50 protein-coding genes (1 of these 50 running past the window's edge) are annotated in these 55930 nt (G+C 73.7%); 28 read left to right on the top strand and 22 right to left on the bottom strand.

What is annotated here, in order from left to right; translation table 11 throughout:
- Positions 1-2148, bottom strand: a 2148-nt coding sequence (locus ACFPM7_RS28705) for a sigma-70 family RNA polymerase sigma factor (protein ID WP_378250954.1), incomplete at its 3' end; no start/stop codon positions are given.
- Between the two features lie 168 nt (positions 2149-2316).
- On the opposite strand from ACFPM7_RS28705, the gene ACFPM7_RS28700 reads away from it, so the two are divergent.
- The 4 genes from ACFPM7_RS28700 to ACFPM7_RS28685 are packed head-to-tail and all read left to right on the top strand — an operon-like array spanning position 2317 to position 6054.
- On the top strand, positions 2317-3129 hold the full coding sequence (locus tag ACFPM7_RS28700; protein WP_378250953.1) for a GGDEF domain-containing protein: 813 nt from the start codon (positions 2317-2319) through the stop codon (positions 3127-3129).
- 26 nt (positions 3130-3155) lie between these two features.
- On the top strand, positions 3156-4346 hold the full coding sequence (locus ACFPM7_RS28695; RefSeq protein ID WP_378250952.1) for a 5-(carboxyamino)imidazole ribonucleotide synthase: 1191 nt from the start codon (positions 3156-3158) through the stop codon (positions 4344-4346).
- 17 nt (positions 4347-4363) lie between these two features.
- The gene (gene purE, locus ACFPM7_RS28690) at positions 4364-4852 is read left to right on the top strand and encodes a 5-(carboxyamino)imidazole ribonucleotide mutase (protein WP_378250957.1); all 489 of its coding nucleotides are present in this window, start codon (positions 4364-4366) and stop codon (positions 4850-4852) included.
- A 50-nt stretch (positions 4853-4902) separates the two neighbouring features.
- Positions 4903-6054, top strand: coding sequence for an acyl-CoA dehydrogenase family protein (locus ACFPM7_RS28685; protein ID WP_378250951.1), 1152 nt, complete (start codon positions 4903-4905; stop codon positions 6052-6054).
- 145 nt (positions 6055-6199) lie between these two features.
- On the opposite strand, the gene ACFPM7_RS28680 is transcribed toward ACFPM7_RS28685, so the two are convergent.
- A complete protein-coding gene (locus ACFPM7_RS28680) occupies positions 6200-6922 on the bottom strand; it encodes a class I SAM-dependent methyltransferase (RefSeq protein ID WP_378250950.1) in 723 nt (240 codons plus the stop codon).
- A 111-nt stretch (positions 6923-7033) separates the two neighbouring features.
- On the opposite strand from ACFPM7_RS28680, the gene ACFPM7_RS28675 reads away from it, so the two are divergent.
- Positions 7034-7537, top strand: a complete 504-nt coding sequence (locus tag ACFPM7_RS28675; protein WP_378250949.1) for a DinB family protein — start codon at positions 7034-7036, stop codon at positions 7535-7537.
- Between the two features lie 280 nt (positions 7538-7817).
- Here the strand turns inward: ACFPM7_RS28675 and ACFPM7_RS28670 are convergent, their stop codons facing one another.
- From ACFPM7_RS28670 to ACFPM7_RS28655, 4 genes are all read right to left on the bottom strand, one after another.
- Complete coding sequence (locus ACFPM7_RS28670; protein WP_378250948.1) at positions 7818-8585, bottom strand: SDR family NAD(P)-dependent oxidoreductase; 768 nt, start codon at positions 8583-8585, stop codon at positions 7818-7820.
- Positions 8586-8596: 11 nt separating this feature from the next.
- Entirely contained in the window at positions 8597-9259 is a 663-nt protein-coding gene (locus tag ACFPM7_RS28665) for a TIGR03089 family protein (protein ID WP_378250947.1), read from the bottom strand.
- 45 nt (positions 9260-9304) lie between these two features.
- Positions 9305-10480, bottom strand: a complete 1176-nt coding sequence (locus tag ACFPM7_RS28660) for an LCP family protein (RefSeq protein ID WP_378250946.1) — start codon at positions 10478-10480, stop codon at positions 9305-9307.
- Between the two features lie 98 nt (positions 10481-10578).
- On the bottom strand, positions 10579-12150 hold the full coding sequence (locus ACFPM7_RS28655; protein ID WP_378250945.1) for an LCP family protein: 1572 nt from the start codon (positions 12148-12150) through the stop codon (positions 10579-10581).
- 179 nt (positions 12151-12329) lie between these two features.
- Here ACFPM7_RS28655 and rfbB point away from each other — a divergent pair, with 179 nt between their 5' ends.
- Positions 12330-13313: a dTDP-glucose 4,6-dehydratase gene (gene rfbB, locus ACFPM7_RS28650; RefSeq protein ID WP_378250944.1), complete on the top strand. Its 984-nt coding sequence runs from the start codon at positions 12330-12332 to the stop codon at positions 13311-13313.
- Between the two features lies 1 nt (position 13314).
- On the top strand, positions 13315-14199 hold the full coding sequence (gene rfbD / locus ACFPM7_RS28645; protein WP_378250943.1) for a dTDP-4-dehydrorhamnose reductase: 885 nt from the start codon (positions 13315-13317) through the stop codon (positions 14197-14199).
- Here rfbD and ACFPM7_RS28640 read toward each other — a convergent pair.
- From ACFPM7_RS28640 to ACFPM7_RS28625, 4 genes are all read right to left on the bottom strand, one after another.
- Positions 14180-14968 carry an MHYT domain-containing protein gene (locus tag ACFPM7_RS28640; RefSeq protein WP_378250956.1) on the bottom strand — a complete coding sequence of 263 codons (789 nt, stop codon included), beginning with the start codon at positions 14966-14968 and terminating at the stop codon, positions 14180-14182. The genes rfbD and ACFPM7_RS28640 overlap by 20 nt on opposite strands.
- Before the next feature lie 608 nt (positions 14969-15576).
- A complete protein-coding gene (locus ACFPM7_RS28635) occupies positions 15577-16653 on the bottom strand; it encodes a glycosyltransferase family 4 protein (protein WP_378250942.1) in 1077 nt (358 codons plus the stop codon).
- Positions 16646-19189, bottom strand: coding sequence for a glycosyltransferase (locus ACFPM7_RS28630; protein ID WP_378250941.1), 2544 nt, complete (start codon positions 19187-19189; stop codon positions 16646-16648). The genes ACFPM7_RS28635 and ACFPM7_RS28630 overlap by 8 nt, the downstream gene beginning before the upstream one ends.
- A gap of 163 nt (positions 19190-19352) precedes the next feature.
- Entirely contained in the window at positions 19353-20237 is an 885-nt protein-coding gene (locus tag ACFPM7_RS28625; protein ID WP_378250940.1) for a glycosyltransferase family 2 protein, read from the bottom strand.
- A gap of 23 nt (positions 20238-20260) precedes the next feature.
- On the opposite strand from ACFPM7_RS28625, the gene ACFPM7_RS28620 reads away from it, so the two are divergent.
- The 3 genes from ACFPM7_RS28620 (at position 20261) to ACFPM7_RS28610 (ending at position 23449) form a co-directional block, all read left to right on the top strand.
- Positions 20261-21304, top strand: a complete 1044-nt coding sequence (locus ACFPM7_RS28620; RefSeq protein WP_378250939.1) for a glycosyltransferase — start codon at positions 20261-20263, stop codon at positions 21302-21304.
- A gap of 61 nt (positions 21305-21365) precedes the next feature.
- Positions 21366-22517: a glycosyltransferase family 4 protein gene (locus ACFPM7_RS28615; RefSeq protein WP_378250938.1), complete on the top strand. Its 1152-nt coding sequence runs from the start codon at positions 21366-21368 to the stop codon at positions 22515-22517.
- A gap of 74 nt (positions 22518-22591) precedes the next feature.
- Positions 22592-23449 (top strand): glycosyltransferase, encoded by an 858-nt coding sequence (locus ACFPM7_RS28610; protein ID WP_378250937.1) that lies wholly within the window; start codon positions 22592-22594, stop codon positions 23447-23449.
- A gap of 12 nt (positions 23450-23461) precedes the next feature.
- Here ACFPM7_RS28610 and ACFPM7_RS28605 read toward each other — a convergent pair whose 3' ends face one another.
- Positions 23462-23830, bottom strand: a complete 369-nt coding sequence (locus ACFPM7_RS28605) for a hypothetical protein (protein WP_378250936.1) — start codon at positions 23828-23830, stop codon at positions 23462-23464.
- 94 nt (positions 23831-23924) lie between these two features.
- A complete protein-coding gene (locus ACFPM7_RS28600) occupies positions 23925-25019 on the bottom strand; it encodes a mannose-1-phosphate guanylyltransferase (protein ID WP_378250935.1) in 1095 nt (364 codons plus the stop codon).
- A gap of 84 nt (positions 25020-25103) precedes the next feature.
- Between ACFPM7_RS28600 and ACFPM7_RS28595 the strand changes: the two genes are divergently transcribed.
- Entirely contained in the window at positions 25104-26003 is a 900-nt protein-coding gene (locus ACFPM7_RS28595; RefSeq protein WP_378250955.1) for a DNA-3-methyladenine glycosylase family protein, read from the top strand.
- 1 nt (position 26004) lies between these two features.
- Here ACFPM7_RS28595 and ACFPM7_RS28590 read toward each other — a convergent pair whose 3' ends face one another.
- The 5 genes from ACFPM7_RS28590 to ACFPM7_RS28570 are packed head-to-tail and all read right to left on the bottom strand — an operon-like array spanning position 26005 to position 29986.
- Complete coding sequence (locus tag ACFPM7_RS28590) at positions 26005-26358, bottom strand: GntR family transcriptional regulator (RefSeq protein WP_378250934.1); 354 nt, start codon at positions 26356-26358, stop codon at positions 26005-26007.
- The gene (locus ACFPM7_RS28585; RefSeq protein ID WP_378250933.1) at positions 26355-26891 is read right to left on the bottom strand and encodes an NUDIX hydrolase; all 537 of its coding nucleotides are present in this window, start codon (positions 26889-26891) and stop codon (positions 26355-26357) included. The genes ACFPM7_RS28590 and ACFPM7_RS28585 overlap by 4 nt, the downstream gene beginning before the upstream one ends.
- Positions 26888-28216 carry a coenzyme F420-0:L-glutamate ligase gene (locus tag ACFPM7_RS28580; RefSeq protein WP_378250932.1) on the bottom strand — a complete coding sequence of 443 codons (1329 nt, stop codon included), beginning with the start codon at positions 28214-28216 and terminating at the stop codon, positions 26888-26890. The genes ACFPM7_RS28585 and ACFPM7_RS28580 overlap by 4 nt, the downstream gene beginning before the upstream one ends.
- On the bottom strand, positions 28209-29201 hold the full coding sequence (gene cofD / locus ACFPM7_RS28575) for a 2-phospho-L-lactate transferase (RefSeq protein WP_378250931.1): 993 nt from the start codon (positions 29199-29201) through the stop codon (positions 28209-28211). Before cofD ends, ACFPM7_RS28580 begins: the two co-directional genes overlap by 8 nt.
- A gap of 35 nt (positions 29202-29236) precedes the next feature.
- Positions 29237-29986: a site-2 protease family protein gene (locus ACFPM7_RS28570; RefSeq protein ID WP_378250930.1), complete on the bottom strand. Its 750-nt coding sequence runs from the start codon at positions 29984-29986 to the stop codon at positions 29237-29239.
- Between the two features lie 244 nt (positions 29987-30230).
- On the opposite strand from ACFPM7_RS28570, the gene ACFPM7_RS28565 reads away from it, so the two are divergent.
- Both ACFPM7_RS28565 and ACFPM7_RS28560 read left to right on the top strand, forming a co-directional pair.
- Positions 30231-30545 carry a WhiB family transcriptional regulator gene (locus ACFPM7_RS28565; RefSeq protein ID WP_378250929.1) on the top strand — a complete coding sequence of 105 codons (315 nt, stop codon included), beginning with the start codon at positions 30231-30233 and terminating at the stop codon, positions 30543-30545.
- A gap of 165 nt (positions 30546-30710) precedes the next feature.
- Positions 30711-34067 carry a glycosyltransferase gene (locus tag ACFPM7_RS28560; RefSeq protein WP_378250928.1) on the top strand — a complete coding sequence of 1119 codons (3357 nt, stop codon included), beginning with the start codon at positions 30711-30713 and terminating at the stop codon, positions 34065-34067.
- A gap of 6 nt (positions 34068-34073) precedes the next feature.
- Here the strand turns inward: ACFPM7_RS28560 and ACFPM7_RS28555 are convergent, their stop codons facing one another.
- Positions 34074-34535, bottom strand: coding sequence for a metallopeptidase family protein (locus tag ACFPM7_RS28555; RefSeq protein WP_378250927.1), 462 nt, complete (start codon positions 34533-34535; stop codon positions 34074-34076).
- A 97-nt stretch (positions 34536-34632) separates the two neighbouring features.
- Between ACFPM7_RS28555 and ACFPM7_RS28550 the strand changes: the two genes are divergently transcribed.
- The 8 genes from ACFPM7_RS28550 to ACFPM7_RS28515 all read left to right on the top strand — a co-directional run bounded on the left by ACFPM7_RS28550 (position 34633) and on the right by ACFPM7_RS28515 (position 42903).
- A complete protein-coding gene (locus ACFPM7_RS28550) occupies positions 34633-34992 on the top strand; it encodes a DUF3499 domain-containing protein (RefSeq protein ID WP_378250926.1) in 360 nt (119 codons plus the stop codon).
- Positions 34993-35048: 56 nt separating this feature from the next.
- Positions 35049-36395 carry a phosphomannomutase/phosphoglucomutase gene (locus ACFPM7_RS28545; protein ID WP_378250925.1) on the top strand — a complete coding sequence of 449 codons (1347 nt, stop codon included), beginning with the start codon at positions 35049-35051 and terminating at the stop codon, positions 36393-36395.
- Between the two features lie 80 nt (positions 36396-36475).
- Positions 36476-36673 (top strand): Trm112 family protein, encoded by a 198-nt coding sequence (locus tag ACFPM7_RS28540; protein ID WP_378250924.1) that lies wholly within the window; start codon positions 36476-36478, stop codon positions 36671-36673.
- Complete coding sequence (locus ACFPM7_RS28535) at positions 36670-37764, top strand: hypothetical protein (RefSeq protein ID WP_378250923.1); 1095 nt, start codon at positions 36670-36672, stop codon at positions 37762-37764. The genes ACFPM7_RS28540 and ACFPM7_RS28535 overlap by 4 nt, the downstream gene beginning before the upstream one ends.
- 26 nt (positions 37765-37790) lie before the next feature.
- On the top strand, positions 37791-38999 hold the full coding sequence (gene manA, locus ACFPM7_RS28530) for a mannose-6-phosphate isomerase, class I (RefSeq protein ID WP_378250922.1): 1209 nt from the start codon (positions 37791-37793) through the stop codon (positions 38997-38999).
- Positions 39000-39078: 79 nt separating this feature from the next.
- Entirely contained in the window at positions 39079-40005 is a 927-nt protein-coding gene (locus ACFPM7_RS28525; protein WP_378250921.1) for a cation diffusion facilitator family transporter, read from the top strand.
- Between the two features lie 89 nt (positions 40006-40094).
- Complete coding sequence (locus ACFPM7_RS28520; protein WP_378250920.1) at positions 40095-41630, top strand: APC family permease; 1536 nt, start codon at positions 40095-40097, stop codon at positions 41628-41630.
- Positions 41631-41640: 10 nt separating this feature from the next.
- A complete protein-coding gene (locus ACFPM7_RS28515) occupies positions 41641-42903 on the top strand; it encodes a glutamate mutase L (protein ID WP_378250919.1) in 1263 nt (420 codons plus the stop codon).
- 126 nt (positions 42904-43029) lie between these two features.
- Here the strand turns inward: ACFPM7_RS28515 and ACFPM7_RS28510 are convergent, their stop codons facing one another.
- Positions 43030-45351: a hypothetical protein gene (locus tag ACFPM7_RS28510; protein ID WP_378250918.1), complete on the bottom strand. Its 2322-nt coding sequence runs from the start codon at positions 45349-45351 to the stop codon at positions 43030-43032.
- 107 nt (positions 45352-45458) lie between these two features.
- Between ACFPM7_RS28510 and ahcY the strand changes: the two genes are divergently transcribed.
- From ahcY to ACFPM7_RS28480, 6 genes are all read left to right on the top strand, one after another.
- Positions 45459-46949 carry an adenosylhomocysteinase gene (ahcY, locus tag ACFPM7_RS28505; RefSeq protein WP_378250917.1) on the top strand — a complete coding sequence of 497 codons (1491 nt, stop codon included), beginning with the start codon at positions 45459-45461 and terminating at the stop codon, positions 46947-46949.
- Between the two features lie 370 nt (positions 46950-47319).
- On the top strand, positions 47320-48114 hold the full coding sequence (locus ACFPM7_RS28500) for a lantibiotic dehydratase C-terminal domain-containing protein (protein WP_378250915.1): 795 nt from the start codon (positions 47320-47322) through the stop codon (positions 48112-48114).
- Positions 48115-48192: 78 nt separating this feature from the next.
- Entirely contained in the window at positions 48193-48831 is a 639-nt protein-coding gene (locus tag ACFPM7_RS28495) for a dTMP kinase (RefSeq protein WP_378250913.1), read from the top strand.
- A gap of 42 nt (positions 48832-48873) precedes the next feature.
- A complete protein-coding gene (mtrA, locus tag ACFPM7_RS28490; RefSeq protein ID WP_378250912.1) occupies positions 48874-49551 on the top strand; it encodes an MtrAB system response regulator MtrA in 678 nt (225 codons plus the stop codon).
- 30 nt (positions 49552-49581) lie between these two features.
- Positions 49582-51234, top strand: coding sequence for an MtrAB system histidine kinase MtrB (gene mtrB / locus ACFPM7_RS28485; RefSeq protein WP_378250910.1), 1653 nt, complete (start codon positions 49582-49584; stop codon positions 51232-51234).
- Positions 51231-52964, top strand: a complete 1734-nt coding sequence (locus tag ACFPM7_RS28480; RefSeq protein ID WP_378250909.1) for an LpqB family beta-propeller domain-containing protein — start codon at positions 51231-51233, stop codon at positions 52962-52964. Before mtrB ends, ACFPM7_RS28480 begins: the two co-directional genes overlap by 4 nt.
- Positions 52965-53054: 90 nt before the next feature.
- On the opposite strand, the gene hpf is transcribed toward ACFPM7_RS28480, so the two are convergent.
- From hpf to ACFPM7_RS28465, 3 genes are all read right to left on the bottom strand, one after another.
- Positions 53055-53702, bottom strand: a complete 648-nt coding sequence (gene hpf, locus ACFPM7_RS28475) for a ribosome hibernation-promoting factor, HPF/YfiA family (protein ID WP_378250907.1) — start codon at positions 53700-53702, stop codon at positions 53055-53057.
- Positions 53703-54329: 627 nt separating this feature from the next.
- Complete coding sequence (locus tag ACFPM7_RS28470; RefSeq protein WP_378250906.1) at positions 54330-54749, bottom strand: DUF6292 family protein; 420 nt, start codon at positions 54747-54749, stop codon at positions 54330-54332.
- A gap of 60 nt (positions 54750-54809) precedes the next feature.
- On the bottom strand, positions 54810-55265 hold the full coding sequence (locus ACFPM7_RS28465) for an Hsp20/alpha crystallin family protein (RefSeq protein ID WP_378250905.1): 456 nt from the start codon (positions 55263-55265) through the stop codon (positions 54810-54812).
- A 100-nt stretch (positions 55266-55365) separates the two neighbouring features.
- Between ACFPM7_RS28465 and ACFPM7_RS28460 the strand changes: the two genes are divergently transcribed.
- Positions 55366-55930: the 5' portion of a serine/threonine-protein kinase gene (locus ACFPM7_RS28460; protein ID WP_378250904.1), read on the top strand. 185 nt of this gene lie beyond the right edge of the window; only the first 565 of its 750 coding nucleotides appear in the window; the start codon lies at positions 55366-55368; the stop codon falls past the right edge of the window.

Below are 55930 nucleotides of genomic sequence, written 5' to 3'. Positions count from 1 at the left end.
TGTGGGCGCGGTGGGGGTGGGGTTGGGGGGTGTGGTCGTGGGTGGGGTTGACGGTGGGGTGGTTGTCGGGAGGGGGGTGTCCGTTGTGGTGGTGGGGGGTTGTGTCGTTGTGGGGCGCTCGTGGGCGGGGGGTTTGATGTCGGGCCACCACGGGCCGTGGGCGGGGACCTTGACGGTGGTGGTGTCGGTGGCGGTGCCCAGGACGGCGGTGATGGTGAGTTTGCGCCACTTGCCGTCGTGGGGGTGGTCGTGGCCTCGGTCCACGCGGAACTCCACCGCCACCTCGGTGCCGGGGGGGACCGGCTTGGTGGTGGTGCAGGTGGTGCGGGCTCGGCCGTCGCTGGTGCAGGTGAAGGAGGGGAAGCCGGCGATCTGGCGGGCGGGTTCGTCCAGGGTCAGGGTGATGGGTTTGGTGCTTTCGCCGGTGTTGCGGGCGGCGGCGGTCAGGTGGATGTCGCGTTCCCAGGGCCAGAGGGCGTCGAACCAGCCGTGGCCGGTGGCCTTGGCGCGGACGTCGACGGCGTCGCGCTTCTCCTTGACGTTGACGGGGACGGCGATGTCGACGGTGATGCTGGAGCCCGCCGTCACCGCGCCGGTCACCCGGCCGCCGGGGGAGCCGGGGTCGGCCACCAGCAGGAAGACCAGGGTGACCGAGTCGCCGGGGCGCAGGCCCTCGCCGCTGGTGCAGGTCACCGTGCCGGTGCCCGCCGGGCAGCGGACGGTGCCGGTCTGGGCGGCGTTGAGCAGCAGGCGCGGGGCCGCCGACAGACGATCGGACTCGACGGCGCGCACGCCGGGGGGCAGCGCGAGGGTGGCCACCACCGGCTCGGACACGCTGCCGCCGCTGTTGCGGACGGTGATGGGCAGGTCGGCGGGGCCGTCGCCGACGTTGAGGGCGATCGGGTCGACCGGGTCGGCGGACAGGCTTGGGGGGCCGGGGATCGGCTCGGGGTCGGGGGTGGGGGGTGGCTGGACCGGCTCGGGGGCGGGGGGATCGGCCTGGGTGGGCGGCGGCTGCGGCGCGGGGGGCTCGGGCGCGGGGGGCTGCGGCTGGGGCGGTGGGGGCGGCTGGGGGGCGGGCGGCTGCGGCGCGGGGGGAGCGGGCGGGGCCGGGGCGGGTTCGCTGGTCTGGACCGGGGCGGCGGCGGGGATCTGCTGGCCCGCCGGGCTCGCGGCGACGCCGACGGCGATGACCGCGGCCAGGGCGACGGTGGACGCGGCCACGCCCGCGAACTGGCGGGGAGCGCCGGTGATGGCGCCGATCAGGCCGCCGGAGGACCCGGCGGCGCCCGCCGCACCCGCCGCACCCGCGGCGCCTGCGATGGCGGCGGTTCCCGCGGTCAGCTTCGCGGCGGCCAGGTAGCCCGCCGCGCCCGCGCCCAGCACCAGCGGGGCGATGAACACGCGCAGGCCGCCGTTGACGTCGGTCAGCTCCATGGCCAGCGCCTTGCACGAGACGCAGGTGTCCAGGTGGGACTCCACCTGGGCGGTCTCGCGCTTGGACAGGCCGCCGCGCACCCACGCGCCGAGGCGCTCGGAGGCCGCCCGGCAGCCCTGCTCCTGGGTCTCGGCCAGGTGCACCTGCAGGTAGGCCTGCTTCAGGCCCTCGCGCGCGCGGTAGGCGAGCGCGGAGACGCCGTTGGGGGTCAGGCCGAGCAGGGGGGCGACCTCGGCGGGGGACTGGCCCTCGATCTCGGTGTGCCAGAGCACGGCCTGCCAGCGTTCGGGCAGTTTGGCGAAGGCGCGGGCGGCGAGGGTGCGGTCCAGGCCGGCGACGGCGGTGTCGGTGAAGGGGACGCTGACCGCGGCCTGGTCGACGCCGCTGACCTGGGTGACGTCGTCGGAGAGTTCGACCCGGCGGTCGCGGCGGGTCTTGTCGTAGGCGGTGTGGCGCAGGGCGGTGAGCAGGTAGGCGCGAAACGCCGAGTCGGGGCCGCGGCCCTGGCGCAGGGTGTCGAGCACCTTGGCGAAGGCCTCGGAGACGAGGTCGTCGGCCTCCGATGGCGATCGGGTGAGCTGCCTGGCCAGGTTGTATGCCGCGGCGACGTGCCGCTCGTACAGCGCGCCGTACGCCGATACGGTGCCCCCGCGCACCGAATCGATCAGCTCGGCGTCACTCGGCCCATCGATCGCCGGAACCGTCGACACGATCCTCCCCTCAGTCCACCGGGACTCCCCTCCCGGACCACGCACAGAGCCCAAGTGTGACGGATGACCCCGCAACCGTCACGTTTTCCCGGTTGACCGACGGAACCGCGTCACAGCGCGGTGGAAGGCGCGTCACCCATCGGGGCGTGCGACGAGAGGACGAGACGCGTGGCGGTACGTGAGGCTGGCTCTCGGTGGCAGGGCGGCGCCGACGGCGCTGACCGGCTGCTCAACGAGCTGCGCGGGCGCTGGCGCACCGCGAGCTTCGCCGCGGGGTGGCGCTTCCCCAGCGACTGGGGAGTCCCCGAGGTGGACGCGGTCTGCCACTCGGTCGTGGCGGGCGCGGACCTGCCCGCCGCGCTCGGCGACCTCGGACGGGCCAGGGCCCGCGCGGGCGCGGGCCTCGACGAGACGCTGGCCGACCTCACCGCCCTGCACGCCGTGCTGGAGTCGGGGCTGCCCGACCCGGACGCCGTCCCGCCGCGGCTGCTGCGCGCGACCGCGCTGGCCTGGGCCGACGCGGCGCTGGGCGAGCTGAGCGCGGTCGCGGCGACGGAGAACCTGACCGGCCTGGCCACCGCCGAGTACCTGCGGGTGCGCATCGGCGAGGTCTACCGGGCGGGCAGGCGCGCGGACTTCGCCCCCGCCGACCGGTTCGTCCTGCTGGTGGTCTCCCTCGACCTCTCGCGCACCGCGGGCTGGCCGAGGCTGATGGCGATGGCCCTGGTCGGCGACGTGCTGCGCGAGGTGTTCGACGGCGGCGAGAGCCTGGCGGTGCTGGGCCCGTCGGTCGCCGCGGTGCTCGCCGAGCGGGGGCGCGGCCTGGCCGAGCGGGCGTCCCGCACGCGTGCGCTCATCGCCGAGCGGCTGGGAGTGGACGTGCACCTGCGCCCGGCGCGCAGGCCGACCATCGGCGTCGAGCGGCTGCCGTGCGCCGAGGACGCGGCGCTCGCGCTGGTAGACCGGCTGAGCAGGGCGTGACCAGGGCCGACTAGGCTCCCCGATTCGTGGACGCACGCACCGGACTGCCCGTGGTCGGGATGGTCGGCGGCGGTCAGCTGGCGCGGATGACGCACCAGGCCGCCATCGGCATCGGCCAAACTCTGCACGTGCTGGCCGAGACCGACGGCGACCCCGCCGCGCTGGTCTCCCCCGCCATCACCCTGGGCCACCACACCGACCTCGACGCGCTGCGCGGCTTCGCCGCCGGGTGCGACGTGCTGACCTTCGACCACGAGCACGTGCCGACCGAGCACCTGCGCGCGCTCATCGCCGAAGGTGTCAAGGTCCGGCCCGGCCCCGACGCGCTGGTGCACGCCCAGGACAAGCTGGTCATGCGGCGCAGGCTCGCCGAGCTTGGCGCGCCGATCCCGGAGTACGCCGAGGTCAGCGACGTGGCCGACGTGCTGAAGTTCGGCCAGGCGCACGGCTGGCCGGTCGTGCTCAAGGCCGCGCGCGGCGGCTACGACGGGCGCGGCGTGTGGATGCTGGACTCCGCCGAGCAGGCCGCCGAGGTCGTCGGCGGCCTGGCCGGTCGAGCGCTGCTGGTCGAGCAGAAGGTCACCCTGCGCCGGGAGCTCTCGGCGCTGGTGGCGCGCTCGCCGTTCGGGCAGGGCGCGTGCTGGCCGGTCGTGGAGACCGTGCAGGTCGACGGGATCTGCGTGCAGACCATCGCCCCGGCCCCCGGGCTCTCCGACGAGCTGGAGGAGCAGGCCCACGAGCTGGCGCTGCGCATCGCCCACGAGCTGGGCGTGGTCGGCGTGCTGGCCGTCGAGCTGTTCGAGACCGACTCCGGCATCGTCGTCAACGAGCTGGCGATGCGCCCGCACAACTCCGGGCACTGGACCATCGAGGGCGCGCGCACCTCGCAGTTCGAGCAGCACGTGCGCGCCGTCCTGGACTACCCGCTCGGCGCCACCGACCCCCTCGCGCCGGTCGTGGTCATGGCCAACGTCCTCGGCGCGCCCGAGACGCCCGCGATGGGCGTCGACGAGCGCGTGCACCACCTGTTCGCCCGCTTCCGCGACGCCCACGTGCACCTCTACGGCAAGCAGGAGCGACCGGGCCGCAAGGTCGGCCACGTGACCTTCCTCGGCACCGACCCCGCCGCCACCCGCGAGCGGGGGCGCCTCGCCGCCCACTGGCTGTCGCACGCCGCCTGGCTCGACGGCCACGAGATCCACCAGGAGCAGAAGTGACCGCCGTCGGCATCATCATGGGCAGCGACTCGGACTGGCCGGTCATGTCGGCGGCCGCCGAGGCGCTGGCGGAGTTCGGCGTGGCCCACGAGGTGGGCGTCTACTCCGCGCACCGCACGCCCCAGCGCATGCTGGACTACGCCGCCACGGCGGCGTCGCGGGGCCTGAAGGTGATCATCGCCGGGGCGGGCGGGGCCGCGCACCTGCCCGGCATGGTCGCCTCGGCGACCGTCCTGCCGGTGATCGGCGTCCCGGTGCCGCTGAAGTACCTCGACGGGATGGACTCGCTGCTCTCGATCGTGCAGATGCCCGCCGGGGTTCCGGTGGCGACGGTCTCGATCGGCGGCGCGCGCAACGCGGGCCTGCTGGCGGTGCGCATCCTCGCCGCCGCCGACGAGGCACTGAGCGCGCGGATGGCGGACTTCCAGGCGTCGCTGGAGAAGCTGGTCCTGGACAAGGACGCGGCCCTGCGCGCACAGGTGCGTCAGGACACACGCACCTCCTAGTGAACGGTTGCTAACCTGGTGGCCGGAACTTTGGCTACCGGGAGGTAACTGTGGACGGCCTCTACCAGCTCAGCGACGAGCACGACGCGCTGCGGGAGGCCGTCCGCGCACTGGCGGAGAAGGAGATCGCGCCGCACGCCGCCGACGTCGACGAGCGGGAGCGCTACCCCGTCGAGGCCAACTCCGCCCTGGTCAAGGCGGGTTTCGCGGCCCCGCACATCGGCGAGGAGTACGACGGCCAGGGCGCGGACTCGGTGGCGACGAACATCGTCATCGAGGAGGTCGCCCGCGTGTGCGCGTCGTCCTCGCTCATCCCGGCGGTCAACAAGCTGGGCACCATGAACCTGATCCTCGGCGGCTCCGAGGCGCTGAAGAAGCAAGTCCTGCCCTCGATCGCGGCGGGCGAGTCGGCCTCCTACGCGCTCTCGGAGCGCGAAGCGGGCTCGGACACGGCGTCGATGCGCACCCGGGCCCGGCTGGACGGCTCGTCGTGGGTGCTCAACGGCACCAAGTGCTGGATCACCAACGCGGGCGAGTCCTCCTGGTACACGGTGATGGCCGTGTCCGACCCCGGCGCGGCCAAGCCCGCCGACGGCATCTCGGCCTTCATGGTCCACAAGGACGACCCGGGCTTCGTCGTCGGCCCGAAGGAGCGCAAGCTCGGCATCAAGGGCTCCCCGACCCGCGAGATCTACTTCGAGGACTGCACCATCCCCGCCGACCGCATCATCGGCGAGCCGGGGCAGGGCCTGCGGCTGGCGTTCAAGACCCTCGACCACACCCGGCACTCGATCGGCGCCCAGGCCCTGGGGATCGCCCAGGGCGCGCTGGACGCGTCGGTGGCCTACGTCAAGGACCGCAAGCAGTTCGGCAAGGCCATCGCGGAGTTCCAGGGCGTGCAGTTCATGCTGGCCGACATGGCGATGAAGATCGAAGCCGCCCGTCACCTGGTGTACGCGGCGGCGGCGAAGGTCGAGCGGGGGGAGAAGGACGGCAGCTTCGCCTCCTCAGCGGCGAAGACGTTCGCGTCGGACACGGCGATGGAGGTCACGACCAACGCCGTGCAGTTGTTCGGTGGGGCGGGGTACACGCGCGACTTCCCGGTCGAGCGGATGATGCGGGACGCGAAGATCACCCAGATCTACGAGGGCACCAACCAGATCCAGCGCATGGTGATGGCTCGGGCGCTGCTCAAGGGGTAGGCGGATCGTGCCGGCCCGCGTCCGCGGGCCAGAGCTGAATCGGCCGAGCTTTCTTCGCGAGGACTCGCGAGCAGTTCCAGCAGTGAGTGGAGCCATTCGGTGTCCAGCTGGACGAACCGGCTGTGTTCGGCGGTGCGGCTCGCAGTCAGGTGGTCATCGGTGGCGCCCAGAGGATCAGGTACGCCATGCCCAGGACGCCGTGCCAGCCGTGGAGCCAGGCTCGGCGGTGGTTGTCGGCTTTGGTGGTGATGGCCGCGTGCTCGGGGTGGGTGGGGTTGGCGGCCAGCCACTTCTCGTAGCCGAGGGCGTGGCGGGACTGGAAGTCGTTCCACTCGTCGGGGCTCGCTTCGGCGATGTGGAGGGGGCGGTAGCCGCAGGTGAGGGCCAGGTCGACCAGTTGTGGCAGGGTGCCGTACTCCTCGCGGGTCATCGGCATCTCGGCGAGTTGGGCGGTGGTGGGTTCGGTGCGCCAGTAGCACTCGCCCATGAGTAGGCGGCCGGCTGGGCGCAGGGAGCCGCGGAGGGTGTTCAGCGCGCCTTCGGTGGTGGACCAGATGTGGGTGGAGCCGTTGACGACGATGACGTCCGCGGTGCCCGTCCACGCTGTTGCGTCGCCGGTCTCGAAGGCGGCGGTCACGCCGCGGGCGGTGGCGCTCGCGCGGGCGTGGGCGATGGCGTCGGCGTCCTGGTCGATGCCGAGGGCCACCGCGCCGCGGGCGGCGGCGCGCAGGAGGAGTTCGCCCCAGCCGCAGCCCAGGTCCACGACGTGGTTGCCGGCCAGCGGGCCCAGGTGGTCGAGGAGGCGGTCGGCCCGCTCCGACGAGAGGGGGCAGTTGAAGTCGAGGTCCTCGTGCAGGGGTGGGATCACGCTCGGCAGGGTCGCCGACGAGCGATGTCGGGGCAATCCAGTTTCGACTGAGGACCGGATCTGTCCGCAATGCCTTCTAGGCTTGGTCTTACCAACCGAGAGGGGCACCCGATGAGCACCACCGCGCTGACCGTCGAGCGGACCGACATCCTCGAATCCCTGCGCAAGGCGCGGTACTTCCTGCGGCACACCGCCGCCGGGCTCACCGAGGAGCAGGCGCGCACCCGCAGCACCGTCAGCGAGCTGACCGTCGGCGGGCTGGTCAAGCACGTCGCCGCCACCGAGCTGGGCTGGCAGCGGTTCATCACCGAGGGCCCCGCGAGCATGATTCCCGACGACTACTCGGCCTGGGCCGACGACTTCCGCCTCACCGACGCCGACACCCTCGACGGCGTCCTCGCCCGCTACGCCGAGATCGCCGCGGAGACCGACCGGCTCGTCGCGACCACCGACCTGGACGCGGAGACGCCGCTGCCGGAGGCGCCCTGGTTCGAGGCGGGGGCGGCCTGGACGGCGCGGCGGGTGTTCCAGCACCTGATCGCCGAGACCGCGCAGCACGCGGGGCACGCGGACATCATCAGGGAGTCGATCGACGGGCAGAAGTCGATGGGGTGAGGCCGGGTGAGCTGGGCCGAACGGGGCACCGGGGCGCGGGCGCCCGGCAGGATCTGGGCCGTCCGGGGTCGTGGGGTTGCCGGGAGGCACGATCCGCTGTGACCCTGTGGATGTGACCGGGCGCACATGTTCGCACTGCGACGGCCTGGGGGTGCTGCGCTGGCAGCAGGCCTTCCCCGTGGCCGACGGGTTCGTGCTGCGCGAGATGGAGCATCCGTGTCCGATGGGGTGCGGCGAGATGTGGGTGCATCCGGCCGCCGAGGCGGGGCTGGTGGTCGAGTCAGCGGCGGAAGAGCCGGGTCACCAGGGGCTGGTAGAGCGAGCCGAGTAGGCGCGGAAGAGCGTCGATCACGTAGGCGTCCGGGCCGACGAGGATGCGGGCGCGGTCGCGGCGGGCGCCGGAGAGGATGACGCGGGCAGCGGTGTCCGGGGTGGTCATGGCCACCCGGTCCAGCGAGCGGCCGAAGGCGGCGCGCTCGGCGGGCACCGAGGTCCTGGCGTTGCGGGCGATGTTGGTCTTGACCCCGCCGGGGTGCACGCACGAGACGCCCACGCCGGTGCCGCGCAGCTCCTGCCGCAGCGCCTCGGTGAACCCGCGCACCGCGAACTTCGCGGCGTTGTAGGCGCTCTGCGACGGCACCCCGATGAGCCCGAAGACGCTGGAGACGTTCACCAGGCTGCCCCGCGACTCGACCAGGTGCGGCAGGAACGCGCGCGTTCCGTGCACCACGCCCCAGAAGTTGGTGTCCACCACCCATCGGAAGTCCTCATCGGACATCTGCCGCACGGTCCCCTTGAGCGCCACCCCGGCGTTGTTCACGACCAGGTCGACCCGGCCGAACTCGCCCGCCACCTCGGCGGCGTGGGCGTAGACGGCATCGCGGTCGGTGACGTCCACCCGGTAGCCGCGGGCGCCGGTCTCCGGCAGCTCGGCCACGTCCGAGGCGGCCACCAGCGCGCCCTCGGCCAGCAGCGCCCGCACCAGCGCGGCCCCGATGCCCGAGGCCGCTCCGGTCACGACGGCGACCTTGCCCTGGAACGAACGCATGCGCGGTGCTCCTAGATGTCGAGGGTGGTCCGCTCGGTCTCGCGGTGCTTGGCGAGCCTTCCGGTGTCCGCACTGGACACCTGGACGACCGATCCGCCCGCGGCCAGCGGGGAAACCAGGGCGGCCAGCACGCCGTCGGGAACCGTCCAGTCGCGTGTGGACAGAACGCGCGCCCCGGCGGGGAGGGTGCCTGCGGCCAGCACCTCGGCGACCGAGAGCCCGGCCAGCGCGGGCGCGGACTCCGCGACGTCCACGGCGAAGTAGTCGTCGCCGAACAGCCGGGCCTCGCCGACGAAGTCCACCGCCGCGCCGACCGGCCCGCCGAGGTCGCGGCCCATCGGGTCCAGCGAGACCGCCGCCAGCACTCCGGAACCCGCCAGGTCGTCCTTCGTCGTGAACGTCACCCGGGCCTCGCCACCGGCGACGACGTGCGCCCCGCACCACCACGCGCCCAGCAGCACACCCGCGGTCTGCCAGTGCGCGGGCAGCCGCACCGCCACCGGGTCGCCCGGCTCGACGTCGTGCTCGTCGACCAGCCAGTTGGCCGTCTTGGCCGCCCAGTTCGCCAGCGTCGCCGCCGACAGCTCGACGCGGGTGCCCGCGGCGTCGTCGTAGTGGGTGACGGCGGGACGCGCGGGCGCCAAGCCGCGCAGCAGGGACTCGGTCAGGTTCACCGCACGATCCTCTCAGCCGCCGTCGGGGTGTCGGGCGGGCGGCCCTCAGTCGACGCAGGGCGCGGCGGCGCGGGCGCGGCCGTTGAGGGACAGCAGTTTGCCGCCCGCCAGGCCGTCCTCGCGCACCGAAGGCGGCGCGGGCTTGGGCGGGGGCGCGTCGGAGAGCAGCTTGGCGACGTAGTTCTTCACCGCGGGGACGTCGACGCTGACGATGCTCTGGCCGTCGGCGCTGCGGCCGTCGGCGCTGGTGACCGGGATGGTGGTGAACTCCACCGCGCCGGAGGCCAGGGCCTGGGCCTGGTTGACCAGGTCGAGGAAGTGCAGGCCCGGGTCCATGACGACGGTCCTGGCGACCGCGTCCTCCAGCCTGCCGAGGCGGTCGGGGTCGGTGAGGGTGCCGCCGCTGAGGACCTTGTTCATCGCCGAGGCCAGGAATGTCTGCTGGCGCACGATGCGGCCGAGGTCGCCGTTGGGCAGGCCCTTGCGCTGGCGGACGAAGGCCACCGCGTCGCCGCCGCGCACGGTCTGCTGGCCCGCGCGGAAGTTCGCGCCGGAGTCGGTGTCGCTGGTGCCCTGCTTGAGGCAGACGTCCACGCCGTCGATGGCCTCGGTGAGCAGGTAGAAGCCGTAGAGGGTGATCTCGGCGTAGTGGTCGACGCGCACGCCCGTCAGGCCCTGCACGGCCTGGATGAGCGCCGTGCGGCCGGTGCTGTCGGACTCGCGCTCGATCCTGGCGCGGTCGGGCTCGCCCGCGGCCACGAGTTCTTCGGCCTTGCGCAGTTTCGCCGTGCCGAACGCGCTGTTGATCTTGCGGTCGCCCAGGCCCGGCACGGCGACGTAGGTGTCGCGCGGGATGGACACCGCGAACCCCTTGCCGCCGTCGCGCGGCAGCCGCAGCAGGATCAGGGTGTCGGTGTTGACCGTGTCGGTGGCCTCGGTGCGCAGCAGGCTGAGCACGCTCGGGGACAGCGGCCTGCCCTGCAGGTCGGTGCGGGTGTCGCTGCCGACGAGGAGGATGTCGTTGGCGCCGTCGTCGGCCGGTGGCGCGTCCGGGGCGTTCTGCGCCTCGACCACGGCGTCGGTCGTGGTCACCTTGTCCTGGAAGGTGTCCACCCGCGCCCACACCACGGCCATCGCCGCGACCACCGCCGTCGAGACCAGCGCGATCACGCCGCGTCCCGCCCAGAGCAGCCCCCGGCGGGCCCCCGCCTTGTCCGTCACGATCCCTCCTCCGCCCTGACCAGCCTAGGCCGTGCTCGGACGCGGGAGCGCCGACTCCCGCGCGCGACCCGCACACCGATCACAGATCGTGATGGCGGTCAGTTCACGCAGGGGACCGACCCGGCGGCCACCGTCGTCGGCGCGGAGCCCGTCGTGGTCGGCGCGCCCGGCTGCATGCGCAGCAGCTTGCCGCCGGAGTGCCCCTGGACCTCGAAGCCGGTGCCCAGCACGACGCGCACGTGCCCGGCCGCCAGCGAGGCGTCCTCGGTGAGGGTGAACGCCCCGCCCAGCGACTTCGCCACCGCCTCGGCGTTGGCCAGCTCGCCGGTCGCGTGCCGGATGGCCGAACCCGCCTGCACGGCGGCGTCGCCGACCTCGCCGCGGCCGAAGCCCAGCCCGGCCAGGGTGTCGAGCACCCCGCCGGCCAGGCCGATCGTGTTCGAGGCGTTGCGGACCTCGACGGTGATGCCCTCGCGCCCGTCGACCTCGGCGGAGATGCCGCCCGCCGTGCTGGTCGGCGGCGTCGCCTCCCAGTCCGGGCCCAGCCGAGGGGGCAGCGCCGGGCCCGTGCTCGTGCCGGTGGCCTCCTGGTCGGCCACCCCGGTGATCCGCTCGACGTAGGCGCGCACCTGCGCCGGGTCCACGGCCAGCACCGCCGCGCCGCCGATGGTGGCGTCACCCTGCGTCGGGATCGTGTGGAACTCGATGTTGCCGCTGCTCAGACCCGACATCTGCGAGGCGAACCTGGTCAGGTTCCAGCCGTTGGACAGCACCACCGAGCGCTGCACCGCCGTCACCAGGTCGCGGGCCTTGGACGGGCTGGTCAGCATGTCCGCCGAGAGCACCTTCTCGGCGAGGGCGCCGAGGAACACCTGCTGGCGCACGATGCGGTCGAGGTCGCCGTTGGGCAGCCCGTAGCGCTGGCGCACGAAGGACAGCGCCGCCCGCCCGGAGATCGTCTGCTTACCGGCCCGGAACTTCGCTCCGGAGCGCCAGTCGTCCACCGGCTCGTTCAGGCAGACGTCGACGCCGCCGATGGCCTTGGTGACCTCGTAGAAGCTGGCCAGGTTGACCTCGGCGTAGCGCTCGATGCGCAGCTTCGGCCCGACCAGGCGCTCGACGGCGGCGATGAGGTTCTTGCGCCCGGCGACGGTGGCCTTCTCCTCCAGCTCCCGCGGGTCGTCCACGCCCTGTTCCTGCAGCGTCCTGCGGGCGTCGTTGTAGGCGGCGGGGAAGGCCGAGTTGAGCCTGCGCTTGCCGAAGCCCTCGCCGATGTCGACGTAGGAGTCGCGGGGGAAGGAGAACGCCACCGCGCGCCGCCCGTCGACCGGGATGTGCACGAGGATCATGGTGTCGGTGTTGCGCTCGCCCTCGGCCTCGCCCGCGTTGAGCATGTCCAGCACCTCGCGCGGCAGCGGGTTGCCGTAGGCGTCGGTGCGGCTGTCGACCCCGACGAGCAGCAGGTCGACGGCGCCGTCGAGCGGCTCGGGGCCGGAGTCGGCGACCTCGGCGGAGATGACATCGGTGGTGACGGTGCCCTCGTCGACGTCGCCGAAGGTCAGCCACCCGTAGGCCGTGGCGGCCAGCACGCTGGCCGAGACCAGTGCGGCCACTCCGCGCACCAGCACCCGGCCGCCCTGTAACCAGGCGTCCTGCGCACGCTCGTCCACGCGCGTTCCTCCCCGTACCCCCAGGCCCGTCAACTGCCAATTTACCCAGACTCGACCGGCTTGGCCGTATGTGCCTGTACCGGTAGAGCCGCCTTATCCGATAGAACGCGGTGGAGAGGGCCTGACGTTGCCCCCGCGCGTGGCAGGATTCGGCCCTGATGACGACCGATGGGATGGATATGAAGGTTCTGGTCACCGGAGGGGCGGGCTTCATCGGCTCCCACTACGTGCGGCAGGCCCTCGGCGGGGCGTACCCGTCGCTGGCCGACGCCGAGGTCGTGGTGCTCGACCTGCTCACCTACGCGGGCAACCGGGCCAACCTCGACCCGGTCGCCGACAGCCCCCGCCTGCGCTTCGTGGAGGGCGACGTCTGCGACGGCGCCCTGCTCTCCACGCTGCTGCCCGGCGTCGACCTGGTCGTGCACTTCGCCGCCGAGTCGCACGTCGACCGCTCGATCACCGGGTCGGCGGAGTTCATCCGCACCAACGTCCTGGGCACGCAGACGCTGCTGCAGGCCGCGCTGGACGCGGGGGTCGGCAGGTTCGTCCACGTCTCCACCGACGAGGTCTACGGCTCGATCGAGGACGGGTCGTGGCCCGAGGAGCACCCGCTGGAGCCGAACTCGCCCTACGCCGCGTCCAAGGCGTCGTCGGACCTGATCGCCCGCGCCTACGCCCGCACGCACGGCATGCCGGTGTGCATCACGCGGTGCTCGAACAACTACGGGCCGTACCAGTTCCCGGAGAAGGTCATCCCGCTGTTCACCACCAACCTGCTCGACAACAGGAAGGTGCCGCTCTACGGCGACGGCCTCAACGTGCGCGACTGGCTGCACGTGGACGACCACTGCCGGGGCATCCAGCTCGTCGCCGACGGCGGCCGGGTGGGCGAGATCTACAACATCGGCGGCGGCACCGAGCTGACCAACCGCGAGCTGACCGCGCTGCTGCTGGAGGCCACCGGCGCCGACGAGTCGATGGTGCAGCCGGTGATCGACCGCAAGGCCCACGACCGGCGCTACTCGGTCGACATCTCCAAGATCTCCCGCGAGCTGGGCTACGCGCCGCGGGTGACCTTCGAGCAGGGCCTGGCCGAGACGATCGCCTGGTACCGGGACAACCGGGACTGGTGGGAGCCGCTGCGGGCGCGGACCGGGGTGTGACGTGCTGACGCTGCTGGTGCCCGGGGGCGGCGGCCAGCTCGGCCGCTCGCTGGCCGCGCTCTCCTCGCCGGAGCTGACCGTGCTCGCGCCGACCTCGGCCGAACTCGACGTGACCTCGGCGGGGGCGGTGATCGCCGCGGTGTCCGCCCTGTCCGGGCCCGCCGTGGTCGTCAACGCCGCCGCGTACACGGCGGTCGACGCGGCCGAGACCGACCAGGCGCGGGCGTTCGCGGTCAACGCCGACGCCCCCCGGGTGCTGGCGGCGGCGTGCTCCTCGCGCGGCGTGCCGCTGGTGCACGTCTCCACCGACTACGTCTTCCCCGGCGACGCGGATCGTCCGTACGAAGTGGACTCGCCCGTCGGGCCGAAGTCGGTGTACGGGCTGACGAAACTGGCCGGGGAAGAGGCCGTCCTCGGGTCGGGCGCGCGCGCGTGGGTGGTGCGCACGGCGTGGATCTACAGCGGTTTCGGGTCCAACTTCGTCAAGACGATGGCCCGGCTGGAGGGCGAGCGCGACAAGCTCGCGGTCGTCGACGACCAGCGCGGCGCGCCGACCTGGGCGGCGGACCTGGCCGGGGGCCTGGTGGAGCTGGCGCGCGCGATCGCGGCGGGGAAGGGCCCGCGGTCGCGGGTCCTGCACTGCACGAACGCGGGCGAGGTGACGTGGTTCGGATTCGCCCGCGCGGTCTTCGAGCAGCTGGGCGCCGACCCCGCGCGGGTGTCGGCGTGCACGAGCGCGGAGTACCCCAGGCCCGCCGAGCGGCCCGCGTACTCGGTGCTCTCGGACGCGGCGTGGCGGGCGGGCGGGCTGACCCCGCTGCGCCCGTGGGAGGCCGCGCTGGCGGCGGCGTTCGCGGCCGGGGCGTTCACCGACGGCGGTTCATGAGCTTCTCCAGCTCGCTGTCGGCCCACTGGTCCTCCTTGATCTCCTCGCCGTTGGGGGAAACCGCGACGCCGAGCAGGGTGAGCGCGGTCACCACGGCGATGACGAGGGTGAGCGGGACGAAGAAGTCGTAGGCCTCGACGCCGTGCAGGGCCTGCGCGGTGCCGCCGACGACGTTGACGTGCATGGCGGCCATGCCGGTGTAGTGCATGCCGCTGACCGCCAAGCCCATCACCAGCGCCGCGCCGATGGTCGCCACGATCCCGATGATGTTGAGCGCCGCCCAGAGCGCGGCCGTCGAGGCGATCACGGCGATGACGATGGAGAGGACCAGCAGGAGCAGGTCGTAGCTGACCTCGGCGTGCATGTTCATGGCCGAGATGCCGAGGTAGTGCATCGTCGCCACGCCCGAGCCGGTGATGAACCCGGCGCCGACCAGGGAGCCCCAGCCGCTGCGGGAGAACACCACGGCCGAGAGGCCGAGCCAGACGATGCCGACGGCGACGACCAGGCTGATCAGGGTGACGATCACGTCGTAGCGGACGACTGTTCCGGAGACGGAGAAGCCGAGCATGGCGACGAAGTGCATGACCCAGATGCCGGTTCCGCCGATGGAGACCGCTCCCAGGGCGATCCAGGACCATCTCGCGCCGCCTCGGTGGAGTCTGGCCCGTTGCATGCTGAGCAGGCCGAGGGCGCAGCCCAGGCAGGAGAGGGCGTAGGCGAGGAACGGGGTGATGGCGCCTGAGGAGAAGTGGTTGATGTGACCCATGGGGGTCACCGAACCATAGAAAGTTGGACTAAATGAGTGAGTCGTGGATCACAGTTGCCTCTCGATGGAGGGTCAAGATCGGCTTCTGTTACTGAGCGTGGTAGCGGGGTTGCTCGGATAGAGTAACTGGGGGTTGTCCACAAGGGCTGGGTTGGCTTGGCGGTGGGGGTGATTGGGTGGATAGCCTGGCGGCGGGGGGCCGGATATTCGCTCGGCTCCGCGGGTGGCGGTCGGCTCCGGCTCTGGCTCCGTGTGCTCTGGCTCCGTGTGGGTGGGTGCGTTGGCGGGGTGGGTGTCCGATGGGGTGAATTCGCTTCGGCGGGGCCCCTACGAAGAATCGCCGCAGCGTGAGACTAAGGGCGAGGCCGGCAAGCCGGTCTCACGCACGCCAGGTTAGCGGCGATTCTTCTCCCCCACCGAAGCGAATTCACCCCATCGGACAGGCTGTGGAGGGGCGGGTTGCCGGGGGTGGCGGGGCAGGCCGTGGGGGGTGGGGTTGCCGGGGGTGGCGGGGCGGGCTGCGGGGGGTGGGGTGCCGGGGTCGCGGGCCGGCGGGCTGTGGCGTGGCGGGAGGTTGTGAGTCGGGCCGGGGTGGGGTGAGCGGCGGGTCAGGCGCGGGCCTTGTGGTAGGCGGCGATGGTCAGTTCGGCGCAGTGGCGCCAGGTGTGGCTGGCGGCGTGGGTGCGGCGGGCGGTTTGGGTGGCGGGGGAGGGGGGGTTTTCCAGGGCGGCCGTCAGGGCGGTGGCCAGGGCTTCGGTGTCCTCGAAGGGGACCAGGGTGGCGTGGCCGCCCGCCACCTCGCGCAGGGCGGGGACGTCGGTGCAGACCACTGGGACGTCGCAGGCCATGGCTTCCAGGACGGGGAGGCCGAAGCCCTCGTCGCGGGAGGGCAGGGCCAGGGCCGATGCGCCCGCGACCACGGCGCGGAGGTCCACTTCGGACAGGTAGCCCGTCGACAGGACTCGGGGGGAGGTCACCGCGTGGCCGGGGCCCGCGAGGACCAAGGGGGGGAGGGACGGGGTCGCGGCGTGGGCGTCGAGGAGCCAGTGCAGGGCCTTGCGGGGGCCGGCGCCGCCGACGAAGAGCAGGTACTCCGACGGCAGGCCCAGGCGTTCGGACAGGGCGTCGTTCGGCGGGCGGGCGGTGAACCAGGCCAGGTCGACTCCCAGCGGGGTCACCGCGATCCGTTCGGCGGGCACGCCCAGGCGCTCGGTCACCCGGTCGGCGACGGCCTGGGTCGGCACGCACACCATGCGGGCGCGCTGCGCGGAGATCGCGACCAGTTGGGGGAGTTCGGCGTCGCTGGGGGGCAGGTCGTCGGGGGCGTCGAGGAAGGCCAGGTCGTGGATGGTCAGGACGCCGCGGGCGCGCAGCGCGGCCGGGAGGACGAAGTTGGTGCCGTGCACGATGTCGGCCATCCCGGCGAAGAGTTCCACCGGCGGGAACGGGCCCTTGAGCCACGCCTTGCGCAGCAGCCGGGCGGGCACCGGGATGCCGCGCGCCTGCGAGCCGTGCGGCAGGACCCGGCGCAGCGCGCGCCACCCGCGCAGGGTGAAGGCGACCGCGCGCATGGACACCCCGGCCGCGGCGGCCAGCTCCTCGGCCAGCGCCGCGGTGTAGCGGCCGATGCCGGTGCGCGCGCCGAGCAGCGGCGTGCCGTCGATGAGCACCCTGAGGTCAGCCATCGGCCCGGCCTCCCAGCCGCTCGCGGGCGACCCGGCGCACCCGGCCCGCGGCGCGGCGGGCCAGCTCGCCTGCCCCGCCCGCGTCCAGGTACTCCTTGACCAGGCCCGCGTCGCGGCGCAGTCTGCCCGCGACGCCGAGCGCCGGGACCTTCGACAGCGTCGAGCCGCCCGGCAGGCGGTCGGCGGCCGGGCGCGGCGAGCGGCAGAACGCGGTCAGCGGGGCCAGCACGTTCTCCCAGGTGAACCGCTCGCGCACGACCGCGATCCGGTCGCGGCAGGCGGCGGCGAACTCCTCGTCGTAGAGCACCTTCTCCAGCGCCGCCGCCAGGGCCGTCGGGTCCTCCGAGGGCACCACGACGCCCAGGCCCTCGCGGCGCACCAGCGCGGCGAACGAGTCGCCGTCGGTGGTGACGATCGGCAGGCCCGCCCACAGGTAGTCCAAGACCCGGGTGCGGAAGGCGAAGGTCGTCTCGACGTGCTCGAAGTGCGTGGTCACCCCGCAGTCGGCGTCGAGCAGCCAGTCCTGGCGCTGCTCGTAGGGCACCCAGGTCTCGTTGAAGAACACGTGCCTGCCGGTCAGGCCGAGCCGGGCCGAGAGCGCCCGCACCCGCGCCCCGATGTCCATCTCCGGGACCTCGGGGTTGGGGTGCTTCATGCCCAGGAACACCAGCCGCGCGTCCGGCCGCCTGCCCGCCAGCTCGCCGACGGCCTCGACCAGGGTCAGCGGGTCGAACCAGGAGTACACCCCGCCCGCCCACAGCATCACTCTGCTCGATCCCCCGGCGTCCGCCGCCCCGATGTCGGCGCCCGCCAGCAGCTCGCCCTTGATCGGCGAGCGGCTCTGCTGCGGCGGTTTGCCCGGCAGGCCGAACGGCACGACGTCGAGCAGCGAGCGCAGCGTCGGGTCGGTGTCGTAGATGTCGGGGGTGAGCCTGCCGAGGGCGAGCAGGTGGCCCAGCCAGAAGTGCCGCTGCCGCTCGGAGGCGCAGATGAAGAAGTCGCCGCGCTCCAGCTGGGCGTTGAGCACCTTCGTCACGCCGATGAGGTCGCGCTCGCGCTGCTCGGCGATGCCGGAGGCGCCCTGGTCCTTGCTCTGCTCCAGCAGCTCAAGGTGCATCGGGTCGTAGACGTCGCAGACCACGAGCTTGGTCGAGTCGGCCTTCTTCAGCTCCGGGGCCAGCTCCAGGGCGTGGCCCTGCAGCACGATGATGTCGGCCCAGGCGACCTGGGCGGGCAGGTCGCGGCGGCGCACGCCGAGCACCGGGAACGGCGCGGGCGGGGGCGCGCACACCGGGTTGACCGTCACCAGTCGCACCTCGTGCTCGGCGGCGAGGACGTCGGCCATGTTCCAGGCGCGGATCGCCGGGCCCGCCATGCGCTCGGAGACCGCGTCGCCGGTGATCACCAGCACCCGCCTGCGCGCGCCGAAGGCGGACTCCAGGCCGAACGCCTCGACCAGGATGTCGTGGGCGGCCAGGTAGCGGGGCAGCGGGTAGGCCGGTTCCATGGTGCGGCGCATCAGCGGGAGCAGGTCGGCGTCGGTGCGGACCCGGGTGCGCTGGATCTCCGCGCGGGAGGCGGCCAGCGACGGCAGCAGCTCCACGAACTGGTCGACGGCGAGCACGCCCGCCAGCGCGGTGGCCGGGATCGTCGTGGACACCGCCCGCGCGGCCCCGTCGCGGACCTCCAGCTGCGTGGGGTCGATCTCGCCGCGGGCGGTGGCCCTGCGGATGGCCAGGGCGAGCGCGGCGGGCAGCGCCTTGGCCAGCGACTCGTCGGAGAGGTTCTTGTAGAGCGCGGCGAGGGCGTTGCGCTCCAGCAGGTACAGCTCGCGCGCCTCTGCTGTATCCACTTTGGACATCGAGGCGTGGTGGCGGTGGTAGGCCAGCGACGCGGGCTCGTAGCGCACCCGCCAGCCGCGCAGGTTGAGCCGCCAGCCGAGGTCGACGTCCTCGTAGAACATGAAGAACCGCTCGTCGAACCCGCCCAGCTCGGCGAACACCGACGTGCGGACGAACATCGCCGACCCGGTGGCGAAGAGGGCGTCCCTGGCCACGTCGTGCCCGCCGTCGTCAACCTCGCCCGCGTGGCGCTTGTAGCCCATCCCGAACCAGGTCAGGCCGCCGTCCACGAAGTCGATCTTCTCGCCGTCCCAGTCCAGCACCTTGCTGGCCACGCAGGCCACGTCGGGGTGCTCGGCCAGGGCGCGCACGGCGGCCTTGGCCCACTGCGGGTGCGGGCGGGCGTCGTTGTTGAGGAAGGCCAGCACCTGCCCGCGCGCGTGCGCCGCGCCGAGGTTGCAGCCGCCCGCGAACCCCAGGTTCTCCGGGCTGCGCACCAGCTCGACCCCCTCGACGGCGGCGATCCGCTCGGCGTCCTCACCCCCCGAGGCGTTCTCGACGCAGATGACCTGCAGCCGCTCGGCCGGGTAGTCCAGCTCGGCCCGCAGCGCCCGCAGGCACGCCACCGTGTCCTCGGCCCCTCGGTAGTTGACCACCACGACCGACAGCTCGGGCAGCACCCCCTGTGCCAACACCGCCTCCTCACTCCGGTCCGCGCCGGTCCCACGCCAGTACCGCACAGCGTGCCTCATCGCGGGCAGTGATGAAGGGTCGACCGGCGGGGAAGTCCCGAACCGGGAGGTACCGGACCCGGAGCCCCCGCCGCCGACCACGGAAGGCGATCACCGCCGAGGCCGCTCAGGCCCCGGCCCACTCCCGCCAGACCGCCGCCCGCGCGGCCCGCGCGCCGACCGGTCTCGGCAGCCGCCGCAGCACCTGGCCCAGCACCCGCAGCCGCAGCCCGACCCGGAAGTTCGGCGCGTCCGGCACCCCCCGGCGCAGCGGCAGCATCGCCGTCAGCGCCGCGAAGCGGGCCACCTGCCGCCACGCCACCGCGCGCGGGGCGCAGCGCAGCAGGGTCCACAGGCGGTTGCGCTCGTTCCACAGGTGGAAGGCGGGCGAGCCGATGGCCGTGCTCGCGCCGTGCGCGTGCTCGACCCTGGCCTCGGGGACGGCGATGACGTCCCAGCCCGCCAGGCGCATGCGCCACGAGGTGACGGTGTCCTCGTAGTAGCAGAAGTACTCGGCGGGGACCTCGCCCGCCAAAGACGTGCGCAGCAGGGCCGCGCCGCCGCAGAAGCCGAACACCGGGGCGGCGGTGGCGTCGGCGCCGTGGCCGTCGGGGGTCAGGCGCACGCCGAGGGACTGGGTGGTGCCGTCGGGGCGGACCAGGCGCGCGCTCGCGGCCGCGGCGCGCGGATCGGCGTCCAGGGCGTCCTCCATGCGGGCCAGCCAGTCGGGGGCGGGCAGCGCGTCGTCGTTGAGCCAGGCGGTGAACTCCGTCTCGGCGCGCACCGCAGCGAGCGCTCCCGCGTAGCCCGCGTTGGCCGGGAGGCGGCGGACTTCGACGTCATGCCCGGCGACGTCCTGGCCTGCCAGGACCTCGGCGGTGCCGTCGTCGGAGGCGTTGTCCACCACGATCGTCCGATGTGGACGGGTCTGGGCGGCCAGCGCGGCCAGGCAGGCGGCGATGCGGTCGCGGCCGCGCCAGGTGACGACGACGACCGTCGTGCGGGCATCCACGGCGACGACCGTACCCTTGCCGCGTGCCCGAGCTCTCCGTGCTCACCGAGCAGCTGCTCGCGCCCGTGCCCGGCGGCACCGGCCGCTACACCCGCGAGCTGGCCGCCGCCCTCGCCGCCACCGCCCCCGACGGCTGGAGCGTCACCGGCGTCACCGCCCGCCACGCCGACACCGCCGCCGCCGAGGTCCCCGGAGTCCGGACCCGGCGCCTCGCGCTGCCCCGGCGCGCGCTCGCCCTGGCCTGGGAGCGCGGCCTGCCGCCGCGCGTCGGCGGCGCGTCGGTGCACGCCCCGACCCCGCTGTCCCCGGACGGCGCGGTCGTCACCGTGCACGACACCGTCCCCTACAGCCACCCTGAGACCCTCACCCCGCGCGGCGTCGCCTGGCACCGGCGGATGATCGGCCGGGCCGTCCACCGGGCGAAGGCGGTCGTGGTGCCGACCCGGGCGGTGGCCCGCGACCTGTCCCGGCGCGCGCCCGGCCCGGTCCCGGTGCACGTCGTCGGGCACGGGGTCACCGCGCTGCCCGCGCCCGCCGACCCCGACGCCGTCGCCGCGCGGCTCGGCCTGCCCGGGGAGTACGTCCTCGCCGTCGGCACCGTCGAGCCGCGCAAGGGCATCGACCTGCTGGTGCCCGCGCTGGCGTCGGTCGGTCTGCCGCTGGTCCTCGCCGGGGCGAAGGGCTGGGGCGAGGTCGACGTGCAAGCGCTTGCGGCCCGCCACGGCGTGCGGGTCGTCGGGCTCGGGCGGATCAGTGACGAGGAGCTGGCCGTGGCGCTGCGCCGGGCCGCCGCGCTGGCCGCGCCGAGCCGCGCCGAAGGGTTCGGGCTGCCGCTGCTGGAGGCCATGGCCGCGGGCGTGCCCGTCGCCCACTCCGACGACCCCGCCCTGGTCGAGGTCGCCGCCGGCACCGGGGCCACCCACCGCAGGGGCGACGCCGAGGACCTGGCCAGGGCGATCCGCGAGGCCGTGCGGGGCGAGCGCGTCGCCGACGCCGCGGCCAGGGCGGCCGAGTTCACCTGGACCGCGGCCGCCGAGCGGATCTGGGCGGTGCACCTGGGCGGGTGACGGCGGGGCCAATTCCGGCGTTCGGGAGATGCCTGGTGGGCCACGTCGTACGCTAGGCCGCGTGTCTACGGCCGACCCGCGCGTCCTCGTCGACGCGACCGCCGTGCCCGCCGACCGGGGTGGCGTCGGCCGCTACGTCGACTCCCTCGCCGCCGCGCTGGACGCCGACGGCGCCGCGCTGAGCATCGTCTGCCAGCCCCGCGACGCCGTGCTCTACAGCACCCTCGCCCCGCACGCGCGGATCGTGCCCGCCGTCGAGGCCGTCACCGCCCGCACCGCCCGGCTGACCTGGGAGCAGACCACGCTGCCCCGGCTCGTGCGCAGGCTCGGCGCGCAGGTGCTGCACTCCCCGCACTACACGATGCCGCTCACCGGCCCGGCCGCCTCCGTGGTCACCCTGCACGACGCGACCTTCTTCACCGACCCGGTGCTGCACCACTCCATCAAGGCCCGCTTCTTCCGCGCCTGGACCAAGGCCGCGCTGCTGCGCGCGGGCCGCTGCGTCGTGCCCAGCGTCGCCACCGCCGACGAGCTGGCCAGGGTCGCGGGCGCCCAGCGCGCCCGGATGGAGGTCATCCAGCACGGCGTCGACACCGACCGCTTCCACCCGCCCTCGCCCGCCGAGGTCGCCGCCGCCCGCGCCGCCATCGGCCTGGGCGATCAGGAGTACGTCGCCTTCCTCGGCGCCCTGGAGCCCCGCAAGAACGTGCCCGCCCTGATCCGCGGCTTCGCCGAGGCCTGCCGGGGCCGCGCCGACCCGCCCGCCCTGGTGCTGGCCGGCCAGCCCGGCTGGGACCACCAGATCGAGCGCGCGCTGGACACCGTCCCGCACCGGCTGCGCGTCATCCGGGCCGGGTACCTGCCCTTCGACACGCTCGCGGGCTTCCTCGGCGGCGCGGCGCTGGTCGCCTACCCGTCGCTGGGGGAGGGCTTCGGCCTGCCCGTGCTGGAGGCCATGGCCTGCGGCGCGTGCGTGCTCACCACGCGCAGGCTCTCGCTGCCCGAGGTCGGCGGCGAGGCCGTGGCCTACTGCGGCGTCGGCGCGGGCGACATCGCCGCCGCCATCGCCGACCTGCTCGCCGACCCCGCCCGCCGCGCCGTGCTGGCCGCCGCCGCCCAGGAGCGCGCCAAGGAGTTCACCTGGGGCACCTCGGCCGAGCGCCACCGCGAGGTCTACGCCGCCGCCCACGCCGCGCACCGGCGCCTGCGCTAGGCCGTTTTCCAGGCGTGCGGACTTCACGCACCCCGCACCGGAAACACCGCCCAACCCTGGCAGGATGTCCGACCGTGACCGAAACCAGCTACGGAGACGCCCTCGCCGTGGTCACCGTGACCTATTCCCCCGGCGAGACCCTGCAGCGCTTCCTGGAGACGCTCACCGACGCCACCACCCGGCCGGTCCAGGTCGTCCTCGCCGACAACGGCTCCACCGACGGCGCCCCGCAAGCGGCGGCCGAGACGTGGGACAACGTCGCCCTCGTGCCGACCGGCGGCAACCTCGGCTACGGGGGCGGGGCCAACCGCGGGGTCGCCGGGCTCCCGGCCGACGTCGGCTGGGTCGTGGTCAGCAACCCGGACCTGGAGTGGGGGGTCGGCAGCATCGACACCCTGCTGGAGGCGGCCAAGCGCTGGCCGCGCGGCGGGTCGTTCGGGCCGCTGATCACCGGGCGCTCCGGCGAGGTGTACCCCTCGGCGCGCGAGGTGCCGTCGCTGGGCCGGGGCATCGGGCACGGTGTGCTGGGCCGGGTGTGGCCCGCCAACCCGTGGACGCGGGAGTACAAGCAGACCGAGACCGACATCCGCGAGCGCGAGGCGGGCTGGCTCTCCGGCTCCTGCCTGCTGCTGCGCCGCGAGGCGTGGGACTCCGTCGACGGGTTCGACTCCCGCTACTTCATGTACTTCGAGGACGTCGACCTCGGCGAGCGCCTGGCCAGGGCGGGCTGGCAGAACGTCTACGTGCCCTCGGCCGAGGTCATGCACATCCAGGGCCACTCGACGGCCAAGGCGTCCAGCCGGATGCTGGCCGCCCACCACGAGAGCGCCTACCGGTTCATCGCCGACCGGCACCGCGGTCCGCTCTGGGCGCCCGTGCGGGGCGCGGTGAAGGCCGGGCTGACCCTGCGGCTCAAGGCCCAGGACCGCTAGAACCGGGACGGCCTAGAACCCGCCGTCGAGGCGTCGGGTCAGCGACGAGCGGTCCGCGCGCTGGGTGGTCGTCGGCAGGATGCCGCCGACCTCCTCGGGGGCGGGCACCGGGGCGGGCGCGGGCACCTGCGCCGACCCGGGGCGCGGCGGGGAGGCCAGCGACTGGGTCGCTGCCTCCTGGGCGATGGCGGGCAGCTCGTCCTCGGCGATCGCGAAGACCGAGGTGACCTCGGGGTCGTCGATCTCGTGGACCACCCGGCGCGGGATCTGCACCGTCGCGGCGTGGTCCATGGGCGAGGTGGCGCTGTCCGGGGTCACGACGTACGCGCCGCGTGCGCGGGCCCTCGCCAGGATGGCTTCGGCTCGCTCGCGGGGGTCCATGCGGCGCCCTTCCTCGAATCGCTGGTGCTGCTGCCAGGGTAGCCCGATCACCACGTCGCGTCAGCGGAAACCGGTGGTGCGCTCAAATGACCGGTCAGAGCAGGTCCGTCGTGCCCCGCTCGCGCAGGACCTCGGTCAGCCGCTTGATGTCCTGGGCGCGGTCGCGCCTGCACACGAGCAGCGCGTCCGGGGTGTCCACGATGATCATGCCCTGCACGCCCAGGGCGGCCACCAGCCGGTCACCCGGGACGATCACGGTCCCCGGGCTGTCCACGGCGACGACGTCGGCCGCGCCGCCGGTGGAGACCACCTGCGCGCCCCCGGCGTCGGCGCCCAGCAGGTCGCCGAGGGAGTCGAAGTCGCCGACGTCGTTCCAGCCGAAGTCCCCCGGCACGGTCGCCACCAGGCCCTCGGCCGAGGCGGGCTCCATCACCGCGTACTCCACGGCCACCTTCGGGATGCCCGGCCAGACCTCGGCGAGCACCGCCTCCTGCTCATCGGTGTCCCACGCGGCGGCGATGCGCTCGACCGGCTCGGCCACGTCCGGCCTGCGGGAGCGCAGCTGGTCGAGGAAGACGTCGGTGCGCCAGAGGAACATGCTCGCGTTCCACAGGTAGCTGCCGGAGGCGACGTAGGCCTCGGCGACCTCGGCGGCGGGCTTCTCCTTGAACTCCAGCACCGGCTGGATGACCCCCCGGCGGGCCTGCTCGCCGCAGTGCAGGTAGCCGTAGCCGGTCTCCGGGCGCGTGGGGGTGATGCCGATGGTCATCAGCCTGCCCTCGCGCGCGCCCTCGACGGCGCGGGCCACGGTCGCGGCGAACTCGGCGGTGTCGGCGATGAGGTGGTCGGCGGCGAAGGAGGCCATCACCCCGCCCGGCGAGCGCTTCTCGATCACCGCGGCGGCCAGCGCGATCGCCGCGCAGGAGTCCCGCGCCAGCGGCTCGACCAGGATGTTCGCCTCGGGCACGTCCGGCAGCTGCCGGGCGACGGAGGCGGCGTGCGCGGTGCCGGTGACCACGTACACCCGGCTCGCGGTGGCGATGGGGGCGAGGCGGTCGACAGTGGCCTGCAGCAGCGAGCGGTCGGTGCCGGTCAGGGGGTGCAGGAACTTCGGCTCGGCGGCGCGCGAGAGCGGCCAGAGGCGGGTGCCGCTGCCACCGGCGGGCACGACGACGTGCAGGTCGGTCACGGGATACCCCTCTGGAGACGGTCCGTTCACTGTAGCCAACGGGTGAACGGGGATCGGCGGGTAGTGTGCCGGGCTGTGACGGCCATCCTGGAACGGCGCTGGTCTCCCGGGCGCGCGCTGGAGTTCTCGGCGGTGGTGCGGCCGCTGCGGCGGGGTCCGGGCGATCCGGCGTTCCAGGTGGATGCCCGGGGGACGTGGCTGGCGGGCAACACCGTCGCCGGGCCGGGGACGCTGTGCGTGCGGGTGGCCGGGGGCGAGGTGCTCGCCGCCGGGTGGGGACCCGGGGCGGACGTGCTGCTGGACGGGCTGCCCGCGCTGCTGGGGGCCGAGGACGACGACAGCGACTTCACCGCCCACCACCCGGTGGTCGCCGAGGTGCGCCGCAGACGGCCGGGCCTGCGGCTGGGGTCGACCGGGCGGGTGTGGGACGTGCTGCTCGCCGCGGTGCTGGAGCAGAAGGTGACCGGCACCGAGGCCCACCGGTCGTGGCGGGAGCTGGCCCGGCGCTTCGGTGTCGCGGCTCCTGGCCCGGCGCCGGATGGGATGCGGGTTCCGCCCACGGCGGCGGCGGTGCTGGGGATTCCGTCGTGGGAGTGGCACAAGGCCGGGGTCGACCACGCGCGCAGGCGGGCGATCATCGGGGCGGCGCAGGTGGCCGGGAGGTTGGAGGGTGCCGCCCAGCTGCGGGGGGTCGCCGGGCGGGAGCTGCTCAGGAAGGTTCCGGGGGTGGGGGTGTGGACCGCCGCCGAGGTGGCGCAGCGGGCGTGGGGGGATCCGGACGCGGTGAGCATCGGGGACTTCCACCTGGCGGGGCTTGTGGGGTACGCGCTCACCGGGGCGGTGTTCGACGACGCGGCGATGATCGCCGCGCTGGGTCCGTACGCGCCCCAGCGCCATCGCGCCGCGGTGTACATCCTGGCCGCGGGGTTGGGGAAGCCGCGGAAGGCGCCTCGGTTCTCACCCCGGGACTACCGGCGCATGTAGGTCAGCGGGCCAGAGCCGCCTGGATGATGGCGACGGCCTCGTCGCGGGGGATGGTGTAGCGGCGGCAGAGGGCCGCGTAGTGCTCGGCTGCCTCGTGGACCAGTTCGCGGGGGCGGTTGCCCGCCGCGGCGACGAAAGTTCCGGCTCGGCCTCGGGTTTCGACCAGGCCGGCCTCCTCCAGTTCCCGGTACGAGCGGGCGACGGTGTTCACCGCGATCCCCAGTTCCGCGGCCAGAGCGCGGACCGTGGGGAGTTTGGCGCCGATGGGGAGGTCTCGGTCGGTGATCCGTTTGGCCAGTCCCGCCCGTACTTGTTCGTACGGGGGGACGGACGAGTCCTGGTCCAAGGGGATCATCGGAGGGCGGCCAGCATGTGGTGGATCCCGGCGATTCCGTCGGGGTCCGGGGGCAGGGCGTCGACCGGCCACCAGCGCAGGTCCACCGACTCCGAGCTCTGCACGGCCGCGGCGCCCGCGGGGGCGTGAACCACGAATCGGATGTCGTAGTGGCGGGTGGGGACGCCCAGCGAGCAGGTGATCGGGTGGACGTCCACGTGCAGGGGGGTGGGGTCGATCGTGAGGCCGCTGATGCCCGACTCCTCCTCGGCTTCGCGCAGGGCGGCCCCGATGAGGGTGGTGTCGTGGGGCTCGCAGTGGCCGCCCAGTTGCAGCCAGCGGCCCACGCGGGGGTGCAGGGTCAGCAGGACCTGGGTGCCGGTGTGGTCGAAGACCAAGGCCGACGCGGTGATGTGGCCGGGTTCGCAGGCCCGTTCGCAGGCGTCCGGGCGCGCGGCCAGGAAGCCGAGGTAGGACTGGCGCAGGGATTCCTGGGCGCGGTCGGACGGAGCCCAGGACTCCAGTACGCGCACGGTGTCGGCGTGCAGTGTCACAATTCCACCCATCCGTCCCCTGAGCGGGGTTCGCGCGGTCGCAGCGGTTCCCTGGGGTGGCCGACGGCGACCGCGCCCAAGGGTGCCCACGAGTCGGGCACGCCCAGGACGTCGCGGACCACGTCGGGGCAGAACATCGTCGAGGAGACCCAGCAGGAGGCCAGGCCCTCGGCGGCCAAGGCCACCAGCAGTCCCTGAACGGCCGCGCCGCCCGCCACGACGAACATCGTCCGCTCAGCGGATGACCGGCGTTCGTCCGGATAGGAATGAGCGCCATCGGCCACCAGGAACGGGACGACGATCTCCGGGGCGTGCCACAGGAGGTCGCCGCGGGCCACCCGCCGGGTGATACGGGCTTCGTCCCAGCCGTCGGCGGCCAGGTCCGCGCGCCAGGCCTCGCGCATCGCCGTCAGGAGGGCGTCGCGCTTGGCGGTGACGTGGGCGAAGCGGACCGGGCGGGTGTGGTGGGGGGCGGGTGCGGTCAACGCGGTCTCCGCGGCGCGGCGCAGCGCCACCGGGTCGACGGGGGCAGGGGCGAACTCGCGGACCGAGCGGCGCAGCAGGACGGCCTCGCGGCGGCCCTGCTCGAGGGCCAGGTCCGTGCCCAGGCGGAACAGGTCCTCCTCGACCGGGCGCAGCAGGTCGCGGGCCGAGCCCTGGCCACCGACAGCCACGCCGCGGACCACCGCGACCGGCACGCCCGCCAGCTTGCCCTTGACCAGGTCCGCGGCGGCGGCGACCTCGTCGGCGACGGCGATCAGGGTGACCGCCAGCTCGTTGCCCTGGCCGTCCACCTCGCCCGCGTAGGGGACCAGCACCGCCAGGCCGGAGGAGCCGATCGCGGCGTCGGTCTGGCCCAGCCGCCAGGCCCGGCCCATCGTGTCGGTGACGACGACGGCGACCTCCACGCCCAGCCGCTCGCGCAGCCCGTTGCGCAGGGCCAGGGCGCTGGCGTCCGGGTCGGCGGGCAGCAGGGCCAGCTCGCCGCGGGCAACGTTGGAGTTGTCCACCCCGGACGCCGCCTGCACGATGCCCAGGCGGTTCTCGGTGATCAGCGAGTTCTTCACGCGGGCCAGCACGCGGCGGGACTCGCTGAGCACCAGCTCGCGCCTGCGCGCCTCGGCGGCCACCGGGTCGGCGGGCACCCGCTCCAGCATGCCCTCTACTTTGGACACGACTTTGCTGGTGACGACCACGACGTCACCCGAGCGCAGCCACGGCGCCGCGGCGGCGACGGCGCCGGTCAGGTCGTCGCCGGGGCGGAACTCCGGCAGCCCGGTGACCGGCAGGATCTCGACTCCGCCGGTCGCGCCGTGCTCAGGCAAGGTCTACCCCGCCCATGTCGAGCGCCGCTCGCGCCATCGCCGCCGTCGCGTCCACATCGGACATCAGTAGCGGGACGGCGCGCACCGCGACGTTCGGGACGTCGGCGGCGTCGCCGGTGTGGACGAGCCAGGCGTCGAGGATGCCCTCCGGTGAGCAGGAGCGGGAGCCGTAGTGCCTGCCCACCGCCTCCGCGGTCGAGGGCACGCCGATGGCGGCCAGGCACGCCTCGGCCATGCCGCGCACCGCCTTGCCGCGCACGATCGGCGAGAGCCCGACCACCGGCGCCTCGGTCTTGCGCAGCGCCTCGCGCACCCCCGGCACCGCCAGCACCGTCCCCACGCTGACCACCGGGTTCGACGGCGCGATCAGCACGATGTCGGCGTCGGTGATCGCCTCGACCACGCCGGGCGCCGGTGTGGCCTCGTCGGCGCCCACCGGCACGATCGACTCGGCCTTCGGCTCCGCGCGGTAGCGGACCCACCACTCCTGGAAGTGCACTGCCTTGCGCTCGCCGGTGCCCGGCTCATCGATCACCACGTGGGTCTCCACGCGATCGTCGGACATGGGCAGCAGGCGCACGCCGGGCTTCCAGCGGTCGCACAGCGCCGCGGTGATGTCGGAGAGCTCGTAGCCTGCGCGCATCATGCGGGTGCGCACCAGGTGGGTGGCGATGTCGCGGTCGCCCAGGTTGAACCAGGAGCCCTCGGCGCCGTAGGCGGCCAGCTCCTCGCGCACGGTCCACGACTCCTCCGCGCGCCCCCAGCCGCGCTCGGTGTCGATGCCCCCGCCGAGGGTGTACATGCAGCTGTCCAGGTCCGGGCACACGCGCAGCCCGTGCAGCCACATGTCGTCAGCGGTGTTCACCACGGCGGTGATCTCGTGCTCGGAGGGCGCTTCCCCGACGGCGGGCATGCCCAACAGGTGTTTCACGCCGAGCAGGAAGCGGGCTCCGCCCACCCCGCCGACGATCGCGGCTACCTTCACGGCCGCGATCCTCCCACGGGCGGGTGAAGCGCCGGTCAGCGCCAGAAGAAGAACAGCGACTGCCCGATCCCGGCCGAGTAGGCGTCCCCGCCGATCGCCTCGTAGGCGGCCAGCACCACGTCCCAGAACACCGCGGACGCGCCCGGGATGCCGATGAGCACCGCGAACAGCACCAGCGGCGCCCACGGCCGGGCCTTCGCCCCGATGCGCCGGGCGTCGTGGGACAGGTACGGCTCCAGCGCGCCCCAGCCGTCCAGGCCCGGGATCGGCAGCATGTTGAGCACGAACGCCGCCAGCTGCAGCAGCGCCAGGAACGACAGGCCCGCCGCCAGGTTCGGGGCCATCGGGAACACCGCCACCGCCAGCGCCAGCAGCACGCCGATCACCAGGTTCGCGAACGGGCCCGCCAGTGAGACCCGGCACTCCACGGCCCGGGAGCGCAGCGAGTAGTGGTTGATCCAGACCGCGCCGCCGGGCAGCGGGATGCCGCCGATGGCGAGCAGCAGCAGCGGCATCAGCAAACTCAGGACCGGATCGGTGTAGCGCCTGGGGTCGAGCGTGAGATACCCCTTGAAGTAGACCTCACGGTCGCCGCCGCGGAAGGCGACGATCGCGTGGCCGAACTCGTGCAGGCACAGCGACACGGCCCACCCGCCCAGGACGAGCAGGAAGATGCCCGTCGTGACCGCGACTTCGCCTTCCACCAAGGTGAGCAGCGCGCCGCCGATGGTGACGGCGAGTAGGGCGAGGAACACGGGCGAGGGTCGAATAGCTGATCTCTGCACGGCTCCAGTGTGGCAAGTTTCGCGAAATCCCGGGGGACTGACCGGTATCTGCCGGTGTTTCCCCTGGTACCCGAACGGGTGTCAGCCGCGCATACCCCATCACCCGGCCGGGGTCTTCGCTTGACCCGCCGCGCTGACACGGGTGTAATCACATCGATGTCATTTGCCGAGGTGGCCATTGGCCGCGGGGACAGGCTGAGGCATCCGCCAGCCGGGGAGTGCGGAAGGCGAGGAGGCGGGCGTTATGCAGGGATTCGCTGAAGACAGGGGCAACGTCGTGCACGCGGCGGAGTGGGATCGCCACGAGGCCGGGCTGCCCGGCTACCTCGACGACGCCGAGGAACAGGAGTGGCAGGAGCGCGCTCTGTGCGCGCAGACCGACCCGGAGGCGTTCTTCCCCGAGAAGGGCGGGTCGACCCGGGAGGCGAAGCGGATCTGCCTCGGCTGCGAGGTGCGCGCCGAGTGCCTGGAGTACGCGCTCGCCCACGACGAGCGGTTCGGCATCTGGGGCGGCCTGTCCGAACGGGAACGCCGCAAGCTCAAGAAGCGCGCCGTCTAGCAACCAGGAGTCACCCGGTCCGACGCCGCGCCAACCCCCGGTGAGCGCGGCAGGTCGGTAACGGAACAACCTCCCGCGCGCGGACGGGCCGACGGCCGACGTACCGTGGTGTCCCAGTGGCCGGTGGGGCCACCCGCCGACGCCGACGGGAGGTGTGCACGACCAGTGCCGCCCCGCCCCCGGCCCGCAGCGGGTCCGCGCCCGAGCGCCCAGCGCCCGCGCACCGTGCCCGTGCTCGCCGTCCTCGTCTGCCACGACGGCGCGGAGTGGCTGCGGCTGGCGCTCTCGGCGCTGCGCCACAGCAGCCCGCGGCCCCGGCACGTCATCGCCGTCGACACCGGTTCCGAGGACTCCACCGCCGACCTGCTCGCCGCCGCGTCCACCGGCGCCGACCGGGTGCTCGACGGCGTGCTCACCCTCGACCGCGGCGCGGGCTACACCGAGGCCGTGCACGCCGCCGTCGACCACGCCGTCGGGCGCTGGGGCGACCCGGGCGGCTGGATCTGGCTGCTGCACGACGATTCCGCCGCCGACCCCGACTGCCTCGACACGCTGCTGACCGCCGCCGACCTCGCCCCGTCGGCCGCGGTGCTCGGCCCGCTCGCCGTCGACTGGCGCGACCCGAGGGTGGTCGTCGGAGCCGGTCTGTCCACCGACTCCTCCGGGCACCGCCAGACCGGCATCGGACCCTCCGAACTGGAGTGGACCGGGGGCGACCGGGAGCTGGAGCAGAACACCGAAGTGCTCGCGGTGGCCTCGGCCGGGATGCTGGTGCGCCGCTCGGTCTGGCACGAGCTGGGCGGCTTCGACAAGGCCGTGCCGGTGCTGCGCGAGGACATCGACTTCGGCTGGCGGGTCAACCGGTCCGGGCGGATCGTCCTCTGTGTCCCGTCCGCGCGGGTCAGGCACGCCCGCGCGGTCAGCGCGGAGCTGCGCGGCGTCGACGTCGCCGTGCCCGGCCTGCCCGGGGCGCTCGCCATCGACCGGGCGATGGGCCTGCGCACGTTCCTGGTCAACTGCGGCGCGCTGTCGTTCCTGCTCGGACTGCCGCGGCTGGCGGTGCTGTGCCTGCTGCGCGCGCTCGGCTTCGCCATGCAGCGCAGGCTGGAGCGCGGCCGAGCTGAGCTGCGCGCGCTGGCCTACGTCCTCGGCGGCCGGGCGGAACTGCGCGCCGGCCGCAGGGCGCGCGCGGTCAGCGGCAGGCCAGGGCCGGTGCGCGGGCTGTTCACCAGCAGACTGACCCGGCTGCGCAACGCCGGCCGCGGCGCGCTCGCCGGCCTCGTCCGCCGCCGGGTCGCCGCCGACGCCGCGCTCGGGCGGCTGCCCGCGGGCTACGACGCCGGGCTCTGGCACGCCCCGGAGGAGCCCGACCCGGTCCGCCCCGTCGCGGGTCCGCAGGCGCTGCCCGCGGGCGCGACCGGCCGCCCACGCCGCGCGGGCCTGCGCAGGCCCGGCAGCGGTGTCGCGGTCACGGTGCCGCTCGACGCCGCCGCGCCCGCCGACCCGCCGATCGGCCTGCGGCCCAGCCCGCGCCCGCGGCCGTCGCCGGTGCCGCGCGACGGTTCCGGCCCCGAGCCGGACCCCGCCCTCGTCTTCGTCTCCGTCGACCGCGGCCGAGTGCTGCGCCAACTCCTGCTGTCTCCGCCGCTGCTGCTGCTGGTGGGCCTCACCGCGCTCGCGGTGCTGGTCAACGCCGGGCGGATGGGACTGGACCTGGCGGGCGGTCGGCTGCTGCCGGTCGGCGACCTCGGCGCGGTGTGGTCGCAGTACCTGGCGAGCTGGCACGGCACCGCGGGCGGCACCGGCGCGCCCGCGCCCGCCGCGCTGGCGGTCCTCGGCGTGCTCGGCACGGTCTTCGTGCCCTTCGGCGGCACGCAGGCCGTGGTCGCGGCGCTGCTGCTGGCCGACCTGCCGCTCGCCGGGCTCTCCGCCTACCTCGCCACCCGCCGCGCGCCCGTGCGCCGCTGGGTGCGGGCACTGCTCGCCACCGGGTACGCGCTGCTGCCGCCCGCCTCCGCCGCCGTCGCCCAGGGCAGGCTCGACGCGGTCGTCGTGCACATCCTGCTGCCGCTGGTCACCGCCGGGATCATGGCGCTGCTGACCCGCGGCGGCGGGTCGCGGCACTGGCTGTCCACCGCGGCGGGCACCGCGGCCGGGCTCGCGGTGATCGGCGCGTTCGCCCCGCTGGCGCACCTGCTGCTGGTGGTGGTCGCGCTCGGCGGGTTCGTGCTGGTCCCCGGCGACGGCCGCAGGCGCGGCGTGGCGCTGTTCATGCTGGTGCTGATGCCGCTGGCACTGCTGCTGCCCTGGCCCGCCGTGCTCATCCAGAACCCCGGGATCGTCCTGCACGGCATCGGCGCGGTGGTCGACAACCCGGTCCCGGGCACAGCCGAGCTGCTCGCCCTGCACCCCGGCGGGCCCGGCGCGCTGGTCGGCATCGGCGCGGTCGCCGTGCTGGTCGCGCTCGCGGGCGTGCTGGTGCGCCCGCACCGCGGCGTCCTGCCCGGCCTCGGCTTCGCGCTGCTGGGCCTGGCGGCCGTGCTGCTCGTGCGGCTGGTGCCCGCGACCCCGCTCGGCGGGCTGGAGCCGACGGCGGCCTGGGCGGGCACCCCGCTGCTGCTCGTCGGCTGGGGCCTGGTCTGGGCGCTGCTCGGGGCCTGCCGCACGGGCGGGGGCAGGCCGTCGCTGGTGCGGCCCGCTGCGGTCGTCGGCGTCGCCGCCCTCGGCGCGCTGGCCGCCGGGGTCGCCATCGCCGGACCGGCGGGCCCGCTGCGCGACGACGGCGGCGACCGCCTCGCCGCCTCGCCCACCGCCGAACTCGCCGCCACCGGCCGCTGGCTGCTCACCCTCGACGGCCGCCCCCGGCTCACCGCGGGCCGCCCGCCCGCCTTCGGCGACGACGACACCGCGCCCACCCCGGGCGCCACTGGCCGCCTCGCCGCCCTGCGCGCCGAGCTGACCAGCGGCGACGGACCCCGGGTGCGCGGCGCGCTCGCCCGTGCCGCCGCGGCGGGCGTGCTGTTCGTCGTGCTGCCCGCCGAGGCCGCCCCCGCCTTCCGCGCCGCGGCCGGGGACCTGGTCGCCGACGTCCCGCCGACGACCTACGGGCTGCCGGTCTTCCGCGTGCAGCTCACCGCGGGGCCCGCGCACCTGCTCTCGCCGGAGCTGGCCAGGACCGCGGTGACCGGCGGCGTCCCGCCGACGTCGCTGGCGGCCAAGGGCATGGTGGCCGTGCCCGCCGAGCCGCCGTCGGCCTCCGTGCGCGTCTCCGACGGCCCCGACGGGCGGCTGCTGGTCCTCGGCGCGACCGAGGAGCCCGGCTGGACGGCCACGGTCGACGGCAAGCAGGTGCCGATCGTGCGGGCGTGGGGCCGCCAGGTCGCCGTCCAGGTGCCGACCAGGGCATCGGAGGTGCGCGTCGAGCACGCGTCCGCGCTGCGCGGGGTGCTGCTGCTGGTGCAGGGCGCGATGGTCCTGTTCACCGTGCTGACCTCGATCCCCGGCCGCAGGCCCGAGGACTAGGACGGGCTAGTCGCCGCCCTCCACCACACCCGGGTCCAGGCCCAGGTAGGCCGCGATCTGCTCCACCAGCACGTCGTGCACGAGGTCGGCCAGGTCGGCGCCGTCCTTGGCGCGGGCCTCCAACGGTCGCCGGTAGAGCACCACCCGCGCCCGCGTCGGCTGACCCCGCCGGTCGACGCCCGCGCGCACCAGCCGCGACAGTGGCACGCCCGAGTCCGCGATCACCCCATCGGGGGTTTCGCCCTCGGGCACCTCGGGGACGTCGTCCACGGCGACGTCGAGCTTGGTCAGCTCGGTGCGCCAGCGCGCCTCGATCGGCTCCAGCGCCTCCAGCACGACCGCGTCGAACTTCTCCGCGCGCGTGCTCGACGCCGGGAGCGATGCGGGGATGAGCGGACCGCGCAGGCCGCGCCCATGACGGTCGCGGTTGCGCCGGTCGCGGCGTCGGGATCTGCGCGCGGTGACCACGATCGAAAGGGTAGTACTCGCCCGGATGGCCGCACCGGGGCGTGTCGCGGGAGCTGATGCGACATGACCGCCCCCCGAACCGCTATCGTCAGCGATCGTGCGGAGCGTGCGTCGGTGTTCGCGAACCGGGTGTCTGAACCCGGCCGTCGCCACGCTGACCTACGCCTACGCCGACTCGACCGCCGTCGTCGGCCCGCTGGCCACCTACGCCGAGCCGCACAGCTACGACCTCTGCGAGGAGCACGCGCTGCGCCTGACGGTCCCCAGGGGCTGGGAGGTCGTCCGCCACGACGGCGAGTTCGCGATGCCCGAGCCCAGCGTCGACGACCTCACCGCGCTGGCCGAGGCCGTCCGCGAGGCCGGCCGGGTCGACCGGCCGATGCCCGAGCCGCCCAGCACCCCCGGCGGCCCGCGGCGCGCACACCTGCGGGTGCTCCCCGACCCGGTCTCCGACTGACCGGTAGCCAGATCGGTAGGCTCCAAGGGCACCAGCGGCGACCTTGGAGGAATCACGTGCGCGATCTGTCCGGCGTCTTCAAGGCATACGACATCCGCGGCGTGGTCGGTGAGCAGATCGACCAGGAATTGGTCCGGTCCATCGGCGCGGCCTTCGCCCGCCTGGTCGGCGGGCCGTCCGTGGTGATCGGCCACGACATGCGCGACTCCTCGCCCGGCCTGGCCGCCGCCTTCGCCGAGGGCGTCGCCGCCCAGGGCGTCGACGTCGTCTCCATCGGCCTGGCCAGCACCGACATGCTGTACTTCGCCTCCGGCAGCCTGGACATGCCCGGCGCGATGTTCACCGCGAGCCACAACCCGGCCCAGTACAACGGGATCAAGCTCTGCCGCGCTGGCGCCGCCCCGGTCGGGCAGGACACCGGGCTCTCGGAGATCCGCGCCGACGTCGAGGCCGGCACCGCCGACCTGGGCGGCTCCGGCACGGTCACCGAGCGCGACATGCTCGCCGACTACGCCGCCCACCTGCGGACCCTGGTCGACTTGAGCACCAGCCGCCCGCTGCGGATCGTGGTCGACGCGGGCAACGGCATGGGCGGGCACACCGTGCCCTCGGTCTTCGCGGGCCTGCCGATCGAGGTCACCCCGATGTACTTCGAGCTCGACGGCAGCTTCCCCAACCACGAGGCCAACCCGCTGGACCCCAAGAACATCGTGGACCTGCAGGCCAAGGTCCGCGAGGTCGGCGCCGACGCGGGCGTGGCCTTCGACGGCGACGCCGACCGCTGCTTCATCGTGGACGAGAACGGCGACGCCGTCTCCCCGAGCGCCATCACCGCCCTGGTCGCGGTGCGCGAGCTGGCCAAGGACCCGGGCGCCACGGTGATCCACAACCTGATCACCTCGCACGCGGTGCCTGAGATCGTCCGCGAGCACGGCGGCAACCCGGTCCGCACCCGAGTCGGGCACTCCTTCATCAAGGAGGAGATGGCCCGCACCGGGGCGATCTTCGGCGGCGAGCACTCGGCGCACTACTACTTCAGGGATTTCTGGCGTGCCGACACCGGCATGCTGGCGGCCATGCACGTGCTCGCCGCGCTCGGTGAACAGGACGGCCCGCTCTCGGAGCTGACCCGCGACTACGCCCGCTACGCCGCCTCCGGCGAGGTCAACTCGACGGTGCGCGACCAGGCGGACCGCATCGCCGCGATCAAGGCCGAGTTCGGCGGCCGCGACGGCGTCGAGCTGGACGAGCTGGACGGCCTCACCGTCACCCTGCCCGACGGCTCGTGGTTCAACCTGCGCGCCTCCAACACCGAGCCGCTGCTGCGGCTCAACGTCGAGGCCGCCGACGACGCCGCCGTCGCCGCGCTGCGCGACGAGGTCCTCGCCATCGTGCGGGCCTGATCCCGAGACATCACGAGACACCCGAACCACCCGAACCACCCGAACCACCCGAGACACTGAGGACCCGAGGAGGAGACGCGATGGCAGTCGACCTGGACCCGAGGCTGTTGGAGATCCTGGCGTGCCCGTCGGACGACCACGCCGCGCTCACCCCGGGCGCCCCCGGCGACCCGGGGGCCGACGCGCTGACCTGCACCGAGTGCGGGCGCGTGTACCCGGTGGAGGACGGCGTGCCCGTCCTGCTCCTCGACGCCGCCGAGCATCCGGACGCCCGGTGACCTCGCTTCCCGACGACTCCCTGCTGGACGACGCCGCCCGCCTGGGCGAGGCCGACCCCGACGGGCTGCTGCGCGCCGTCGCCCGCGCGGGCGCGCAGGTGCGGGCCACCGCCGAGGCCGCGGCCGAGGCCGGGATCGACCGGGTCGCGGGCAGCAGGCCGCGGGCCCTGGTGCTCATCTGCAGGCCGGGCATCTCGCCCGCCGTCTGCGACGTGCTCGCCGCGCTGGTGGGCCCGGCCTGCCCGGTGCCGCTGGTCGTCGCCGACCGCGCCCCGGTGTGGGTGGGCGCGCTGGACGTGGTCATCGCGCACACCGACGACGCGGGCGACACCGTCCTCGCCGAGTCGATCGACCGGGCCTGCCGCCGGGGCGCGACGGTCGTGCTGACCGCGCCCGCCGACGGTCCGGTCGCCGCGGCCGCCGCGGGCGCGGCCGTGCACATCGCGCCGCGGGTGCCCGTGCCGCCCGGCTTCTCCTTCGCCGCGGCCTTCACCGCGGGCCTGCTCACCCTGGCCGCGCTGGGGCTGCTGCGCATCGACACCGACGCCCTCGCCGACGAGCTGGACCGCGAGGCCGAGCGCTGCCACGTGCAGCACGAGACGTTCGTCAACCCGGCCAAGTCGCTGGCGCTGCGCGTCGCCGAGCACGTCCCGCTGCTGTGGGGCCTGGACCCGGTCGCCACCGGCGTCGCCCGGCACGCCGCCCAGGTGCTCTCCACGCACACCGACCTGCCCTGCGACGTCGCCGAGTACCAGCAGGCGGCGAGCCGCACGGCGCTGCACCGCGCCGCCGTGCGCGGCTCGGCGGGCCGCGACATCTTCGCCGACCCCGACGACTTCGACGGCCCGGCGGCGATCTCGCCGAGGACCGTGCTGCTAGCGGTGCGCAGCGCGCCCGGCGACCCCGTGCGCAGGCAGGCGGCCGAGGTGCTGCCCACCGTCGAGGTCCTCGCGCCCGGCCAGGAGCTGGGCGTCCCGGAGCCGATCGGGGCCGCGGTGCTGGCCCTGCGCTGGGAACTGGCCGCCCTGTACCTGGGGCTGGCAGCGGGTACGGCAGGCGGCACGGGGCGCTACGCCCCGGCGACGGCGTGAGCGCGCCCGCGGTTAGGAGTGGTGCAGTGGAGTTGTTGCGCAACGCGGTCCGCGCGTACGCGTGGGGATCGCGCACGACGATCGCCGAACTGCTCGGGCAGCCCGTCCCCGCGCCGCACCCGCAGGCCGAGCTGTGGATGGGCAGCCACCCCGGCGACCCGTCGCTGCTGGTCGACTCCGGCGAGACTCTGCTGGAGCGCATCGACGCCGACCCGGCGGGCGAGCTGGGCGCGGCGACGGCGGCCCGCTGGGGCGACCGGCTGCCGTTCCTGATGAAGATCCTCGCCGCCGACGAGCCGCTGAGCATGCAGGCCCACCCGTCGGCGCGGCAGGCTGCGGAGGGCTGGGCGCGCGAGGAGGCCGCGGGCATCGCGCGCGACGCCCCCGACCGCAACTACCCCGACCCGACCGCGAAGCCGGAGCTGGTCTGCGCGCTCACCGAGTTCCACGCGCTCGCTGGCTTCCGCGACCCGCACCGCACCCTGGAGCTGCTCGAAGTCGTCCGCACGCCCGGCCTGTCCGCGCACATCGACCTGCTCGCGGGCCAACCCGACAGCGACGGCCTGCGCGCGCTGTTCACCACCTGGATCACGCTGCCGCAGCAGGCGCTGCACGCGCTCATGCCCGACCTGCTCGACGCGTGCGTGCGCCACGTGAAGGACCGCGGCGAGTTCGGCGACGAGTGCCGCACGGTGCTGGAACTCGCCGAGCGCTACCCCGGCGACGCGGGCGTGCTGGCCGCGCTGCTGCTCAACCGGCTGACCCTCGGCCCTGGCGAGGCCATCTACCTGCCCGCGGGCAACCTGCACGCCTACCTGCACGGCACCGCCGTGGAGATCCTCGCCAACTCCGACAACATCCTGCGCGGCGGGCTCACCCCCAAGCACGTCGACGTGCCCGAGCTGCTGCGGGTGCTGGACTTCGGCTGCGGACCGATGCCGGTCAGCGAGGGCGTGGCCAAGGGCCGCGTGCACGTCTACCCGACCGACGCGCCGGAGTTCGAGCTGTCCAGGGTGGACTGGGCCGACGGCGAGGACGAGGCGGTGTCCCTCGGCGCGCCCGGCCCGCGCCTGCTGGTGTGCACCGACGGCGCGGTCGAGCTGGTCTCGGGGACCTCGTCGCTGAAGCTGGACCGGGGCTCCTCGGCGTGGATCGGGGCTTCGGACCAGGAGACCACCGCGTGCCCGGTGTCGCCCGCGGCGACGCGGATCTTCGTGGCCACCGTCGGGACCTGACGGGTTCGCGCCCGCGGTGAGCGGGCAGCCTCTAGGCTTCCGTCCGATCCAGTCCAGGACCCTTCACTAGGAGTGAGCCGTGGCCGCAGGGGGAAGCACGAAGGCGATCCTCGCCGCGCTGTTCGCCAACGCCGGTATCGCCATCTCGAAGTTCGTCGGCTTCCTCATCACGGGGTCGTCGTCCATGCTGGCCGAGGCGGTGCACTCGGTCGCGGACACCTCCAACCAGGGCCTGCTGCTGCTCGGGCAGAAGACCTCCCAGCGCAGGGCCACCAAGGAGCACCCGTTCGGCTACGGCCGCGACCGCTACTTCTGGTCCTTCGTGGTCGCGCTGATGCTGTTCAGCCTCGGCTCGGTGTTCGCGCTGTACGAGGGCTTCCACAAGCTCTCGCACCCCGAGCCGCTGAAGAGCCCCATCGTCGCGGTGATCATCCTCCTGGTGGCGATCGGCCTGGAGATCTGGTCCTTCCGCACCGCCATCGTGGAGTCCCGCAAGATCAAGGGCGACGCCACCTGGTGGGGCTTCATCCGCCACTCGCGGACCCCGGAGCTGCCGGTGGTGCTGCTGGAGGACGCGGGCGCCCTGTTCGGCCTGGTGTTCGCGCTCTTCGGCGTGGGCATGGCGATGCTGACCGGCGAGCCGGTGTGGGACGCGGTCGGCACCTTGGCCATCGGCGTGCTGCTCGGTGTGATCGCCATCATCCTGATCATCGAGATGAAGTCCCTGCTCATCGGCGAGGGCGCCACCGACGCCGAACTCGACACGATCATGGACAAGCTCGCCACCGGCCAGGTCCTGCGCGTCATCCACGTGCGCACCCAGTACGTCGGCCCGGACGAGCTGCTGGTCGCCGCCAAGATCGAGCTGGTGCCCAACCTCGACCTCGCGGGCGTCGCCGCGGCCATCGACGACGCCGAGTCCCGGGTGCGCGCCGCCGTGCCCGCCGCCCGGCTCATCTACCTGGAGCCCGACCTCTACCGCGAGTCCGCCGTCACCGCGGACTGAACCGGGACCGGGCGCGGCTCTTCAGCGGCCGCGCCCATCCGGCGCTAGCCTCACCGGGCCGGTTCACCAGACTGGAAGGGGAGGGCCAGATGGCGGGAAATGGCCTGTGGCGCACGAAGTCCGTCGAGCAGTCCATCGCCGATACCGACGAACCGGACACCAAGCTCCGGCGCAATCTCTCGACCTGGGACCTGACCGTCTTCGGCGTCGCGGTCGTCATCGGCGCGGGCATCTTCACCCTGACCGCGCGCACCGCCGGTGACCTCACGGGCCCGGCGGTGGCGCTGGCCTTCGTGCTCGCCGCGATCGCCTGCGGCCTGGCGGCCCTGTGCTACGCCGAGTTCGCCTCGACCGTGCCGGTCGCGGGCAGCGCGTACACCTTCTCCTACGCCACCTTCGGCGAGTTCCTGGCCTGGATCATCGGCTGGGACCTGGTCCTGGAGCTGGCGGTCGGCGCGGCGGCGGTCTCCAAGGGCTGGTCGACCTACCTCAACACCGTGCTCGGCTACCTCTTCGGCTTCGACGCCAACGAGCAGACCGTCACCCGGGTCGACCTCGGCTTCGCCACCGCCGACTGGGGCGCGCTGCTGCTGGTCGTCGTCCTGGCGACGCTGCTGACACTGGGCACGAAGCTGTCGTCGCGGTTCAGCATGGTGATCACCGGCATCAAGGTCGCCATCGTGCTGTTCGTGGTCGTGCTGGGCCTGTTCTACGTCAAGGCGGCCAACTACAGCCCGTTCATCCCGCCGTCGAAGCCCGCCGAGGACGGCGGCGCGGGCAGCGGTGTCGAGCAGTCGCTGTTCTCCGCGCTGCTGGGCGTGGAGGGCAGCTCCTTCGGCGCGTTCGGCCTGCTGGCGGGCGCGTCGCTGGTGTTCTTCGCCTTCATCGGCTTCGACATCGTCGCCACCACGGCCGAGGAGACCAAGAACCCGCAGAAGTCCGTGCCGCGCGGCATCCTCGGCTCGCTCAGCATCGTCACGGTGCTGTACGTGGCCGTGGCGCTGGTGCTGGTCGGCATGGTGTCCTACACCGAACTGGCCTCCGGCACGAAGGCCGACGGCACCGAGGACACCAAGACCCTGGCCACGGCGTTCTCGCTCAACGGCGTCGACTGGGCGGCACAGATCATCTCCGTCGGCGCCCTGGCGGGCCTGACCACCGTCGTCATGGTGCTGATGCTCGGCCAGACCCGCGTCCTGTTTGCCATGTCCCGCGACGGCCTGCTGCCCCGCAAGCTCGCCCAGTCCAGCAGCCGCGGCACCCCCGCCCGCGCCACCATCCTGGTGGCCGTCCTGGTCGGCGCGGCGGCGACGTTCTTCGACGCCGGGCAGTTGGAGGAGATGGTCAACGTCGGGACGCTGTTCGCGTTCATCCTGGTCTCCGCCGGGGTGATCGTGCTGCGCAAGACCCGACCCGACCTCAAGCGCGCGTTCCGCGTGCCGTGGGTGCCCGTCCTGCCGATCATCGCCATCGCGGCGTGCCTGTGGCTGATGCTCAACCTGACGGTGCTGACCTGGCTGCGCTTCCTGGCGTGGATGGCACTCGGCGTGATCGTCTACTTCGTGTACAGCCGCAAGCGCTCGCTGCTCGGGCAGGCCGCTGAGCGGGAGAAGGAGAAGAAGTAGCTTGTCCTGGTTGTGCCTGGACGTGGGCTCCACGTGGACCAAGGGCGCCCTCGTCTCGGCCACCGGCGAACTCCTGGGCACCGCGCAGCACCGCACGACCCCGCCCGAGGTGATGGACGGGGTCGACGCGGTGCGCGCGGCGCTGGGGGAGGGTCAGGTGCTGGCGTGCTCATCGGCCGGGGGCGGGCTGCGGCTGGCGGTGGTGGGCCAGGAGCGGCTGGTGAGCGCGGAGGCCGGCCACCGGGTCGCGCTGTCGGCCGGGGCGAAGGTCGTGCACGTGTCGTCGGGGGAGATGGACGGCGCGGGGCTGCGGGCGCTGCGGGCGGCTCGGCCGGATGTGGTGCTGCTGGTGGGCGGCACCGACGGCGGGGACGAGCGGGTGCTGCTGCACAACGCGCGGCGGCTGGGGGTGAACCGGGTCAAGGTGCCGATCGTGTTGGCGGGCAACGCTTCGGCGCGGGACGCGGCGCTGGGGTTGTTGCAGGGGCGGGTCGTTGTCCCCACGGCGAACGTGCTGCCTGATGTGGGGGAGTTGGCTCCTGGGCCCGCGCGTGCGGCGATCCGGTCGGTGTTCCTCGATCACGTGATCGGGGGGAAGGGGCTGTCGCGGGGGTCGCGGTTCCGTCGGGTTGTGCGCACTGTGACGCCGGACGCGGTGTTGGCGGGGGTTACCCGGTTGGCGGGGGTGCGGGCGTCGGATTCGTCGGCGGGGGCGGTTGTGGTGGTGGATGTGGGTGGGGCCACGACGGATGTGTACTCGGCTGTGTCTACTGTGGATTCTGGGGCGCGGACGGTGGCGCTGCCCGCTGATCGGCGGACGGTGGAGGGGGACATCGGGATGCGCTGGTCGGCTCGGGGGGTGGTGGCTGAGGGGGTGGTTGAGCGGGTTCCGGTTGAGGGGCTGGAATCGGTGGCCGCGCATCGGTCGTCTTGTGTGGACTTCGTTCCGGGTTCTCCCGGGGAGTTCGAGGAGGATCTTCGGTTGGCTTCGGTAGCCGCTGTGCTGGCGCTTCGGCGGCATCTGCGGCTGGTGGACGGGGATCTTGGACCGCACGGGGCTACGTTGCTGGTGTTGTCGGGTGGGGTGTTCCGGCATGCTTCCGATCTGTCATCGGTGCATGGGTTTCTTCGGGATGACCCGGTGCTGCGGCCGGTGCTGAAGAAGGCTGAGATCGTGGTGGATCGGGATTATCTGTTGGCGCCTGCCGGGTTGTTGGCGGATGCCGGGCATGGGGGTGTGGCGGACGCGCTTGTGGGGAGGATCGGGAGGTAGGTCTGGCTCCGCGTGGTGGTGGCGGTGGCGGCCCCACCGAAGCGACTTCACCCCATCGGACCGTCTGGGCGTGTATCCGGCTGACCTGCTGGGCGTCTCACCCGTGGACTCTCTAGGGCTCCAGCCTCAGCCTCCGACCGGGCGGCGGGTCAGCCAGGGGAGGCCGCCGTGGTCGTCGGGGTCCAGGCCGGCGGCCAGGGCTACGGCGCGGTCCCATTCCGGGTCGGCGGTGTAGTTCTTGTTGGCCCGGATTCCGGGGCACCAGCGGCGGTTGGGGAAAGGGCCGTGGGCGGGGTCGGGGAGCCAGTGGTCCTGGCCCAGGACCAGGGCGTCCGTGGGGGTGCGGGGGGCAGCCGGGAGGGGGCCGGGGGTGCCGTCGGGGCGGAGGCCGGTGCCGATCAGGTGGCCGTCGACCACCTGGCGGGACCAGGTCAGGACGGCGCCGCCCATGGGGTCGGTGCCTCGGCAGAGGTTGCGCCAGCGGGTGCCGAAGTTGGCCGAGACCGCCGCTACCGAGGTGAACGGGACCACCGACGGGAAGGCGCGCAGGTAGGCCCACTGGAGCTGGGTGCCCGCGGTGACCAGGCCCAGGCGCATGCGCTCGGGTTCGTTGATCGAGTCCAGGAGGCGGGCGGCGGTGAGCAGGACCAGCAGGCCGCCCTGGGAGTGGCCGGTCAGCACGACGCGGGTGTCCTGGTCGCGGAGGTGTTCGGCGGCGCGGGTGGCCAGTTCGGGGACCACCTTGAGGGCGTAGGACGGCGGCACGGCGGGGTGCGCCTCGCGGGGCCAGAAGCAGGCCAGGTCGGCCAGGACGCCCAGGCGGCGGCCCGCCTCCGCCTCGCGGGCGGCGTTCTGCACCGCGCGCAGCAGCGAGCCCGCCAGCAGGCCAAGCGCCAGGACGCCGAGGGTGCTCAGCGGGGCCAGCCACGGGGCGAAGGCGCGGTCCATGAACCGCATGACCACGGCCACCGTCGTCCCCGCCGCGAGGAAGGCCGCCGCCGCCAGCACGACCCGGTGCAGGTTGCGGCGCTGCCACTCGGCCAGTCGCCACGCTCGGCGGGCCTCGTCGTCGGCGCCCAGGAGGTCGGCGACCGGGGTGCGGTCGCGGCGCAGGAGCCGCACGGCCGCGACGGCCAGGCTGGGCAGGGCGACGGCCGCGCCGAGGACCGCGCCCGCGCCCCACAGCAGGGTGACCGAGTCGTAGCCGGGGGGCAGGCGCATGCCGTCGAAGCCGATGACCGTGCGCAGCGTGATCGCCAGGCCCGCGCCGAAGCCGCCGCCCAGCAGGGCCGCGACGGCCAGCACCGGCGCCGCCATCCAGCCGCCCGCCCAGGGGCGCAGCCCGCGCGGCAGCTCCCGCCAGCTCGGCCGGGCGATCAGCGCCGCCGGGGCCAGCAGCACCCCGAACAGCACGACCACCACGATCAGCGCCGCCGCGACCGAGTCCACGGTGACGTCGGTGCCCCTGGGCACCGCGGGCACCGGGTCGACCGCGGCCGCCGCGGCGAGGACGGCCAGCACGCCCACTACCTCCAGGACCCGGCCCGGCACCCGGCCGAAGACCGCCCGCAGCAGACGCCCGCGCCGGTCGTCCGCGCCGCGCGGGTCGTCGAGGCCGAGCGTGCCCAGGACGCAGACGGCCAGCAGCGCCAGCGCCACCACCCACGGCACGAACGCGCGCACCGGGTCGGGGGCGGTGTGCGGGCCGCTGAGCGCCAAGGCGACCGCGGCCAGCGCGCCGACGGCGTGCAGGGTGCGCAGGGCCGGGGTGTCCGGGTCGGCGACCAGGTTGCGGCCCGGCAGGTCGACGCGCTCGTTCGGCGGCGCCTCCGGCGGGTTGGGCGCCGCCGGCGTCTCCCACGCCACGCACGACACCCGGTGCAGCACGAGCACCAGCAGCAGCACCGGCACGACGGCCACCGCCTGCCGGAACGGGTACGCCTCGCGCAGCCACCGCGGCACCGCGGCGAGGCAGTCGGCCCCCGGCGCCAGGCACTGCACGGCCAGCAGGTCGTAGGTCACGACCGTGGCCTGCACCACGAACAGCACGGTCAGCAGCAGCGCCGCCAGCCGCAGCAGCGCCCGCAGCGCCGCGCCGAGCACGCGCCCGCCGCGGTGCCCGCGCGGGACCGGCGGCAGCATCCAGTGGGCCATGTTGGCCAGCGAGAAGGGGAACAGCAGCGCCCAGGTCGCCTTGGCCCAGCCGCCGGAGGTCATCGCGCCCCAGACGTAGCCCTCGACCACCCGCGACACCGAGCGGCCGTCGGCGCGCAGCACCGGGCCGGGAGCAGGCCGCAGGAGCCGGTCGGCGGGCCGCACGATCCGGCCGACCCCGTCGCCCGCGACGTCGACGGCGGACACCGCGGAGACCAGGGACTCCGGCGATGTCCCCATCATGCCGTGCACGCGCAGTTCGACCACGCGCGTGTCCGCACCAGTCGGCAGCACGTCTTCTCCGATCGTGTCCCCTCGGCAGATGCGACCGATCGGCGAGGTCTGCCGGGCATCCGCGGCGGTACTGTTCCCAGGGAACCACAGTCTGGAGGAATCACCTGATGACCGCTGAAGACACGCGGGCCACGTCCGGGGAGCGCTTCGCGCAGACCCGCAACGGCGTGGACTTCGCCGTCGCCGACCTCTCCCTCGCCGAGTTCGGCCGCAAGGAGATCCGGCTGGCCGAGCACGAGATGCCCGGTCTGATGGCGCTGCGCCGCGAGTACGCCGACGTCTACCCGCTGCGGGGCGCGCGGATCTCGGGTTCGCTGCACATGACCGTGCAGACCGCGGTGCTGATCGAGACGCTCGTCGCCCTCGGCGCCGAGGTGCGGTGGTGCTCCTGCAACATCTTCTCCACCCAGGACCACGCCGCCGCGGCGGTCGTCGTCGGCCCGCACGGCACCGAGGAGGAGCCCAAGGGCGTCCCGGTGTACGCGTGGAAGGGCGAGACCCTGGACGAGTACTGGTGGGCCACCGAGAAGATGATGACGTGGCCCGAGGGCGGCGGCCCGAACATGATCCTCGACGACGGCGGCGACGCCACGCTGCTGGTCCACAAGGGCGTGCAGTACGAGAAGGCGGGCGTGGTCCCCGGCCCGGAGGACAACGACTCCGACGAGTGGAAGATCATCCTGGAGACGCTGCGCGCGTCGCTGGCCGCCGACGGCGGCAAGTGGACCAAGGTCGCCGAGGGCATCCGCGGCGTCACCGAGGAGACCACGACCGGCGTCCTGCGGCTCTACCAGCTCGCCGCGGCCGGCGAGCTGCTGTTCCCGGCGATCAACGTCAACGACTCGGTCACCAAGTCGAAGTTCGACAACCGCTACGGCATCCGCCACTCGCTCATCGACGGCATCAACCGCGGCACCGACGTGCTGATCGCGGGCAAGGTCGCCGTCGTCGCCGGCTACGGCGACGTGGGCAAGGGCTCGGCGGAGTCGCTGCGCGGGCAGGGCGCGCGGGTGATCATCACCGAGATCGACCCGATCTGCGCGCTGCAGGCGCTGATGGACGGCTTCGAGGTCCGCACGCTGGAGGAGGTCATCGAGTCCGCCGACATCATCATCACCACGACCGGCAACAAGGACGTCGTCTCCGCCGACCACATGGCGCGGATGAAGCACCAGGCGATCCTGGGCAACGTCGGCCACTTCGACAACGAGCTCGACATGGCCGGGCTCGCCCGGGTGCCGAACATCCACCGGATCAACATCAAGCCCCAGGTGGACGAGTGGGTGTTCCCGGACGGGCACTCGATCATCGTGCTGTCCGAGGGCAGGCTGATGAACCTGGGCAACGCGACCGGCCACCCGTCGTTCGTGATGTCGAACAGCTTCTCCAACCAGGTCATCGCCCAGGTGGAGCTGTTCACCAAGCACCAGGAGTACGACAACGAGGTCTACCGCCTGCCCAAGGCGCTGGACGAGAAGGTCGCCCGCATCCACGTGGAGGCGCTGGGCGGCAGCATCACCAAGCTGTCGAAGGACCAGGCCGAGTACATCGGCGTGGACCCGGAGGGCCCGTTCAAGCCCGAGCACTACCGGTACTGACGCACCCGCACGACCCCGGACGGCCCCGCTTCGGCGGGGCCGTCCGTCGTGTGAGCCGCGTCTCATCCGGTAACGGGAGTGATCTTCGCAGCGAACTTGCATAGTTCCGACGCGCGCAGGGGCGCGCCGGACCGCGCGCCGCCCCGGGGGGTGGGCCGCTGCGGGCGACGGCTGGGGGAGCCGCCGCCCGCGGCGCCGTGCCGCACCCCGGGAGATGTGAGCTGGGGCACATCGGTGTGACCCTTCGGGCATGGGTCAGCGCTCGGGTCAGTCGCCTGTCAGACGTCATCCGCATCATGGTCGGGGTACCGCTCTCGGCGTCCGTCCACTCCAGACGATCATGGGGTCGGGCGATGAAGGAGGAGACCGGATGACCACCGACGCACCCCGCCCCCGAACCTGGTCCGCCGTGCGCTGCGAGCTCGCCTGGCGCACGGAGGACATCGACCGGTTCATCGTCCACCGCGCCGCGCCGCACTTCGACGGCCTGCGCCGGGAAGGGCACCTGGCCGACTGGTACTTCGAGCGCACCGGCACCGGCCTGGTCTTCGGCCTGCGCGGCGCCGACTGGTGCACGGTCAAGGCGCTGCGCCCGGACCTGGCCAGGCTCGTCGTGCAGACCCGCCGCACCGGCGCCGCGGCGCTGGCCGACATCGGCGAGACCGGGCACACCGCCGACCCCGAGCGCTTCGGCCCGAGCGAAGCGGCCGGGGACCTGTTCTGCCGCGGCACCGAACTGGCCGTCAGCGCCCTGACCGCCCCCGGCGCCCGCTTCACCACCGCCACCGAGCTGATCATGGCGACCGCCCACGCCCTGCGCCTGGACCGCCGCGCCACCGCCGCCTGGCTCGGCGGCGCCCCCAGCGCCGGCGCCCAGCCCCTGGACGTCCGCTGGACCCGCCTGGCCCGCACCCGCGACCACACCCTCGTCCGCTGGACCAACGCCGTCCGCCGCGCTCGCCGCGCCACCGAGGGCCAGGCGGAGACCCCGCCCACCGCCGAGCAGCTCTCCGTCTGGCGCGAGCACCTGCACCTGCTGCTCAACCGCCTCGGCCTCACCCCGGCCGAGACCCGGGCCCTCTGCGCCCGCACCGCCTCCTCCCTCTCCGCCGCCGACCCCTTCGCCGCCGACCCGGCACACATCACCCTGGCGAACACGGCCTAGCCCCCGGCCCGCCCCTTCCACCGTGCCGACCTCCGCGCGGACGCCGACCCCGCCGGTGAACGCCGCTAGGGTTGGCGCGTGGGCCGACTCATCGTGATCGAGGGACTGGACGGGGCGGGCAAGCGCACCCTGACCGACAAGCTCGTCGCCGCGTTCGCCGAGCGCGGCGCGGGGGTGGCCAAGCACGCCTTCCCGCGCTATGGGGCCTCGGTGACCGCCGACCTCGTGCGCGCCGGGCTGCACGGCGAGCTGGGCGGCCTCGGCGACGAGGTCTACGGCATGGGCGTGCTCTACGCCCTGGACCGCCTCGGCGCGCGTGAGCGGCTGCTCGCCGACCTGGACACCCACGACGTCGTCCTGCTCGACCGCTACGTCGCCTCCAACGCCGCCTACGGGGCCGCCCGCCTGCACGAGGGCGCCGACGGCGCGTTCGCCGAGTGGGTGCGCGCCATCGAGGTCGAGCGCTTCGGCATGCCGGTCCCGCACGCGCAGCTGCTGCTGCGTGTCACCGCCGACCTCGCCGCCGAGCGCGCCCGCCACCGCGAGGACAGCGGCGAGCGCGCCCGCGACACCTGGGAGGCCGACGGCGGACTGCAATCGCGGTGCGCCGGGGTCTACGACCAGCTGGCCGCCGCGGCCTGGCTCTCGCCCTGGCACGTGGTCGACGGGGCCCGCGGGGCCGACACCGGGGAGCTCGCCGACGCGCTGCTCGCCTGAGGCGGTCGACACGCCGAGGCCCACCAGTGCGAATATGTGTCCATGAAGGCACGTGTGCTGGTTGTGGACGACGATCCCGCCCTGGCGGAGATGCTGACCATCGTGCTGCGCGGCGAGGGCTTCGAGACCGCGGTGGTGGCCGACGGCTCCCGGGCGCTGCCCGCCCTGCGGGAGCTGAAACCCGACCTCGTCCTGCTCGACCTCATGCTGCCCGGCATGAACGGCATCGACGTGTGCAAGGCGATCCGCGGCGAGTCCGGCGTGCCGATCGTCATGCTCACCGCCAAGAGCGACACCGTCGACATAGTGCTCGGCCTGGAGTCCGGCGCCGACGACTACGTGGTCAAGCCGTTCAAGCCCAAGGAGTTGGTCGCCCGCGTGCGCGCCCGGCTGCGCCGCACCGAGTCCGAGCCCGCCGAGGTGCTGGCCATCGGCGACCTCACCATCGACGTGCCCGGCCACGAGGTCACCCGCGACGGCAAGGCCATCCAGCTCACCCCGCTGGAGTTCGACCTGCTCGTCGCGCTGGCCCGCAAGCCGCGCCAGGTGTTCACCCGCGAGGTCCTGCTCGAGCAGGTCTGGGGCTACCGGCACGCCGCCGACACGCGGCTGGTCAACGTGCACGTGCAGCGCCTGCGCTCCAAGGTCGAGCGCGACCCCGAGCACCCGGAGGTCGTGCTGACGGTGCGCGGCGTCGGCTACAAGGCGGGCCCTCCGTGAGACCCGCGGTGATGTCGAGGTGACCGCGAGGTGACGGACTTCGTCGAGCGCAAGGCCAGGGCCGCGGTGTCCTTCGCGGCCCGCTTGGCCGCGTCCGCGCGCAGGCGCTCGACGGCCTTCGGCGTGCTCTGGCGGCGCTCGCTGCAACTGCGGGTCGTGGTCAGCACGCTGGCGCTCGGCTCCGCGGTGATCTTCGTGCTCGGCATGGTCCTGCAGAGCCAGATCACCCTGCAGCTCGTCGCGGTCAAGGAGCGCAACGCCGGGAACCTGACCAGTGAGCTGGCCCAGACCACCCAGCGCGAGCTGGCGGGCATCTCGCAGTCCACCGGCGACCTGTCGAGCAGGCTCAACAACGCCCTCAACAAGATCACCAGCTCCGGCTCCAGCGAGGGCGGCATCGGCTCGGCGGGCGCCTTCGAGCCGGTGCTGGCCAGCACCGCGCTCAGCGGGGCGGTGTTCGAGGCCGGGCCGTACGAGGACGTGCCGCTGGAGCTGCGCCGCTTCGTGCAGAACGCGCAGAACGAGGTCATCGGGCAGAACGTCACCGTCACCCGCGACGGCCAGGCGGTCACCTACCTGATCATGGGCACGACCGTCACCACCTCGCCGCCCGCCGTGCAGCTCTACATGCTCTACCCGCTCTCCGGTGAGCAGGCCACCGTCGCCGTCGTGCAGAACACGCTGATCATCGGCGGTCTGGTGCTGCTCGCGCTGCTGGCGGGCATCACGAACCTGGTCACCCGACAAGTCGTCATGCCGGTGCGCCGCGCGGCCAGGGCCGCCGAGCGCTTCGCCGAGGGCGAGCTGGACGAGCGGATGGTGGTCGTCGGCGAGGACGACGTCGCCCGCCTGGCCCAGTCCTACAACGAGATGGCCGAGAGCATCCAGCGCCAGATCCGCCAGCTGGAGGACTTCGGCCAGCTCCAGCGCCGCTTCACCTCCGACGTCAGCCACGAGCTGCGCACCCCGCTGACGACCGTGCGCATGGCCGCCGACGTGCTGCACGCCTCCCGCAAGCAGTTCCCCGCCGGGCTGGCCCGCTCCACCGAGCTGCTGGTCGACGAGCTGGACCGCTTCGAGACGCTGCTCGCCGACCTGCTGGAGATCTCCCGGCTGGACGCGGGCGTCGAGGAACTGGTCGCCGACGAGACCGACCTGCGCGTCATCGTCCGCCGCGCCGTGGACTCCGTCCGGGTCATCGCGGGCAACACCGGCACCGACCTGGTGATCGACCTGCCCGACGAGTACGTCCTCGCCGAGGTCGAACCGCGGCGCATCGAGCGCATCCTGCGCAACCTGCTCGGCAACGCCGTCGACCACGCCGACGGCAGGCCCGTCGAGCTACGCATGGCCGCCAGCGACGACGCCGTCGCCATCACCGTCCGCGACCACGGCGTCGGGCTGCGTCCCGGCGAGGCCGAACTCGTGTTCAACCGGTTCTGGCGGGCCGACGCCTCGCGCAACCGCCAGACCGGCGGCACCGGCCTCGGCCTGGCCATCAGCCTGGAGGACGCCCGCCTGCACGGCGGCGGCCTCGACGCCTGGGGCGAGCCCGGCACGGGCGCCTGCTTCCGGCTCACCGTGCCGCGCGTGCAGGGCGTCGACTTCGCCACCAGCCCGCTGCCGCTGCCGCCCGTCGACACCCCCGACCCCGAGCCCGTGATCGAGGAGGCGTTCCCGTGACCCGCCTGTTCCCCGCGCTGCTCGCCGTCGTCCTGCTCGCGGGCTGCGCCACGATCCCCGCCAACACCCAGCCCAAGGTGATGGTGAAGGAGGACAGGCAGCCGTCGGGCGGAACGGTCGCCGGTCCCGCCCGGGACCTGGACGAGTTCTCCCTGGTCCGCGGCTTCATCGACAACGCGGGCAACATCGCCGCCGCGCGGACCTACCTCGCCCCGGAGATCCGCGACGGCTGGCTCGGCACCGAGCCGCCGATCATCATCGACCCGAACTACTCCACCCCGCCGGTCGTGCCGCCCACCGGCGTCGCCGAGACCCCCGACGTGAACGTCAAGGTCATCCAGGTGAACGCGACCGAGGTCGGCAGGCTCCGCCAGGAGGGCACCTACTACCCGACCGTCGAGGCCCCGGCCCGCTCCTACCGGTTCGTCCTGAAGCGCCAGCCCGACCAGCAGTGGCGCATCGCCGAGCTGCCCTCGGCCAGGGTCATCACCAAGACCCGCTTCACCACCGCCTACCGGCGGGTCGACCTGCAGTTCTTCGACCCGGCGCAGAAGGTGCTCGTGCCGGACCCGCGGTGGGTCTCCGAGCTGACCGACGGCGGCATGGAGGTCGAGGTGGTGGACATGCTGCTGAAGGGCCCGTCGCAGAGCCTGGCGGGCGCGGTGGTCTCCGCGCTGGACGGCGTCTCCCTGCACACCAATGTGGTGCTCGACAGCGACAACGCGGTCCGGATCAACCTGACCAACCTCGGCGACAAGGGCCCCGAGGAGCGCGAGCGCATGGTCGCCCAGATCGTCCGCTCGCTCAGCGCGGTCACCTTCAACAAGCTGCGCATCCTCGACAACGACAGCGCGCTCGTGCCGGACCGCCAGGACTGGCGGGCCGACGACCTGCCCGCCTACGACGTGCTCGCCAACCCCAAGTCGGACCTGCCGGGCCTGGCCGTCGAGGGGCGCAAGGTCGTCTCGCTGCGCGACGGCAAGCCCATCGAGGGCCCGACCGGCGCGGGCTCCTACGACCTCGTCAGCGCCGCCCAGTCCCTCGACGGCAGCCATCTCGCCGTGGTCGAGCGCGCGCCGGGCGGCGTCCGCCTGCGCGTCGGGCCCGCCGGCGAGGAGCTGCAGGCGGTCAGCCTCGACCGCGCCCGCTCGCTGACCCGTCCCACGTGGACACCGGGCAGCGAGGAGGGCGAGGCGGGCAACGAGGTGTGGACCGTCCTCAACGAGACGACGGTCGTGCGCGCGGTGCGCACCACCAGCGGGTGGAGCGTGCTGCCGGTCAACGCCACCGAGCTGGTCCGCGGCGGCGGGCGGGTCACCGAGCTGCGCCTCTCCCGCGACGGGGTGCGCCTGGCCGCGGTGGTCAACGGCCAGGTCAAGGTGGCCGCCATCGTGCGCACCGGCGACTCGGTCGTCGTCAGCTCACCGCGCACCCTGCAGTTCGACAAGCTGCGCCAGGTCGTCGGCCTGGACTGGAACGAACGCACCGCGCTGGTCGTCGGCACGACCATGGCGGGCGCCGCGGTGGTGTCGGTGCCCCTGGACGGCTTCGACACGACGCCGTTCCAGGTCGGCAACCTGACCCTGCCGATCAAGGCGGTGGCCGCCGCGCCCAGCAGGCCGGTCGTCGTCGCCGACCAGGTAGACCTGTGGTCGGCGTCCTCGCAGAGCAGCGCCTTCCTCAACGACCCCCAGGGCAGCGCGGCGTCCGTGCCGTTCTACCCGGGGTAGCCGTCGTCGCGGAACCGTTGGGGATAGAGGAACCGTTGGGGATAAAGGGATTCCGGGGCCTCCACCGACCCCGGAACCCGCGGCGGACGGTCAGACCAGCTTGATGACGCCGTAGTCGAAGCCCTTGCGGCGGTACACCACGCAGGGCTGGCCGGAGTCGGCGTCGGCGAAGAGGTAGAAGTCGTGGCCCACGAGTTCCATCTCGTAGAGGGCCTGGTCCACTGTCATGGGCTTGGCCGGGTGTTCCTTCTCCCGCATGATCCGCCCGGGGAGGTTCTCGGCGACCTCGTCCCAGCGCTGCTCCGGCACGTCGGCCGTGGCGCTGTCGTCGTAGGCGGGGGCGTCCAGGACGGCTGTCCTGGCCACCAGCCGGCCGTTGGTGGCGGGGAGGTTGGCGGTCGCCTCGGCGACCGAGGCCGGGCTGCGGCGCCCGTGGTGCACACGCCTGCGGTCGTGCAGGCGGCGCATGCGGTTCTCCAACTTGGCCACGGCCATGTCCAGCGCGGCGTAGAAGTCGCCCGCGCAGGCTTCGGCCCGGACGGCAGGGCCCTTGCCCTTGCCGGTGATCTCAACCCGCTGGCAGTTCTTGTGCTGCCTGCGATTGGGCTCGTGGTACAGCTCGACGTCGAAGCGGATGACCTTGCGGTCGTACCGCTCCATCCGGCTGAGTTTGTCCTCGACGTGCACTCGGTAGTGATCGGGCACCTCGACGTTACGGCCTTTAACCACGATGTCCATACACGACCTCCCTCGCTGTGGGCGAGCTGGTGGATCTCCGCCGATCTCTCCCTGCGGCACCGGACATGTCCTGGATCGGATTCCAGGAGGGCGGTCAACGCGCCTCCGGCGCCAGGGTCATGGGCTACTCGCCTCCTCCCCGCGAACCGGGATGCTGATAGCGCAGCACGGTAGCCCTGGTTTCGGTTCCGCAACAGCCCCCGGGGCGGGGGACATCACCCGCGCCCCGGAAGTCACGCCACGCGACGACCGACCAGGTACCGAAGGCCCTGGGCCCAGCGGCGACGCCGGACGGGTGTACCGGGCTTCACCGGCATGGCCCATGGCGGTGTGCTGTCGGGTGTAGTAACGGAAACCGCCGATCAGCCGGGGCGCGGCGACCCGCTTGCCCCACTCCGGCTCGGTTCGGCGGTCCATAACCGGCCAACGGTCGGGCCGCGGCGAAGGTTCCCGGTCGGCATTCACTCGTGTGGGTGTATGCGATTGTCTCGCGATGTGGGAAGGGGCAGGGCGTCCCGGGCTCACCGGACCGCGAGCCCGTCGGGCTCGTCGATCACTTGCTCCCTCGTGCCGCATTCCTTCCCAAGCTAGTGGGAGATCAACAATCCCGCCGAGCGAACGCTCCGACTAGGACGCGACGGGGACGGGCCGGTAGGCCGCGAGAAGGCGGGCCGCGTGCGGGTCGACGGGCGGCGGTTGCGGGGACGCGCCGCCGCCGCGGACGGCGTCGGCGAGGAAGCGCGCCACCCGCGCGGGCGGCGGCACGGCGGGCGCGCCGAGGTGGCCGACGATGATCAGGTCCTCGCGGGAGTGGGTCTCCACGGCGACGGCCCAGCCGTACCGCTCACTCCAGAGCAGCGCGGCGTCGCGGTCGGGGTGCCCGGGCAGGCGGTGGTCGACGGCCAGGTAGGCCGAGAGCGGCGGCCCGAGGTCGACGGTGGCCGACTCGGGGCCCACGCCGACTTCGGCGGCGACGGCGGCGAGGTAGGCGCGCAGGTCCGGTTCGGCGGCGTCGGCGCCGCGGAAGATCCAGTCGGGGGTGGTCATCTCACGCTCGTCGGGGAGGGAGCCGGGCGGACGGCGCACCGCCCACCCGGCTCGCTGGGATCACGCGTCGATCTGCCGGTGGTTCTCGGACCCCGGGTCGACCCGCGGCGTCCCGTCGTGGCGGCCCACGGCGATCTTGCGCGGCTTGGCCCGGGCGGCGACGGGGACGCGCAGCGTCAGCACGCCGTCGGCGTAGTCGGCGCGGATGCCGTCGGCGTCGAGGGTGTCGCCGAGGAACAGCTGGCGGGAGAACACGCCGTGCGGTCGCTCGGAGATCTGGGTCTGCACCCCGTCGGCGACCTCGACGGGTCGCCGCTCGGCCTTGACGGTCAGCACGTTGCGCTCGACGTCGAGGTCGATGGCCTCGGGTGAGACACCGGGCAGGTCGAACACGACGACGAACTCGTCACCCTGCCGGTAGGCGTCCATCGGCATCGTCGCGGGCTTGGACCACGTGCCGAACACGTGGTGGGTCAGCCGGTCGAGCTCCCGGAACGGATCGGTGCGCATCAACATGTCCGGTCCACCTCCTGAGTCAGTTGGAGTCAATGCGGCACGGCACTGTTGTAGCATGTCGTCAGAACGATGACAAGTTGACCGTCAACGGAGTGATGACATGTCGGATGGTGTGCCTTCCGGTGAGGGCGATCGAGCGCAGGCCGGCCTCCAGGCGCGTTACGGCGATCTCTCCGCTTTCGCCCTGCTCAACGCGGTTGCCGCCAGCGCCGAGAACGCAGGCGCGGGCGACACTGGTGGTCCCGGACGTGTCGCCGGACCGGCCGGACTTCCCGGTGAGTCCGGAACCGCGGGCGACGGCTTGGCCGCCTCCACGGGTCCTCCGCCCGATGGCGAGCAGATCCTCGCCGCGCTGGTCGTTCTGCGATCGCTGCGCGCCCAGCTGAGCGACCTGGAACCTCGGCTCATCGCCTCGGCCCGTGCCCTCGGCACCAGCTGGGCCAGTCTCGCCCCCGCTCTCGGCGTCGCCAGCAGGCAAGCCGCCGAACGCCGCTACCTGCGCCTGCGTCCCGACGCGGACCACCCCACCGGCGAAGCCCGGGTCCGCGCCGAACGCGACCGCCGCGCAGGCGACCGCGCCGTCACCGCCTGGGCCGCCGACCACGCCGCCACCCTCCGCGCCCTGGCCGCCCAGATCTCCACCCTCCCCAACCTCGCCCCCGCCG

The sequence above is a fragment of the Actinokineospora guangxiensis genome, assembly GCF_042657845.1.
Classification (GTDB): domain Bacteria; phylum Actinomycetota; class Actinomycetes; order Mycobacteriales; family Pseudonocardiaceae; genus Actinokineospora; species Actinokineospora guangxiensis.
This window is presented reverse-complemented; position numbering and strand designations above follow the sequence as displayed.

Excerpts from the sequence above, each read along its gene's own strand:
- purE (WP_378250957.1), top strand. The coding sequence starts at position 4,364 with ATGGGCAGCGACTCGGACTGGCCGGTCATGTCGGCGGCCGCCGAGGCG.
- ACFPM7_RS28675 (WP_378250949.1), top strand. The coding sequence starts at position 7,034 with ATGAGCACCACCGCGCTGACCGTCGAGCGGACCGACATCCTCGAATCC.
- ACFPM7_RS28670 (WP_378250948.1), bottom strand. The coding sequence starts at position 8,585 with ATGCGTTCGTTCCAGGGCAAGGTCGCCGTCGTGACCGGAGCGGCCTCG.
- rfbB (WP_378250944.1), top strand. The coding sequence starts at position 12,330 with ATGAAGGTTCTGGTCACCGGAGGGGCGGGCTTCATCGGCTCCCACTAC.
- ACFPM7_RS28640 (WP_378250956.1), bottom strand. The coding sequence starts at position 14,968 with ATGGGTCACATCAACCACTTCTCCTCAGGCGCCATCACCCCGTTCCTC.
- ACFPM7_RS28635 (WP_378250942.1), bottom strand. The coding sequence starts at position 16,653 with ATGGCTGACCTCAGGGTGCTCATCGACGGCACGCCGCTGCTCGGCGCG.
- ACFPM7_RS28605 (WP_378250936.1), bottom strand. The coding sequence starts at position 23,830 with ATGGACCCCCGCGAGCGAGCCGAAGCCATCCTGGCGAGGGCCCGCGCA.
- ACFPM7_RS28590 (WP_378250934.1), bottom strand. The coding sequence starts at position 26,358 with ATGATCCCCTTGGACCAGGACTCGTCCGTCCCCCCGTACGAACAAGTA.
- ACFPM7_RS28565 (WP_378250929.1), top strand. The coding sequence starts at position 30,231 with ATGCAGGGATTCGCTGAAGACAGGGGCAACGTCGTGCACGCGGCGGAG.
- ACFPM7_RS28540 (WP_378250924.1), top strand. The coding sequence starts at position 36,476 with ATGGCAGTCGACCTGGACCCGAGGCTGTTGGAGATCCTGGCGTGCCCG.
- ACFPM7_RS28520 (WP_378250920.1), top strand. The coding sequence starts at position 40,095 with ATGGCGGGAAATGGCCTGTGGCGCACGAAGTCCGTCGAGCAGTCCATC.
- ahcY (WP_378250917.1), top strand. The coding sequence starts at position 45,459 with ATGACCGCTGAAGACACGCGGGCCACGTCCGGGGAGCGCTTCGCGCAG.
- ACFPM7_RS28500 (WP_378250915.1), top strand. The coding sequence starts at position 47,320 with ATGACCACCGACGCACCCCGCCCCCGAACCTGGTCCGCCGTGCGCTGC.
- mtrA (WP_378250912.1), top strand. The coding sequence starts at position 48,874 with ATGAAGGCACGTGTGCTGGTTGTGGACGACGATCCCGCCCTGGCGGAG.
- hpf (WP_378250907.1), bottom strand. The coding sequence starts at position 53,702 with ATGGACATCGTGGTTAAAGGCCGTAACGTCGAGGTGCCCGATCACTAC.
- ACFPM7_RS28470 (WP_378250906.1), bottom strand. The coding sequence starts at position 54,749 with ATGACCACCCCCGACTGGATCTTCCGCGGCGCCGACGCCGCCGAACCG.
- ACFPM7_RS28465 (WP_378250905.1), bottom strand. The coding sequence starts at position 55,265 with ATGTTGATGCGCACCGATCCGTTCCGGGAGCTCGACCGGCTGACCCAC.